Here is a 57671-nt window from a genome sequence, read left to right as displayed (position 1 = left end):
AATATGCAGGTTTGCATGAATTTAATGGACAGTCACGACACCGACCGATTGGTTTCGCAGATTGTGAATCCTGATCGATGGTTTGATCACGAAGCGAATCCGTCGCAAAATGCCAATTACTATGCCCGAAAACCGAACGCGGAAGCTGTGCAAAAACAAATACTTATCGCGGGATTGCAAATGACGCTTCCCGGCGCCCCGATGATTTATTACGGCGACGAAGCGGGCATGTGGGGCGGCGACGATCCCGATTGCCGCAAACCGATGGTTTGGCCGGAAATGGCTTTCGAACCGGAAATTTACAATTTTGATGGCAGCACGCACGCGCCGGACAGCGTTTCTTTCAATCGCCAATTGTTCGGCAAATACAGCTTTTTGATCGGGATGCGAAAGGCACATCCGCTGCTGTCGCGCGGCGATATGTCGTTTATCGCCACCGAAAATCAGCCGCGGGTTTTGGTGTTCAGCCGTTCGCTGGGCGACGAAACGGCATATGTTTTCGCCAATAGTTCGGCGGAGTCGCAAACGGTTCAGACATCGTTTTTACCGCAAAATTCATATTCGGATCTGGCAAGCCCGCTGCGAAAATTGATACCAAATCCGCAGTCGCTCACACTCGCGCCGTATCAATTGATGGTTCTGAAATGATGTGTAAATTTCAAAAATGCTCAGGGATAAAATGATAAAAAACAGATATTTGGGTGATAAAATTTATGAGTAGTAAACCAACGGCTCCATCGCTGAAACGGCTGCTGTTTTGGGTGGCAACGCTGCTCATTCCCATTCTACTGCTGCTGGTTGCGGAGGCGTTTCTTCGGGTGATCGATTACGGTGGAACGGCGCCACTTTTCCGGCAGGAAGTTCGATTTGGCATTCCCAAATGGGTGGTGAACGCCAACGTCGCGCAGCGATATTTCAATTTGCCGCCGGAAATGATCCCCGAGGCATCCTCCGATGTCGCTTTTCCGGTGAACAAATTGCCGGGAACCGTGCGTATTTTTTGCCTCGGCGGTTCCACCACGGCAGGATTTCCGTTTGAAATTAATGCGAATTTTCCCTTCCAATTGCAGCACCGGTTGAAAAAGGCATATCCAAATAATGTAATCGAAATTGTGAATTTGGGTATCTCCGCGGTGAACAGTTTTACCGTGCTCGATTTATTGCCGGAAATTCTGGAAAAACAACCGGATGGCTTGATTATTTATATGGGTCACAACGAGTTTTACGGCGCTTTTGGCGTCGGTTCCACCCAATCGGTCGGCAGTAATCGCACCCTGATTTTAACATATCTGGCGTTCAAAAAATGGCGGATTTTCCAATTGCTGGAAAATGTGATCGGGCAATTCAGCAATCGCCAAAAACCGGGTGAAACCGCAGAGTCGCTGATGCAGGCAATGGCTGCGCGGCAGGAAATTCCGCTGTACGATCCCGCAGTTGCGCAGGCGCGCGATAATTTTGCGGCAAATCTGCAGGAAATTGTGCGAACGGCAAAAGCGGCTAACGTGCCGGTTGTGCTGAGCACGTTGGTGAGCAATTTGCGCGATCATTCGCCGTTTATCAGCAAATTTGCGGAAAAGCAGGACGAAACCACCCGGAACCGGCTGAATGCGCAGTTGCTGGAAGCACACGGATTGGTTGCCGCAGGTCAATTGGAAAAAGCGGCATCGCTGCTGAACGCCATTGCGGCGGTGGATTCGGTTTCTGCTAAATTGCATTTTCTGCGGGGCGAAATTGCCTTGAAATCCGGCAAAACGGATGCAGCATTTGGCGCGTTTTCCCGCGCCCGCGATCTGGATTTGCTGCGGTTCCGCGCACCCTCGTTTTTCAACGATGTGATTCGAACTGTCGCAGAAACAGAGCAATTGCCATTGGTCGATTTGGCGGCAGTTTTCCGGGCAGCCAGCCCGGAAGGTATTCCCGGTAACAATTTGTTTTTAGAACACTTGCATCCAAATTTTACCGGCTACCAATTAATGGCGCAATCGTATGCAATCGCGCTCCGGCAACTGAATTTTCCGCGATTGACGCCTCAGCCGCCGGCGGTTGATTTGTTCGGGAAAAAAGACATTGCGGATATTTTGCAATCGTTCCGCGCAGACAGCGCCGGTGTTACGCCGCTGGATATTGAGTTTGGCAATTTGCGCAATTTTCAGCTGATGCAACGCTGGCCGTTCAGCATTACGCCGCTATCTATCGATGCCTATCAGCCGGTTGGCGACAGCCTCACCAAAGCGACGGCAATTCGTCATTTGCGGCGGGAAACGTATTGGGATTTCGCCCATTACGAGCTCGCGGAGGCGTATCAATCCGCCGGAAAAACGGCGCGCGCGCTGCGGGAAATCCGTGCGGTTGGCATTGCTTTCCCGGAAAATTATGTGCCGGATATGAAAACCGGCGATCTGCTGTTGCTGCAAAATGATCTGGAAAATGCCCGGATTGCGTACGAAAAAAGCTTGTCGAAATCGCCGTCGAACCCGGCAATTATCATAAAATTGTCCAACACGCTGGTGTTGCAAACGCGATTTCAGGAGGCGATCGAACGGCTGAACCGGGCATATGCCGCAACAAATCTTGACAACAACCAAAAGGTTACAATGTTGTATTTACTGGGTTTAAGTCATGCGAATTTACGAAATTTCCAGCTGGCAGAACGTGCGTTGAACGAGGCACTGGCAATCCATTTGGATTTTGCTCCGGCGTTAAATTTGTTGCAGCAAATCCGTGATTTTCAGCGATAACGCCAATCACCCGCTCTGTTGACAAACGAGCCAAATTTGAGTAATATTGATCGCTATGGCAAAAAAATCTGACAAAGGCTTTTTTTTCACCGTGAAAGAATACCTTAAAAAATCCCTTTTTTTTGTGGTGATGCTGCTGATTCCGGTCGCTTTTTTTGTGCTGCTGGAACTCGGTTTGCGGCTCTTTGGATTCGGCGACAGTTACCCGCTCGTCAAGACCGCGGAAATTTTTGGGAAAGAGCGATATGTCGTTAATACGGAGGTTGGGCGGCGATATTTCAATTTGCCGCCGGACAAAACACCACAGCCGCTCGCCGAATATTTTGACATCGAAAAGCCCGAAAAAACGATGCGATTGTTCTGCCTGGGCGGTTCCACCACCGCCGGATTTCCGTTTGAAATGAATGTTACGTTTCCGTTCCAGTTGCAGTACCGGTTGCGGAATGAGCTGTTCGACGGATGGGCGGAAGCCGTCAATTTGGGCATCGCCGCGGTGAACAGTTACACCGTGCTGGATTTGCTGCCGGAAGTGCTGGAATTGCAGCCGGACGGGCTGATCGTTTACATGGGGCACAATGAATTTTACGGCGCGATGGGCGTCGGTTCCACCCAAAATGTGGGCAACAATCGCACGCTGATCCGCTGGTATTTGCAATTGCGGCGGATGCGCACATTTCAGTTGATGCAGCAACTTATCGGGTGGATTTCCCCGCCGGCGGCTGGCGATGCGGAACAGCAAAAATCGATGATGCACGCGATGGCCGGCGAACAAGCCATCCCGTTCAATTCCGATACATTTGAAACCGCCTGCGACAATTTTGCAGCGAATCTGACCGAAATTGTGCAACTGGCGAAAGCCAAAAATGTGCCCATAATATTGTGTACGTTGGTTTCCAATCTCAAAGATCAGCGCCCTTTTGTGGCGGATTTTTCGGCAGATATCGATGAACGGTCCCGGCGCAGCGCCGATAAATTGCTCACCGAAGCCGAAAAATTGCTGGACGGCGGTTATCCGGAAGCCGCGCTGAAAACGATCGGCGAAATTATGGAAATTGATACCACGCATGCGCTGGCGTACTACCTCGCCGGGCAGGCGCAACTGGCGCTCGGTGATAGCGTTGCCGCCCAAAAATCGTTCGTTTTGGCGAAAGATTTTGATTTGCTGCGGTTTCGCGCACCGGAAAAATTCAATGAAATTATCACCGAAATTGCCCGTTCGGAAGATGTGCCGCTGGTGGATATGGCATCCGTTTTCCGTGCCGGAAGCGCCAAAAAGATTACCGGTAAAGAACTGTTTTTAGAACACTTGCACCCCAACTTTAATGGCTACCGGTTGATGGCGCAAACCCTGACAGAAGCGTTGCGAACGATTCAAATTATCAATCCGCCAAAACCGATCGGCTGGCAGCGGAACCTGATCACGCCCAAAATTCCTGAAATACTCAACAAATTCCGGACGGACGATGGCGGCGTAACCGATCTCGATCTCGAATTCGGTTATCTGCGAAATTTCTGGCTAATTAACCGCTGGCCGTTCCCGGAAAAAAATGTGACGCTGGCAAATTATCCCCCGCACGGCACGCCGGAAACCAGAGCAATTGCCATCAAACGGTTCGAAAATAATTCGCCGTGGGAGCAATCGCATTACGAAATGGCGGAAATTTACGCCGCCCGCGAACAATTCAAATTGGCAGAACTTGAATACCGTGCTGTGCGGCTGCGGTTTGTGGAAAATGTGCTCCCGGTGATGAAAATGGGCGACATGAATATGCTCAATCAGGATTTTAAAAACGCCATTTTCTGGTACGAAAAAGCGTTGGAAATGACACCCGATAACCTGTTGATTTCCGCAAGGTTAGGGCGTTCTTTTGCGGCGTTGAATAATTTTAACGCTGCCCGGAAGCACCTCACAAAAGCGCTTTCCGGCGATGATGCAGATGATGTTTTTACAGTGCTGCAACGCACGGAGATGTATTATCTTCTCGGCGTTAGTTGCGCCAATTTGCGGGATTTCCCGGCAGCGGAAGCGGCGCTGCAACAATCCCTGAAACTGATGCCTGACTACCCTTCCGCGCGGGAACTGATGTCAAAAATCCGGGTGTATCAGCAGCAAAATTAATAACTTAAGTGTGATGTTCAATGAAAATAAAAATGATAATGTTTTTGGCAATTCTGTTACTTTGGACAGGTTGCGAAAAAAAAGAGCTGCCTCAAAATGTAGTTTCTACTGTTGGTGACAAGCCAATTTCGTATGACGAATTTTTGTTCAGTTACCTCACGATGCCGAAACATCCCTCCAATATCACCGAGCGGGAAGCGCGGTTGCAGCAGATGGATTACCTGAACGACCGGATGCATTTATTCCTTTCCGCAGAGGCGGACGGACTGGATGAATCGCCGGAAATTCTGGAAAAAGTGGATTACATCCGCAACCGCGAAACGTTGAAATATCTTTATCGGAAAGAGATTTGGGAGCAATTACCGGTAACCGACGACGAGGCGTGGGCAGAGTACAAACGTGAAAATATTGAGGTAAAAGTGCGACACCTGTTTGCGGAAAGCCGCGAACAGGCTCAACAGTTTTACGACCGTTTGCAAAACGGCGAGTCGTTTGAGTCGCTCGCCGGCGAAGCATTTCAGGACAGCGTGCTGGCTGCCAACGGTGGCGATTTGGGCTGGTTGACTGTTACATCGCTGGATCCGCTGCTGGTGGACAGCGTTTACAACGCCCGGTTGGGAATGCCGACGCAGCCGTTGCAGTCCAGCTTTGGCTGGCATGTGATGAAAGTTGAAGACATCAAACAAAATGTTTTTTTGAGCCGTGATTATTTTGAAAAAAATAAGGAAACGTATGTCAATTCGCTGCGGAGCAGACGGGCGACACGGCAAAGCCAGGCTTATGTAAAACAGGCACTTACGGGAAAAACCGTGACGATAAAAGGCGAAGTTCTCACCAAATTATTGCAGGTGAACCAAACCCATTTGCGAATGCAGCGCCGGGAATCGCCGTTGCCCGCGCCGTCTGTGGACGATCTGCAATTGTTAAAAATCGCCCGGGATTCGGATGAATTTCTCAACGAAACGTTGGTAGAATTCACCGGCGGAAGTTGGACGGTGTTGGAATTTCTGGATCAAATTCGCCGGATGCCGCCGATGCAGCGCCCGGAAAAATTATACGATCGCGGTGCGTTGTCGAGCCACATCATCGATATGGCTCGCGATAATTATTTGCTGGATATCGCCCGCGAAAAAGGATACGATCAGGCCAAACCGGTTGAGCAGGAAGTCGAACGCTGGCGGCGATCGGTGTTGGCGAGCGAGTTTCTCCGGCGTATCCAACTGGTGGCGTATAAAGAGGAAAATCCCGAAAAATGGGCTGAGCGTCGCGCGTTGTACGAGCGCATCAAAGCCGAAAATCCGGCAGTGGTTGACACGACGAATTTATTTCAGGATGTAAAACCTGTGGACCTCGAGAAACGGGTTCAGGCAATTCCGATGGTGCTTCGGAGTAATTATAGCTGGTAAATTCTAATGAGTTATAAACTTATGAATGATTTTATTAAACAGTTGTTTGGCAACTCTTTATTCAAATATCAACGCAAAGATCAGGTGAATAAAATCGCAAAAAAATTTTTTCTTGACTATGAATTTTCCTCTGCATAAAATTGGACACTCAGTTTGGAGTGACGTTTTGCCAAGTGCGACGAAAGTTCTCGATTTTCGAACTTTTTTTGGCTATCAACTTTGACATTAAATTTAAGTGAATTTCGTTTCACTTATTATTTTAAAGAATACAATTTGTTTCAGGTATTACCGGAGGTCCAAACGCGATAAACTGTTACACACACTTAATACGTTTAATCCCTACATTTCATTTGCAAATACCGGTCGTACCAGTCATCCGGTTTTAGCCCATTGGCAAACTGTTTTTGTTGCCTACGGGTTGGCAAAGCTGTGCTTTTTATATAATTTGGAATAATTCGCTAAATAAATAATCATCATTATTTCACCGTATTCAGGAGGTGCCCTCGTGAAGGTGAACCGTATAGTATGGGTATTGTGTGTTTTGCTGTTTGCTTCCCTTTCAATTTATGCCGGGACAACGGGCAAAATCGTCGGTACCGTCACCGATAATGGAAACGGCGAACCCCTAATCGGGGTTAACGTGATTTTAGAAGGAACAACTTTGGGTGCTACTACAGACCTTGATGGTTCCTATCTCATCCTCAACGTGCCGCCGGGTTCATATAATGTTTTGTTTCAATATCTTGGATACAGGGATGTCCGCATTGCTCCTGTAAATGTCAGCGTTGATTTTACAACCCGACTGAGCACTAAAATGGAAGAGGCGTCGGTTGAGCTTGGCGAAACGGTTGAAGTTGTCGCCGATCGCGAAGTAATTCGCCGGGACCTGACCTCATCGCAAGCGGAAGTTAGCGCGGATGAGATTGCCAACATCCCGGTTGAAGAATTTGAGGATGTCCTCCAATTGCAGGCTGGTGTAACCCGTGGCGAAGGTGGTGGTTTCCACATTCGCGGTGGTCGTTCATCGGAAGTTGCCTACTGGGTGGATGGTGTTTCTGTAACCGATGCTTTTGACGGCAGCAACGCTGTCGAAATCGAAAATAATGCTATTCAGAGTTTGCAGGTTATCAGCGGAACTTTTAACGCTGAATACGGGCAGGCGATGTCCGGTATTATTAATATTGTTACCAAAGAAGGCGGTTCGGAACTTACCGGAAATATTTCGGCATACGCCGGAGATTATTTTTCCAACGACAGTTACGGTGCCACGGATGTGTTTGATCCGAATTCGAACGATCAGGTGTATCTAAACCTCGACGACGTAGCTCCTTCACAAATATATAATGTGAACGCCAGTTTGGATGGTCCGATTCCCGGCACCAAATCCAAAGGACGATTTTTTGTGAATTTCCGGCGTTTTTACAACGAAGGCTATCTGTATGGCCGGCGGGATTGGCGTGCTGATGGCGATACCACTTTGGTTCGCGCCAGCAACCGTTTTGAGGTGTTGGGCACGCCCGGTGATGGTGCAATCGTTCCGATGAATTCCGAATCTTGGTATAGCGGGCAGGCAAACCTGACCTATCAACTGACCAACCTGATCAAGGCTCGGGTGAAATTCAATTACGAAGATCGAGAATTCCGCGATTATGACCATTTCTACAAATTAAATCCGGATGGCGATTACAGCAAATTCCAAACCGGATACAACGGAACGGTGTCGCTGGATCATACATTGAGCAACCGGGCATTTTATACGCTCAAATTCTCCCAGTTCGAAAAAGAATTTACCCAATATGTCTACGAAGATCCTTCCGATAGCCGTTACACAAACAATGACAAATTTTCTGTGCCCTCGCTGAATTTTTCCATCGGCGGTCAAAAAAATGAGCATTTCAACAGAATTACACGAACACAGATTGCCAAATTCGATTTTACCGCCCAGGTTAACGATAAACATTTGATGAAGGCCGGTATCGAAGCCCGTCGACATAAACTCAGCTATGAGCAATTTAATGTAATCGATTCGAACCTGAGCGATACACTGTTTACCGCTGTAAAACCGGGCATTAACGATCCGAACTTTACGGCATATACCTTCGAACCGGAAGAATTTTCGGTTTATGTTCAGGATAAAATGGAATACGAAGATTTTATCGTGAACATCGGTTTGCGGTTGGATTATTTCAATTCCAATGGCCGGGTGCTGGCGGACCCGCTGGATCCGAACATCCAGTCGCCGTTGCTTTCCGCGAATCAGGATTTGACATTGGCAGAACGCGAAGCCATTTGGTATGACGATCCATCCAGTAAAGTGCAGGTTTCGCCGCGTGTTGGTGTGGCGTATCCCATCAGCAGCCAGGGTGTTGTGCACTTTTCCTACGGACACTTTTTGCAGATTCCCGAGTTCCGGTTGCTGTATGACAACCCGGAATTCCGGGTAACCCGCCAGAACGGCTCCGGCAACCTGATTGGCAACTCCGATTTAGATGCCCAGAAAACTGTGATGTATGAAATCGGTTTGCAGCAGCAATTGACGGAAGATATCGGTGTGGATATCACCGGTTTTTACCGGGACATTCGCGATTGGGTGGGAACATCGCCGTTGCAGATTACCTACGCACCGGATGTATCCTACAGCAAATACGAAAACCGCGATTACGCAAACATCCGCGGTTTGACCATCGCATTCAAAAAACGTTTCTCCAGCAATTTTTCGGCAAATGTGGATTACACATTTCAGGTTGCAGAGGGCAACTCCTCCGATCCGGCAGATGCATTTAACGATGCACAAGCCAATCGCGAGCCGCGCCGGGAAATTATCCCGCTGGACTGGGACCGCAGCCACGTGTTGAACGGCAACGTTTATATTGGCATTGGCGGCTGGGGCACCAGTATTCTGGGGCGTTTCGAATCCGGTTTGCCATATACGCCGCAAGTGTTGACAGCTGCAACCAGCGGATCGAGCATTCAATCCGGTTTAACTGAAAATAGCGAGCGACGCCCGAACTTGTTAACCTTTGATCTCCAGTTGTTCCGGGATTTCAGATTTAACAATATGAACGTATCGCTGTTTGCCAAAATTTACAACCTGTTGGATAGCCGTGGCGAACAATCCGTTTGGGGCGACTCTGGCCGGGCAACATACACACTGCAAAATACAACCCAGGGCAGTGCAGATCCCGAATATCTGGTTCAGCCGCAATTTTACACTGAGCCGCGCCGTATCCAAGTTGGGTTTAACCTGGGTTTCTAAAACGTAAAAGGTAAACGAATGAAAAACATATTTACATTCATCGCTGCAACGGCGTTTGTCATTTTGCTGATGACAATAGAAGGGCAGACCCAAACGCCGTTTTACCAAACCATACGCGGTGATATTAACAGCCGTGCAGGTAATGTGCACAGTGGTAATCAGGTGCGCACCTCATTTTTCAACTATGGCTTTATCGGACGCCGCTCCGGCCGTGCGGACGACTTTGGTGGCGAATGGCCGATCAACTCCGGTCACGAATACGTTGGAGATATTAGCGTAATGGTCGGTGCACAGGTGCGCTTGCCAAGTGGCCGGATACTCACACCGGTGACAGTCGCAGACGGACCGCGCGGCAGTAACGAATATAATCCCAACGATCCCAACGATTTTTGGGGATGGGAACCGCTGCCGCAGTTTGCCCGCGAATCGAGCGATCCGGACAGCCAGTTGGTGGCAATGAGCCACCTCCCGGATACGTGGCCAAACCGGTGGCCCGATCGCCTGAATGATGTCAGCGATCCGGGTTGGGATAACCAGTGGAACGGTTTCTTCGGAAAAGACCAGTTCAACGCCGATCAGGAAAGTTTCTGGTGGATGGACGACAGTAGAGACCGTGAATTTATCCTCACCAACGATCCGTTTTATCCGGATTCCGCCGATCAAACCCGTGGCGGTTTGGGGTTGGTTTCTTCCGTGCGCGGTTTTCAGTGGTCGCAGGCATTGGCGCAAAACACCCTGTTTTGGCTGTACGAAGTTACCAACGTCGGCACAACCGATTACAATAAAGCGGTTTTCGGCGTGATTGTCGGAACCATCATCGGTGGCGATGGCGATACCGGCGATGACAACTCCCGTTTCGAACTTGCAGAAGACATCACCTACTCATGGGATAACGACGGCAGCGGAAACTCTGGCGGCACCATTTTTTCACCGGTGGATGTGCTCGGCTACGCATTTTTGGAAAGCCCTGGCAACCAGGTGAACGGCGTGGACGACGACAGCGACGGCAACGGTTCCGGTGGTGATGTGCTCGATGCCAACTTCCTCCGTTCCAAAATCGTAACCTCCGGAATGGACGTTATTTCTATCGATTACACCTCCGCAAATTTTGATCGCGAGCTGATCAGCTTTCCTGCTGAAGGCTTGACATACATTGTAAACAGCGACACCTTCACGATAAATGTTGGCGATACCCTGATAGAATTGATTGGCAACGGTTTCGATGACAACCTCAATGGGTTGATCGACGAAAACCCGGAAATCAACGACGGCATTGACAACAACGGCAACGGGTTGATCGACGAAGATAACCCGCAAATCGGGCGTTTATTTGTCAATTATTTTACCGGCGAAGGACTGGATAACCCGATGATCGACGAAGGTCGCGATGACCTGATCGATAACGACGGAGACTGGAACGCCGGCACCGACGACGTTGGATTGGACGGTCAGGCAGATACATTTGACGAAGGCGAAGGCGACGGCGTACCGACCTCAGGTTTCCGGCTAGATCCGGTCACCGGTCGCACCATCGACACCGGTTTGCCCGGTGAGCCGAACATCGACAAAACCGACATCGACGAATCCGACCAGATCGGTTTGACCAGCTTCTTCCTTTTCAAGCCGTTTAACCTCATCCGTTTGCGCAACGATGGGCAATTGTGGGATGTTTTAACACCCGGATATCTGGATGACGTGCTCCAAAATGACGACGTTGACTTTATTTACGGCACCGGTTATTTCCCGTTGCGCGCCAAACAAACCGAACGTATTTCGCTGGCATTTTTCTTTACCAAAGGCTCCATCTCCAATCAGGGAACCGACCTCGATCCGGCGGTAAAAGCAGAATTGTTCCGCGTAAAACGCACAGTGCAAACGATTTACAACAACGATTACAACTTTGCGAAAGCGCCGTTGATTCCCAAACTTGTCGCTGTTCCCGGCGATAACTCCGTAACGCTGTATTGGGATAAAAGAGCCGAAACCAGCTTCGACCGGTTGTCGTTGGTGGCTACCGGAGACGGATTCGACTTCGAAGGTTACAAAGTTTACCGGGCAACTTTCCCGTCATTCGACGAAACAGGTGTTGTGACCAACGTTTTCGGGTCCCGTGTGGCGGATGTGCCGATCGCTCAATACGATTTGGTGAACGATTATCAGGATTTCTTCCCGGAAATTGACGATCAGGGCGGCACCTTCTACCTCGGTGAAAATACCGGCTTGGTGCACACATATGTGGATAGCACCGTGAAAAACGGTTTCACCTATTTTTACGCGGTAACCGCATACGATCGTGGCGTGCTGCAAGGTGCCGAAACATTATTCCCGGCAGAAACGGCAAAATTTGCCGCCATTAAAACGACCGGAGAAGTGGATTTGGCGCAAAACGTGATTCAGGTTCGTCCGGAAGCACCGGTTGCCGGTTACTCCGCGCCGGAACTTTCCGTTGTCGATCACATCAGCGGCGATGGCACCGGTCAGGTTATTTTTGAAGTGATCGAACCGCTTTCGCTTAAAGACGGAAACGAATACGAACTGAGCTTTGACGATACGACCCTTACCAACCAGCGCGGCAACACGCCGAAAGTTCAGACCTACGGTTTCACCGTAACCAACCTGACCAGTGGCGACACGCTCATTTTTAACGACACCAAACTTGGCACAGACGCCACTATTTTTGAAGGCTTGAAACTGCAAATTCTGAACGACCCGACGTTGGTCGGAAACACAAGCCTGGCAACCTGGTCCAATACCGATCCTGAATTGTTGAAAGCCGCATTCTGGGGCAAGTTTAGCGCCGGTTCCATTCAGGGCGAAATTTATCCGGCAAATTACCAACTGGAAATTACCGAACCCGCCGCCGGTGATACTGCTTCCGGAATTAGCGGTGTCGGTCTGCCGCCGGCATCGCCGAAAGTAGTTACCAACTACAGGATCAAAAATGTCTCCGAAAATCGCTATGTGGAATTTAACCATTACGATTTACCGGCTGGCGATGCCAACGGCATTTTGGATCAAAGCGATTTGGTGATCATTTTCGAATACGACGATAAAGTGGATAACAAATACTTTACTTCCGGTGCGTTGCGGATGGATGTTGGCACCGCAACAACCGTTTTGCCGAATCCGGGCGACGTGCTCACGCTGCCACTCGGCGGCAGCAAGGCATTCCTGAGCTATGATAAATTCCGCATCAAAGTGAATAAAGCACCTTCGGTTAACGAAGCGCAGGCAAAAACAGATCTCGAGAAAATAAAGGTTGTACCGAACCCGTATGTAGCAACCGCAATTTGGGAACCGCGCAACAACTTCTCGAACGGTCGCGGCGAACGCTCGATCCACTTTATTCACTTGCCGAAACAATGCACCATCCGCATCTTTAATGTGCGCGGTGAACTTGTTGATACTATTGAACATAGCTCGTCGTTAAATGACGGCACTGCAGACTGGGATTTGCTGACAAAAGACAATATTGAAGTGGCATACGGCATCTATATTTACCATATCGATGCGCCGGGTGTCGGGCAGTCCACAGGCAAATTTGCCATCATTAAATAACACGTTGTAATGCGTAAAAAGAGCAAATAAAAATGACATCCCTTCCGCCGGAACAAAAATCCGGCGGAATGAAAAAGGAGTTAAAGTCATGAAGCACATAAAAATTGCGATCTCCATTTTAACGGCTCTGTGCCTCTCGTTGCCTGTTTTCGGGCAGGTTACCAAAGTGGGCACAACGGCTGCGGCGTTTTTGAAAATCGCCAACGGCGCACGTTCGCAGGCAATGGGCGGCGCGTTTGTTTCTGTCGCAAACGACGTAACTGCGCTATACTGGAATGTGGCCGGGGTTGCCCAGCTAACCAGCCCGGAGCTCAGTTTCACCCACTCGGAATGGTTGCAGGAAATCAATTACGATAACCTTGCCGTTGCGCTGCCGCTCGGTTCCGCCGGTGTTTTCGGCGTGTCATTCACGGCAATGACAATGGGCGAAATGGAGCAAACCACCGAGCTGCAGCCGGAAGGCACGGGACTGTTGTTCGATGCCGGCAGCTATTCAGCCAATATTTCGTTTGCCCGCCAGTTAACGGACAAATTTATGATCGGTTTCACTGGAAAATATGTCCGGGAAAATATCTGGAATTCCAGCGCATCCGCTGTTGGGCTGGACGTGGGAACATTGTTCGAAACGCCGTTTAATGGGATGCGCCTCGGCATGAGCATCAACAATTTCGGTACCAAAATGCAAATGGACGGCGATGACCTGCTGATTCAGGTTGACCCGGATCCCTCGCGCTCGGGTAACAACGAGAACATCAGCGCCCGCTATCTCACCGACCGCTTTGATATGCCGTTGGTGTTCCGCGTCGGTTTGTCCATGGAACTGGTGAAAAGCGAGCAAAACCGTTTGACCGTCGCGGTGGACGCACTGCACCCGAACGACAACGCCGAAAGCATGAATTTTGGCGCTGAATACGCATTCAACGAAATGTTTTTCCTGCGGGGTGGTTATCAATCGCTGTTTTTGGAAGACAGCGAAGAAGGTTTTACCGCAGGCGCAGGCATTTACACCCGCGTGCCCGGATTAACCTTTAAGCTGGATTATGCTTATCAGGATTTTGGGATGCTGGATAACGTGCAGATGTTCACTGTTCGGTTGTCGTTCTAATCCGGAACAGGTTTTTTTTAATCAAATAGAGAGGAGAGAAAAATGGAAAGCAAAACGATGATTTCCCGGCTCCTGCTTTTGATTTTTTTTGCACAGAGTAGCCTGCTTTTTGCGCAGCAGGATTATGACGTTTTTTTTCCAGTTGATATGTCTGTTCAGATTGCCGTAGGCAATTTCGATCCGAACAACCCGGCAGACCAGGTGTTTGTTCGCGGTTCGTTCAACGGTTGGAGTGAAGATAATCCCATGAGTCCCAATATTTTTACACCAACGGACTACGAAGAAGTTGTCGTAATGAATCTGACCCCGGTAACAGATACGGTTGCCTACAAATATTTCTACCGCTCGGCTTTCAATGGTGATGTTTGGGAAGGCGGTAGTGACTACAAATTTAGTCCAACAGGAAATGAAACCGATACGGATAATAATGGCAATCCAAATCTGGATATACTCAGGCGGTATTTTGATGGGCTTATTATAGACGAGTTTTTTACGACGGCAACGGATATCATTTTTGAAGCTGATATGTATGAGGCATTAGAATTTTTGTCGATCAATGGTGTCATTACATACGGTGGTGGAAACGTAACCTCAATCGATACGGTTTATCTCGCCGGTGGTGCCCCGAGAACAACACCTGCAATGGCATGGGTATGGGATTTGGTACCTGGCGATTCTGTTCGTGAAGCATTGCAAATGAACGATAATGGCACTAATGGTGATGAATTTGCCGGAGATGATATTTGGTCAATCACGATTAATTTCGGTGTTGGCGCCCCGAAAAATATTTCCTGGAAACATGGTATTGCCGGATACGACAACGAGGCCGGATTTGCACAAGATCACAATGAAAATGTAGCTGAAATTGCTGATGCTAATAACGGTCGTGTATTTAAAATATTCGGTGAAAATGGGAGTTATTACAACGCTTATATCGTTGGCATCAATGATCTGGACGAAGATTTTTTCAGCCAGCCGGAAACCTATCAATTGTATCAAAACTACCCGAACCCCTTTAACCCTGCCACAACCATCGAATATGCGTTGAGCAGTGCCGCAGATGTTGAGTTGGCAATATTCAACGTTGTGGGGCAAAAAGTTCGCACGTTGGTGAACGAAAGCGTTGCAGCTGGCGTGTATCATGCGGTTTGGGATGGTCGAGATGATCGCGGAAATAGCGTATCGACGGGCGTTTACTTTTACCGCCTGAGCGCGAATAATATTGTGCAATCAAAGAAAATGTTGTTTGTGAAATAATGTAATTTTTTGGATTTGGCTTATCCAAAAATGGATGAGCCAAATCCAGCTTTGAGAATGGTTTGCAATTCCGTAATCGCAGACAATCAAATTCTCTCCAAATTCACTCTAACCTGCTTCATCAAAACACTGGTTCGCTTGATGAAAAATTTCCGCCCAAAATATTTGATAATACTGTTGTTACTGCCATTGCTTTTGTGGCAATGCGCAAAAGATACGAGCAACCGAATCGTTATCTGGACGACCATGCGACCGGTGGAGCGTGACCTGCTTCAGAAAAAACTGGACGAATTTGCCGCGACGCATCCCCAATACGAATTCCGGCAATTGTATTACCAGACAGAAGAATTGCGTCCGAATTACATGATTTCTGCGCTCGCTGGAAAAGGCCCGGATTTGATCCACGTTGCCAGCGATAACGTCGGACCGCTTTCCGAACTCAAAGTGGTAAAGCCGCTGGAAGATTATTTTGATCAGGCTTATCTGGATCAATTTCTCACCGATCCGTTCAGCGCTAATACAACATTAAACGGACATCTCTATCAAATTGCCGATCGCGTCGGCAATCACCTGACCCTTGTTTACAACAAAAAATTTGTCAAAGAGCCGCCCAGAACCATCGAAGATTTGATCCGGATGGGGAAGGAACTGGCGGTTGATGCAGATAACGATGGCAATCCCGATCGTTATGCACTCGCCTGGAATTTTATCGAACCATATTTTGCGGTGCCGTTTATCGGGCTGTACGGCGGGTGGATTTTGAATGACCAAAATCAACCCACTTTGGATACCAAAGCGGTCGCCAACGCAGCGCAGTTGATTTACGATATGGCGAACAAATACAAAATTATCCCGCGCGAATGCGATTACGAAACCGCCAACGCCCTGTTTCTCGATGAAAAATCGGCAATGATTATCAACGGCCCGTGGTCATGGGGCACCTATATCAAACGCGGAATGGATATCGGTTTGGCGCGCATTCCCATGAACGGCGAAACCGGGCAATGGGCAACACCGATCGTTTCGCCTGTGGGTTATATGGTCAACGTTAACCTGACCGGCGAACGACTGGATATCACGCTGGAATTGTTGCGATACCTCACATCCAGCGAAACGCAGCTGGCTTTTGCCCGCGAATTTAACTTGATTCCCGCCCGAAAAGCGTTGGTGGACGATTCCGTTTTGGTGAAAGATCCGCTGTATCAGGCGGCGCTCGATCAAATGAAAGTGGGTCGCCCGATGCCGGTTGTTACGGAATTGCGCTGGATTTGGGATGCGATGCGCCCGGGATATCAGGGCATTTTCACCGGACGATACACACCGGAGGAAGCCGCCAAAGAAATGCAGCAACTGGCAGAAAAACTGATTCGCGAAAACAGGGAATAGGAAAAAACGGAAAACGCAAAGGCGCTTCACGAATCGCCTTAAAATCTGCGATTAAAAATTTATTTTTTATAAATAAACAGACGAGAAAACTGTGGCAGCAACGGCATCGAAATACGGCAGTAACACCAGACTGGCTTACATGTTCCTGTTCCCCGCGTTTTTTATGATGGGACTGGTGGTGTTCTATCCCTTTATTTATAATCTGGTTATCTCCTTTTCAAATATGAACTTAACCAACTTTCACGATTGGCAGTTGAAAGGGTTGGGTAACTATTTGCTGGTGTTGAAGGAATCCACATTCTGGTGGTTTCTTTACAAAACCGTGCTGTGGACGGTACTTAACCTGATTTTCCATGTAGGCATCGGCGTGTTTCTGGCGGTCATTCTCAATAAAGATTTGAAAGGGAAAACCTTTTTCCGCACGCTGCTGATTTTACCGTGGGCAGTGCCGCAATACATCACCGCGCTCACCTGGCGCGGCATGTTCAACTCCGAATACGGCGCAGTCAACCTGATTTTGGACGGACTGTTCGGCACCCAGGTTTCCTGGCTTTCCACCGAATGGGGCGCGTTTGCAGCGTGTTTGATCACCAATATCTGGCTCGGTTTTCCATTTATGATGATTGTGGCGTTGGGCGGATTGCAAAGTATTCCCGATGCGCTCTACGAAGCTGCGGATATAGACGGTGCAACGCCGTGGCAGAAATTTCGCAACATTACCATGCCGATGCTCAAACCGGTGATGGTTCCCGCAATCACGCTCGGCGTGATCTGGACCTTCAACAATTTCAACGTTGTTTGGCTGGTGAGCAACGGCGGCGAACCGTCCGAAACCACCCACATTTTGGTGAGCTGGGTGTATCGCGCGGCATTTTTCTATTACCGGATGGGCTATGCCGCATCGTTTTCAATTATCATTTTCCTGATCCTGTTCCTGTTTAGCTGGAAGTTCATCAAACGCACCAGCGCAACGGATAATGTGCATCAGTGAGTAGGATAAAGGGTTAAGGATAAAGGATAAATTTTTGGGCACGGCGGAACGTGCCGGTAAAATGAAAGAAAAATCGGGCAGAAATATGAGAAATCCACGATCGTTATCACTCAAAGGGCAAATTGGCGCGTATGCGGTGCTGACCATTTTTGCAGCGTTTTCCATTTATCCGGTGTTGCGGGTGTTTTCCATTTCGCTGCGACCGGAAGGACGCCTGCTCACCCGTTCGCTGGAAATCATCCCGGACGGCGCAACAATTTCCTCATACGTCAAACTGTTTTGGGATACCGATTTTTTGATCTGGCTGGGCAACAGCCTGTTCATTTCAATTGTGGTAACCATCATCGGTGTCGGGCTCGCGACAACTGCCGGTTACGCCTTTTCGCGATTCCGTTTCCCCGGGCGTAACGGCGCGATGATTGCCATCATCACCACCCAAATGTTCCCGGTGAGTATGTTGCTGCTGCCGCTGTTTATTTTGCTTATCAAAATGCAGCTGTATGATTCGTTTTTGGGATTAATTATCGCCTATTCGGCAACGGCGCTGCCATTCACCATTTGGCAAATGAAAGGTTATTACGACACCATTCCATACAGTTTGGAAGAAGCCGCGATGATCGACGGCGCATCGCCGCTATATACATTTTGGGTAATTATTTTACCGCTGGCGCTACCGGCACTGGCGATTACGGCGCTGTTCTCGTTTATGACGGCGTATTCGGAATATCTGGTGGCAGTGGTGCTCATTCAAAATACGGATTATTTTACTCTGCCGTTGGGATTAAAAAGCTTCCAGGCAACCATGGAAGCCACATGGGGATTGTATTCCGCCGGTGCAATAGTGGTGAGCATGCCGGTGGTCGCGCTGTTTTTGTTCCTCAGCCGCTTCCTCATTTCCGGTTTAACGCTCGGCAGTGTAAAAGGATAAGTTGTTGAAAAACAAATAGTTGTTGAAAATTTATTGAATTGAATGTCAGAGGTGTGTGAAAATGTTAGAAAAAATTGCCCGAAAAATGACGTCTTTGGGCTTTACGTTATATGAGGCAAAGGCATACATTTGTCTGCTGCAAAATTTTCCGGCAACCCGATATGAAATCAGCAAAAAAAGCGGCGTGCCCCGTTCAGCAATTTATGATGTTATCCAGCGATTGGAAAATTTCGGCGCGGTAAACGCCATTTCCAGCAAACCGGAAAAATACGTGCCGCTGCGTCCCGAACGATTTGTTGAATTGCTGGAAAATCGTTACAAAAGCCAGATCAGCGAATTTTACGACAGCGTTTCCGAGCTGGAAGTGGAAATCGAAACGGAAAATTTGTGGAACATCACCGGTTATGCCAACATGATTTTGAAGGCGAAAGAGATGATCAAAGCCGCCACAAAAGAGGTGTATCTTTCCACCTGGGACCGGGAAATTCAGGCGTTGAAAGATGAATTGAAAGATGCGGTTAATCGCGGCGTAAAGGTCGTTATTTTTTCGTTTATCAAAACAGTGGATTTTGGGTTGGTGTATAGTTATGGACTGGATGAGGAAGATCTCGGCAAAGTGTGGGATCACAAAATCATCCTCGTTCGCGATATGGAAGAATTGCTGATGGGCGAAGCAAATAAAGAATTTCCCAAAAAAGTAGCCTGGACCACCAACACAGCCATCGTTATGATTGCCGCAAATCACGTTATTTTGGATATTACATTGTTTGGACTGCGAATGGGCAAAGATGTGAGCGAAGCCGTAATCGAAAAGCAACCCGGCGAACTGGACTTTTTGGGCGAATTGCTCCGCAAAAAATTTCCGGACAACCCCATTCTCAACGCCAGCGCCAACGAGAGCGGCGAAAACGTATTTCATCCCATTCCCGCAGCTTCCCGTTCCGACGCTTACGACGATGTGAAAAACGGTAAATAATCCGCAACTTAATGTTGAAAAACACCCCCCCAAAAGGTGCCGTCATGCTCAAAAAACTAACATTTTTTCTCTTTGCTTTACCCGTAATGTTGTTCGCACAAGCCATTCAGGTTAGCTCGCCCGGAGATGTGTTGCAGGTGAATTTTTCGCTGGAAAACGGCGAACCGCGATACAGTATTTCACGATTGGGCGGGGAAGTGATTCGTCCGTCGCGGCTCGGTTTCAAATTTCGCAACGCGCCGGAAATGACCGGAAATTTCCAAATTGCCGCTTCAAATCAAACCTCATTTGACGAAACGTGGACACAGCCGTGGGGCGAAAAAAAAGATATCCGCAATAATTACAACGCTTTACGAATTGAACTTCAGGAAATCGCTGCGCCAGCGCGACAGCTGATCATCGAGTTTCGCGTATTTGATGACGGCGTGGGTTTCCGGTACGAAATCCCCGAACAGCCCAATTTCCAATCCTTCGAAATCAGCGACGAAGTGACCGAATTTGCCCTCACCGGCGATCACGATGCCTGGTGGATTCCCGCCTATCAATGGAACCGTTACGAATATTTGTATCACCACACGCCCGTTTCGCAAATGGACACGGTGCACACGCCGGTGACGATGGAAACCGCTGACGGGCTGTATCTCAGTTTTCACGAAGCGGCGCTGTTCGACTACGCCAGCATGACGTTGGCAGTCAACAACGAGAACGTTCTGGAAGCGGATTTGGTGCCGTGGTCGGATGGCGTGAAAGTAAAATCCGCCGCACCGATGCGCTCGCCGTGGCGAACCATTCAGATTGCCGACACCCCAGGCGGGTTGATCACTTCGTATCTCATTTTAAATTTGAACGAACCCAACAAACTGACGGATATTTCCTGGATCAAACCGGGTAAATATGTGGGCATCTGGTGGGAAATGCACCTCGATGTATCCAGTTGGGGCTCCGGTGAAAAACATGGCGCAACCACAGCAAATACAATGCGTTACATCGATTTCGCAGCGAAAAACGGCTTCAGCGGTGTGCTGGTGGAAGGTTGGAATGTCGGTTGGGACGGCGACTGGGTTGCCAATGCCAACAAATTTTTGTTTACCCAACCGTATCCGGATTTTGATATCAACGCATTATCCGCGTACGCGCAGAAAAACGGCGTTCGGCTGATCGGTCATCACGAAACCGGCGGCAGCATTTTGAATTACGAAAAGCAGTTGAGCGATGCATATAAGTATTATCAAAAACTGGGTGTTAGAGCTGTAAAAACCGGATACGTCCGGCATGGCAGAGAAATTGAGCGGCTGGATGAAAACGGCAACGTGCAACGGGAATGGCATCACGGTCAATTTATGGTTCGCCATTATCAAAAAACCGTGGAAGAAGCTGCCAAACACCAGATAATGCTCAACATTCACGAGCCGATCAAGGATACCGGCATTCGCCGGACTTATCCCAATTTGCTCAGCCGGGAAGGCGCTCGCGGTCAGGAATTTAATGCATGGGGCGGAGAAGGCGGCAATCCGCCCGATCACGTTGTCATTTTGCCGTTTACCCGTTTGCTCAGCGGACCGATGGATTATACGCCAGGCATTTTCGATTTGCTGTTTGAAGAAGCTCGTCCGAACAATCGCATCAACTGCACGCTGATGCAGCAGTTGGCGTTATACGTGGTGTTTTACAGCCCGCTGCAAATGGCTGCGGATTTGCCGCAAAATTACGATGCGCGACCAGATGCCTTCCAATTTATAAAAGATGTGCCTTGCGATTGGGAAGATACCCGCGTGCTGAACGCCCGCATCGGCGATTACATCACCACCGTGCGGAAAGATCGCAACAGCGAAGATTGGTATCTCGGCAGCATCACCGATGAAAATGGGCGAATATTGGCGGCAAACCTCAGTTTTCTCGATCCCGCCAAAAAATATGTTGCGGAAATTTACCGCGATGCAAAAACCGCAGATTGGCAAACCAAACCGTACGATTATGAAATTGTGAAACAACTGGTGGACAGCCAAACAACCCTGCAACTGCGATTGGCGCCCGGCGGTGGTCAGGCAATTCGGTTTCGTCCGGCAAGTGCGGCGGATGTGAAAAATTTGTCGCCCAAAAAATAGTTTTGGGGCAGAATTACCGTGCAGATGTCATTTCCGCAATCTTTAAGCGGGAATCTATAAATTTCAATGTTTGGATGCCCGATAAAAACAACGGGCATGATGTGCTAATCCCAAGTTGTTTTTATACAACTACTTACACAAAAAATGATCATCGAATGAAACATCTGTTTACAAAAAAAAATAGTCCAAAAAGGCTTACTTGCGTAATTTTTATGATTGCGCTGGCGCTCAGTTGCACAAATTCCGGCGGGAAAACACCGATGAAACTGCCAACCGCAGATGCGTTATTTTGCGCAACTTGCCATCGATTTGCCAAATGCAGAATCGCGGGTGTATGCATTTACCGATCGCGTGGGCGGATTTTGGGAAGGGCAAACCTTTGGCTACAATGCAAATGGTGGATTCAATATCGATGGCAATCGCGAGCTGCGCGATATTTTGGTGAGTGCGGACGGTGCGTTGCTCAATCGCAAATCTGCTGAAAATGTGCGCATGCTGCCCCACCAAATTCAGCACAGGTTTTCATCCGACGCAACGGAAACCATTACCGTGCTTTCCGGGCAAATGGGGATGATTGTTTCGCTGAACAGCTCGACGCCGGTCGCTTGGGAAGTGCAGCCGTTTGTGGGCTATCCTGTTGAAAATATGGTGGTTGACACATCTGAATTTCCACAACTGTTATTCGCGAAACATCGCGCCAGCAAATACTGGATGGGCGTTTATTCCGCTGCCAACGGCAATTGGCTGCCCGCAACAACCGATGCCGGAACAGTGCCGGAACCGTTAAATCCCGCACATTTCATTCGCCAAAAATGGGTTTCGGAGAAAGCGGCGCATGCAGATATCGTATTTTTATTCGGCGAAAACAAAGCGGAACTGGCGCAAAAAATCCGGGAAATTGGCGCAGCGCCGGAACAATCGATCGCCAAACGGAAGCAGGAAATTGCCCGATTGCTCCAAAAATCCTGGTTCCAGACCAACGATCCGCAATATGACAAAGCCCTGAATTGGGCAAAAATTGCCGGAAACGAGCTGGTTGTGCAGCAATTTGGCAAAGGCATTTGGGCGGGTTTGCCGTGGTTCAACCAAAGTTGGGGACGCGACACCTTTATTGCGTTGCCGGGAATCTCGCTGGTGACCGGGCAATTTGCCGATGCGGCAGACATCATCCGCAGCTTTAGCGATTACCAAATTACCGATCCGCAAAATGAGTTGTTCGGGCGGGTGCCCAACCGGGTAAATTCGCCGGACGATATTATTTACAACACCACCGACGGCACGCCCTGGCTGATTCGCGAGATCGCCGAATACGTATTTTTCACCGGCGATACGGCGTTTGCGCGGCAGATTTTTCCCGTTATCCAGTGGGCAATTTCAGGTGCCAAACAAAATTTTCTCGACCAAAACGGGCTGATGTCCCACGCCAACGCCGACACATGGATGGACGCAAAAATTCGCGGCAACCAAGCCTGGTCACCACGCGGCGATCGCGCGGTGGATATTCAGGCGCTCTGGTTTAACCAACTGAAAGTGAGTGCCGCACTCGCGGATGTGTTGGGCGAAAAACAACTTTCCGATGAGTGGCATGCGCTTGCAGAACAAGTTAAACTTAGTTTTAACAAATACTTCCGCAATCCGGTGGGCAATGTGCTGTACGACCACATCAATCCGGACGATTCGCCGGATGTGCAGATTCGCCCGAACCAGATGTTCGCGCTGACCATTCCGCAAACGGAAAATCTTATCGATTCAGATGTAAAATCCGGTGTTGTGCGGCAGGTGGTTTCCGAGCTGACTTATCCGTATGGTGTTGCCTCGCTGTCGCAAAATGATCGATATTTTCACCCGTATCATCATGACCAAATTTATCATTTCGACGCGGCGTATCACAACGGATTGTGCTGGCAGTGGAATGCGGGACCCGTGATTGGCGGCATGGTGGAAATGGGGTATCAACATCTGGCGTTCGAACTCACCGAAAATTTAACCGACCAAATTTTGAACGAAGGCATGCCCGGATCGATGTCCGAATTGGTGCTGCCCGGACTCGCCGAAAATGGCGCATTGCAACTCAGCGGCACCTATTCGCAGGCGTGGTCGGTTTCGGAATTTGTGCGGAATTTTTATCAGGATTATCTCGGCGTTCGGGTAAACATGCTGCGCCGGGAAATTGTTTTCGCGCCGCGTTTGCCGGAAAAATTGACGTCTGTTCGATTTCTGCAAAATTTCGGGCGGGATGAGCAGATTGAAATTGCAATCGAAACCGCCGCAGATAGCCAAACGATCACGTTTTGGGGCACAAATTTGGCATCGCCGGTGAATCTGAAAATCGAGAGATTGTCGCCGGAATTTGCAATTTTCGCAACGGATTTCACCCTCCACAGCGGCGAAACAATAACCCTGAAATTGGATGATTCGGTCAAAATGAGTGGCGAACTGAACGGAAACCCGTTGCAATTTGAGCCAACCGGCGCATCGATTCCCAAACCCTCTGCTGATCTCAAATTCCAGACGTTCCGGCTAAACCCGAATCTGGAAGCGTTGAAAATGCCGGATTTTCTGGAAAAAATACGGGTTGCGGAAGCGCCATAAATCGTGAAATGTGAGTGGAGATAAGTAAAATGAAAATAATTATTTATGGAGTGTTTTCTGCGGTGTTTTTAACTGTTTTTTTCTCCGCCTGCGGTTCGCACTCCGATTCCGAAACCGCACATTTGCCGGTAACGACGATGGACGCGATCCAAAAAAAGGCGCCGGAATGGAGCCAAAACGCCACGATTTACGAAGTGAATTTGCGCCAGTTTTCCGAATCCGGTAGCATCGCCGCATTTCAGGAATCGCTGCCGCGATTAAAGGAAATGGGCGTGAAAATTTTGTGGTTGATGCCCATCCAGCCTATCGGCGAAAAAAATCGCAAAGGCACATTGGGCAGCTATTATTCCATCAAAAATTACACAGCCGTCAACCCCGAATTTGGAACATTGGCAGATTTCAAAAATATGGTGCGGGCAGCGCACGAATCGGGCATGTTTGTGATCCTCGATTGGGTCGCCAACCACACCGCATGGGATCATCCGTGGGTTTCGGAACATCCTGACTGGTTCACCCGCGACAGCAGCGGCAACATGCAGCCGCCGGTTGCGGACTGGCACGATGTGGTGGATCTGAATTACGAGAATCATGCGATGCGGGCTGCGATGCTGGATGCGCTGAAATTCTGGGTTCGCGAAGCTGATGTTGACGGTTTCCGCTGCGATGTTGCGGAGATGGTGCCGCTCGATTTCTGGCGGGCTGCGCGATCGGCGCTGGATGTTATCAAACCCGTTTTCATGCTCGCCGAAGGTGAAAAAGCAGAGCTGCACGAAGCGTTCGACATGACTTATGGTTCGAAATTTCATCATTTGCTGAACAGCGTCGCGATGGGCGAAAACACCGCCAACGATCTGGCGGAGCATATTATTCTTGATGAAGCGACGTATCCGGCGGATGCGTATCGCATGCAATTCACTACCAATCACGATGAAAATTCCTGGAACGGCACCGTTTTTGAGCGGCTCGGCGACGGCGCGGAAGCCTGCGCAGTGCTTGCCGGACTGGTACCCGACATGCCGCTGGTGTATAACGGACAGGAAGCCGGGATGGACAAACGCCTCGATTTTTTTGAAAAAGATCCCATCGAGTGGCGGGAGCACCATTATTTTGAAATCTATAAAATATTGTTAAATCTGAATTTAGAAAACAAAGCGCTGTGGAACGGCAAAGCCGGCGGAACATTTGCCCGGATTGCCGGTGATAACGATGCCGCAGTGCTGGCGTTCACCCGAACAAACGGCGAATACGCAGTTGCGGGAATTTTCAACCTCAGCGGCGACAAACAATCGGTTCAATTATCCGAAGCGATTTCCGGTAATTTCCGCGAACCGTTTTCTGCGAAACCGTCGGAAGTCCGCACCGTTCAAAATAATAAGTTTGATCTTAACCCGTGGGAATATCGGGTTTTTGTAAAGCCATAATTTTTAAGGAGTTATCTGATGAAACGTTTCGTTACGCTGTTATTTTTACTGGCAGCATTTTCAATCGCAACGGCGCAGGTAGTTGTGACCGTTCCCGAATTTCCGACGGAAAATGATTCGATTGTCGTGATTTTTGATGCGACCGAAGGCGATGGCGGATTGCAGGGGTTTAACGGCGATGTGTATGCGCACACCGGTGTGATCACCAATTTGAGTACCGGACTTTCAGACTGGAAATATGTCAAAACGCCGTGGCCGAACGGGTCGAACAATAATTTGGCCAACACACCGGCAAATAAATTGACGCGAATCAGTCCGGATTTGTATCAACTGGTGATCGGTTTTCCACGTGAATATTACGGCTTGCCAAACCCTGCAGAGACGATTGAGAATTTATCATTTGTGTTCCGCAGCAGCGATGGAGGAACAACGGGGCGTGCGGTTGGCGGTGCAGATATTTACGCACCGGTTTACGAGCCGGGCATTGCGGCAGTGCTGATTTCGCCGAGCGTTTCATCTCAATACGGCGATCCGCGTCGCTCACCGGTGTTCGCCAGCGCAGATGATACGGTGCTGGTTTCCGCCAAAGCCGGCGGCACGGAAGTGAGCACAATGGCGCTGTATCTCGATGGCTCGCTGGTTGCCCAAAGTTCAACAGATTCAATCGGTTACGAATTTTTCACTGCCGGTCAACCTGCCGGATTTCGCAGCTTCCGGCTGATCGCCACCGCGGTAAACCTCACCGCCGACACGGTGGATTTCGATGTAAAAATCAACACCGAGCCGACCAACGCGCTGCCGCCATCCGGCATCAAACCGGGCATCAATTACATCAATAATTCGACCGTAACGTTGGCGCTGTTTGCACCGGAAAAAGAATTTGTGTATCTGATCGGCGATTTCAACGATTGGCTGGTGGACGATGCGTTTTACATGAATCGTTATGCGCCATCGCCGGACAGCACGCTTTGGTGGATCACATTGGATAACCTCGTTGCGGGGCAGGAATACGCATTCCAGTATCTCATCGATGGCAGCATTCGCATCGCCGATCCCTACACCGAAAAAGTGCTCGATCCGTGGAACGATTCATTTATTCCATCGGTCACGTATCCGAATTTGAAACCCTATCCCGCCGGAAAAACCGGCGAACCGGTTTCGGTGATCCAAACGGCGCAACCCGAATTCAACTGGGTGTACAGCGATACTTTTCAGCGTCCGCCGCAGGATGAATTGGTGATTTACGAATTGCTGCTGCGCGATTTTATCGAGCGCCACGATTACGAAACGCTGATTGATACGCTGGATTATTTGCAACATCTGGGCATCAACGCCATCGAGCTGATGCCGTTTAACGAGTTTGAGGGCAACTCCAGTTGGGGTTACAATCCCTCATTTTTCTTTGCGCCGGACAAATATTACGGCACCGCCGATGCGCTGAAAACCTTCATCGATGAATGCCACCGGCGCGGGATTGCGGTGTTGATGGACATCGTGCTCAACCACGCCTACGGGCAATCGCCGATGGTGCGGATGTATTGGAACGAGCTGCTCGGGCGTCCGGCGGCCAACAATCCGTGGTTCAACGAAGTGTCGCCAAATCAAGTATTTTCATTCGGTTACGATTTCAATCATGAAAGCGTGCACACCAAAAACTTTATCGACCGGGTGAATTTATTTTGGTTGCAGGAATACAAGATCGATGGCTATCGCTTCGATTTCACCAAAGGATTTACCAACACACCCGGCGATGGCGGCGCGTACGATCCGGCGCGAATCGCCATCCTCAAACGCATGGCGGATGTCATCTGGGATTTCGACAGTACCGCCGTTGTCATTCTCGAACATTTTGCGCCCAACAACGAAGAGAAGGAATTGGCGGAGTACAATCAGGGCATGCTCATTTGGGGCAACCTGAATTACAATTATAACGAAGCCACGATGGGTTACCACGATGGCGGCAAATCGAATTTTTCGTGGGGCTATTTCGGGCAGCGCGGGTGGAGCAAAGCACATCTGGTGACCTACATGGAGAGCCACGATGAGGAGCGCCTGATGTTCAAAAATCTGGCGTTTGGCAACAGCTCCGGCGGTTACAGCGTGAAAGATTTTAATACCGCCATCAATCGCAACAAAATGGCGGCGGCGTTTTTCCTGACCATTCCCGGTCCGAAAATGATCTGGCAGTTTGGCGAATTGGGCTACGATATTTCCATTGACGATCCCTGCCGGGTGTGCGAAAAACCCATTTTGTGGGAATACAATACGGAAATTAACCGGAAGCGGCTCTATCGAACCTATCAGGCGTTGCTGAAATTGCGTCGGGAAAACGCTGTTTTCCGCGATCCGGCAACTACAGTAACCCAGGATTTGGCCAGTCCGGTTGGCGGCAAAGTGATTACGCTGGCGCACCCGGAAATGAAAGTGAGCATCGTCGGGAATTTCGGCGTTTTTCAACTGAGCGTGAACGGCAAGTTTGCCCACACCGGCACCTGGTACGATTATTTTAGCGGCGACAGCATAGTGGTGACCGCAACCAACCAGAATGTTTCGATGCAGCCCGGCGAATTCCATATTTACACCGATGTGCGCCTCGATCCGCCGGACAGCGACCTGCTGCTGGGCATCGACGACGAGCTGCCGGGAACGGCGCCGCTGCAATTTGCATTGGCGCAAAATTACCCGAATCCATTCAATCCGACGACGGCTATCAGCTATCAATTGCCATCGATTAGCGATGTTAATCTTAAAATTTACAACACCTTGGGACAATTGGTAAAAACGCTGGTTTCCCAAAAACAGTCCACCGGAAATTACGCCGTGCAATGGGACGGCACCAACGATCTCGGCGAGCGCATCGCCAGCGGCATTTATATTTACCGCCTGCAGGCGGGTGATTTTATCCAGTCCCGCAAAATGATTTTGATGAAGTAATCGCGATAATTTATTGCAAAATAATGTATTACGCCGGGTGGTTATTTGTGGGCTGTCCGGCGTTTTTTTTGTGAATGGGCGAATGGAATTTATGAGTTGAAGGGGAAAAGTGGTCAGCTTGCTGTTCCGCTACACCCAACGAACCCCGCACTTCACTTTTCACTTTTCGCACTTCGCATTTTGATCAAATCGGTCTTTTGCTTTACAACGGGATTTGCGGGTGATATATTCTGAAATGAAAATGACAAAAAAGGAGGATGCCCCATGAATCGCAACGAATTGACTACCTTTTTTCGCGAGGTGCGCAAGGTAACCGAAGCCATTTGCGAACCGCTGACCGTCGAGGATCACGTCATCCAGCCCGTGATGGATGTCAGCCCGCCAAAATGGCACATGGGTCACACCAGCTGGTTTTTCGAAGCCATGTTTCTGGATAAAATGATTTCGGATTACCAATGGTTTCATCCGCAATATGCCTATGTGTTCAACTCGTATTACGAATCGTTCGGGCAGCGCATCGACCGGAACACCCGCGGGCACATGTCCCGCCCGACGCTCACGGAAACGTTGGCATATCGCAAATATATCACCGATCGCATGTGCGAACTCATCGAAAAAGTGGACGAAGCGCAATATCCGCAGTTCAGCAAACTGATCATTTTATCGCTGAACCACGAACAGCAGCATCAGGAATTGCTGCTCACGGACATCAAATATATTTTGGCAAGCTCGCCGCTGCGTCCGGCGTATCGCAAATTAAAAGACAAACTCAGCCGAACAACTGCCATTCCGGCGACGGAATTTGTCGAATTTTCCGGTGGCGTGCACGAAATCGGTTATCAGGGCGAAGGCTTTTATTACGATAACGAGCGACCGGTGCATAAGCAATATTTACAAGACTTTAGGTTGGCTGATCGATTGGTAACCAACGGCGATTATCTGGCGTTTATCGAAGATGACGGCTACACCGATTTCCGCTGGTGGCTTTCCGAAGGCTGGGAAACGGTGAAAACCGAAGGCTGGACAAAGCCGCTCTATTGGGAAAACATCGACGGTGAATGGCACGAATTTACGCTCGGCGGATTGCAAAAACTCAATTTGAGCGCACCGGTTTGCCACGTCAGTTATTTTGAAGCGGACGCTTTTGCGCACTGGTCGGGCAAACGGCTGCCCACGGAAGCCGAATGGGAAGTTGCCGCCAGAATGACCCACCAGCAACCTGACGGACAGAATTTTTATGATCGCCAAAATTTCCATCCGCTCCCGCTATCCGAAAGCGAGGCGATGGGCAGCGGGCTGAAACAGATGCTCGGCGATGTGTGGGAATGGACGCGCAGCAGCTATCTGCCCTATCCCGGTTACCGGCAGGAAGAAGGTCCGCTCGGCGAATACAACGGCAAATTTATGATCAACCAAATGGTGTTGCGCGGCGGCTCCTGCGCCACTTCCGAAAATCATGCGCGGATTACCTACCGCAATTTTTTCCAGACGGATAAGCGCTGGCAATTCAAAGGGTTTCGATTGGCTGAAGATGTGTAATTTTTTGAAAATAAATAAGTTGAAACAAATTAATGTGTGAGAATTGTGCGGTTCAAAAAATGAGATTCCTGCCTCCGCAGGAATGACCCGGCGTTCAGCATAATTTATTCAGCTACTTTAATACACAAAAAATCAATTTGGAGCATCAATGGAAACAGTTATCACAGTAAAAGGAATGAAATGCGGCGGTTGCGCCAACACTGTGGAAGAATCGATCAAAAAAATCAGCGGTGTGCAATCTGTTTCGGTCAATCTGGAAAGCGGTCATGTGACGGTTCAATCGAACGAAAGCATTCCGCAGACAGCTTTCGAAACAGCTGTAAGCAACGCCGGATTCACCTTCGTGAAATCGTAACTCATCGATTCTCGTTCGGCTGCCGATAGTTCTGTCTTTCGGTTTCCTAAATAATAATGTGGCTTACGCTACACATGAATCCAAAAATTGACAATTTCGGGAATAAAATTGTGCAGAATCTATCTAAATTTTTGCCGGTTATCTTGCTCGCCGCTGTGATGGTTGTGGTGTTAATTTCGTTACGTTGGATGGCGCCGGGTGTCATTTATCCGGTTCCGCCGCTCAATGTCGGCGAAATTGCCCCAGAATATAACGAGGTGCGCATCCCTGTGCCGGTCATCGGGAAAGTAACCGGATGGCTGCACAAAAACGCTGCCGCATCGGATTCGACTCCGGTGATCCTGTATCTTCACGGCAACGCCGAAAATCTGGAAACGTTGAAACGCAGCCAGCAACTTGCGGCATTTCAACAGATAAAAGCACATGTGTTGGCAATTGATTTCCCCGGATACGGCACCTCCGATGGCCAAAGCAGCGAATCGGCACTGGTGTCTGCCGGAAAAGCCGCGTTCGAATGGCTGGCAACTGAATTTCCGCGAAATCCGAAAGTGATTATGGGATGGTCGTTGGGTGCAGGCGTTGCGTTGCAGGTTGCCGCGGAAGAGCAGCCGGACGGATTGATTGTGCTGAGCCCGTGGAGCAGTCTGCCGGAAGCTGCCGCAGATCATTATCCGCGCTGGGTAGTGGGGTTGGTGGTGGATGAAAAATACAATTCTATCGAAGCCGCCAGATCGGTGAAATGTCCTGTGTTGGTCATCCACGGCGAACAGGATGAACTGATTCCGGTGGATCACAGCCAGCGAATCGCCGCGTCGCTGAAAGGAACGGTGCAATACATGCGGGTTTTCGATGCCGGACACAACGATTTATTTGCCCAGGAAGAAGTCTGGCAACAAATTCACGCGTTTATCAACACGTTTCGCAACAGCGATTTTGGGAAACAGCCGCAGGAATAATTTTTCAAATAATATCTTTTCGCAACCAACCGGTCAAGCTGAAGCGCTCACGTTTGGCCGGCAGCACTTCGTGAACAATCGTATCGCTGCGGAAGCAAACAAAGGTACCGAATGTCGGCAGCACTTCGATGAAGCGCTCTTCGGAACCTGGATAAAATATTCGCAACTGCCCGCCATCTTCCGGTTGCCAGTTTTCATTCAAATACAGCAAACAGGAAACCATCCGGTGCCGGGTGGTCTGGAATTGATCGATGTGCTTTTTGTAAAATGAACCCGCAGGATACACCGCAAAATGCCCCTCAAAACTCCGCAAACCCAAATATAAATGGCGATTGATTTCCAACCGCAAATCGTCGAGCAATTGCCAATATTCCCGCTGCAAAGCGGTCAGGTTTTCCGGTTCCAGCCAATGGATAAAATCGCTGCGAATTTCGGTTCGCACCTTCAGTTGATCACCCTGGCCAACGCCGGCACGCCGGAAATCGCCCGATTCCCAGGCTGATGATGCTTCCTCTGCAAGATTTTTGAGATAGTTTTCCGGTAGGAAATCGGGGATAATTATCCATCCGTTTGATGCGAGCGCATCAATAATTGCTGCAAATTTGCTTTCCATTTTCGACCCTGCAAAAAAGTTTCACAAATGAGAATTGCAAAACAAACAGACCCGATAAAACAAATATTCTGTGATAAAGGGGGAAGCAAATTTGCAGCTAATTATATTCTAAAACAATAGGATTTACTTAATTGTTACGTTTGAATTTCGCAATAATTTTATGCCGTTCCTGAAACGATTCAACATGTTGGCGCATGCGTGCTTTGGTGGACTTTACTACTTTTCGGCGTTCCATATCGCCCAGTTTTCTCAACGACTTAATGGCGTTTTCTGAAATATCGTAAATCTTGATTTGGGTTTTATCTTTGTCGCGCCGGGTGAACAGCGAGTCCAATTCTTCGCAGCGTTGCAGCGCGAGCTCCATTTCGTAGCGAATTTCGGCAGCGTCGTCGTCGAGAGTCGAAGTGCTTTCTGGTCTATCTGTTAAATTATCGTTGTTTGGCGATTGTGTTTCTTCGGCAGCTTGCGATGGAGCTTCCTGCATTGCAAATGGGGTTTCCATTTCTGAAGCTGCGGCATTTTGTTCAATTCGCGATAGCAAGTCGCTCATTTGAGACTGTTGCGGCGTCGCGGGCGTGTCAGCTTCACTCGTAGATTCTTCAGATGCAGCAGCAATTTTGCTCAACAAATCGGATTCCGGCTCATTTTCCAAATCCGAAAAATCCGGTTCATCTGCAGAATTTGAATTCAATTTTTCGATCAAATCACTTTCGGGCGTGTCAGTCAAATTTTTGCTGAATTCCGGTGGGTTTTCTTCTGTGCCTGACTGCCGGCGAATGGATTTGATCAGCGGACTTTCCGGCAACTCTGTTTCGGGGAACAGATCGTCGGTTAAATCATCGGCTTTCTTTTCCTCAATATTTTTGCCGATTTTGCGGAGCAGATTGGCGATGTCCTGATTGCTGTCGGGCAATGTTTCCGGCTCGGGCAGTTTGGCATCGCTTTCCGGATTTTGGGATTCGATCTGATCGATCAGGGCATTTTTCGGAGTTGTTTCAATTGGCGAGTCGCTGAAAACATCGCCGGTTTCATCGTTTTTAGCTGTGGATTTTTCCTCAGCTTCGCTTTCTTTCCGTTTGCTCAATAGCGATTCCACTTCCAAAATAATGTCGTCGAGCGGATCGGAGAATATCGCGGTTGCATCTACGGCTTCTTCAGTGATTTCAGTGTTTTCTGTCTCGGCGGAAATATTGCCGGTTTGCTCTGCTTCATCAATTTCCGGTGTTTCGCTTGTCGCTTCGCTGTGTTCCGGCTGATCAACCTGTTCCGGTTCGTCCAAAACTGCGGCATTTGTTGCTGCAGAATCGTTGATTTCGGAAATGATGTCTGATAAATCTTCGGTGATTTGTTTTTTATGTGTCGTGCGATCATCCGTTTCCGGGTCGATTTGCGGTTCCGGCTCTGGTTCGGATTGGGCAGCGGATTCCTGCGTCGGTTGCGATTCCGGCTCCTGTTCGGATTGGGCAGCGGATTCCTGCGTCGGTTGCGATTCTGGTGATTTTGGTGGCAACGGCGCTGCTTTTTCTGCCAATGAACGATTTTTGTTTTCCAGATATTGTTCACGAATCTGGTTTAGCAAGTTGTTGATTTCAATAGAATTATCGTCGAATAAAGCGCCTGGTTCGACCGGCGACTCCGGTTCCGTGAACACCGTTTCCGCACTCGATGAAAACGGCGGAATTTCCAAATCCGAAGCATCTTTCTCAACGGAATGGGATTCGCCGTTGCCATTTACCGGCTCATTTTTCAACTTACCTGCGCCATTGTTTTTCCGGGCTTTTTTGAGTTGTTCAGGATTGGCGCGAACCACAATCGGGCGAAATTCATTCACAATTCGCGGAGTTTTTGGTGAATTTGAGCTGTCGGTTTCCGTCGGTTTCGTGCGGTTTTCCGGATCGGCGCTTTTGTTTGGCTTAATTTGGGTCGGCGGTGGAGGCGTTGCAATTCGCGGTTTTTTGCCGGATTTTGAACGGTTTTCCAATTCTTTTTTGAACAGATCTGCGAGCTGTTGTTCCGCATCACGGCGCTCTTTGTTGATCCGCTCGTTTTCGTCGAGTAAATCTGCCAGCGATGCATCGTCGATGGGAAAATCATCTTCACTTTCACCGGAATTATCAACATCGAGATACGCCCGTGACAACGCGTTGAGCAGCACAACAATTTCCTGATTTTGGGAAAAATCCGGTTCGGCAATCGCCTGCCAATAATATTCCGAGTGATCAGCCAGCAAATCTTCTAAATTTTTGAACGCTTTTTCGTGTTGATTAGCAAGGGTGAGATATCGCGCCAGATCAAACTGGATTTGTAATGTTTTGCCGCGATCGAGCATAAACGCTTCGTTTGATGCTTCCACAGCAGCTTCAAATTTTTCCATTTCGCGACGCGTTTCCGCAAGGTGGCGAAGTGCAAATACAGTAATAACAATATCTTGCTCAAAAGAATGTTTGATACATAGTTCGAAGTGTTCTTCCGCTTTCTCCAATTTGCGGAAAAAGAAACTGCACATATATGCATAATTAAACTGGGCGTGATAGTTGCCCGGATGCAGCCGAACCGCTTTGTGTAGCTGTTTAAATGCGGCGATCAACAGCCATTTGCTCTGTTCTTTATCACAGAAAAGCGCTTCGCGCAAATCGTACAGTGCCTGCAAATAAAGTTCTTCAGAAACCGCTACATTGGACAGCGACAGCGAAACATCCTGATCATCTTTGATTTGTTCGGAAATTAGCTGAACCGGCGCCATGCTTTCCAAAGCGGTCGCAGCGTTCATTTTTGGAAGAAAAAAGCTGAGATCGACCACCGTTTGCAATGATTCGTACGACATTTTGCCGTTCCGAACCATATTTTCCACACCATTTTGACGGCTGTTGAGATTGGTGCAGATACCTTCCCAAAGGACTTTTTGCATTTCCTCAACGCTGCGATTGTTCAGTTGCAACAAATATTCAAAATTGATGCGGCGGAAAATATCGCTTTTTTCCGGTGCCAGATATTGCGAGAGTGCACCAAATTCCTGCAAATGCGCTTTCAGTTCCATCTATTGCCTTTCCTTCATGATCTTGCGCAGTTGAAAGCCTAAACTTGATTTTCTGTTGGTTTTGCTTTGTCCCCAATCAGATATTTTGAGGGACGGCATCGATTTTTTACGCATAGAAGTGTATTTTTTTTCGACGGCTAAATATCCTAAAGAAAAGCATTTGTTTACGTGAGGCGTGCCACAACAACGAAATAGCGCTTTTGAAAAATGTTGGTAAATGGCTTACAGCTTGCCTGAAACACAGAGTTTCCGTAATATCGGTCGAAATAAAAAACGTACTTTAACAGGGAAAATATGACACTCACATTTGCATATTGGGTTGCATTTTGTGTTTATAGCTTTTTGGTGATCGGTATCGGTGTTTTTGTTTGGCAAAAAGCCAAACGGCGCGAAGGGGAGCAGGATAGCCAGCAATATTGGTCAGCCAGCCGTCAGCTTTCAGGCTGGTCCAGTGGATTATCCATCTCTGCCAGCATGATGTCCATTAGCTGGTCCTGTGTTTACGGCGTCCAGCTTTTTTACTGGTACGGCATTGGCGCGGCGTGGTTGCTCATCATCCCCTGGCTGATTACGATGGGCGGATTTTATGTGCTGGCACCGCTGTTTCGTCGGCTAAATGCGTTTTCGCAACCTGAATTGCTGGAGAAACGATTCGGCACCCGCAGCCGGCAAATGCTCGCTCCGGCGCTCATTTTTGTGTTCACGGTTTGGGGCGGGGCGGAGATTTATGCCGCAGGTATCACTATTGCGCCGTTTCTGGGGATATCGGTTCCGCTAACATTGTTGCTGGTTGCTGTTGTGGTTGCCATTTACAGCTACACCGGCGGTTTTGCGGCGGTGGTTTCGACGGATAAAATCCAGTTTAGCCTGGTGGCGCTTTTTATCACAATTATGGCGATTGTCGGTGTCAGTGCTGCGCTGGAATCGCTGAGTTTCGCAGAATTACTGGCGAAAACCACATCATCGCCAAAACAGGTTGCGGGTGTACCGTGGTGGTTATCGCCGGGATTCAGCATTGTAGCACTCACTTTTCTGGCATATTTGCCCGGCTGGTTGGTGGAAACAGATGTCTGGATTCGCCTGCAGGCAGCCCGCAGCAATGCAGAAGCCCGGAAAGGCATTTTGGTCGCATCATTCAATTCGCTGGTATTTGTGGGTATTTTGCCGATGTTCATCGGGCTTTCGGCGCTGGCGCTGTATCCGCCGGTTGCCGGTGAAATTCCGGTAAATTTGCAGGATGGTGCGCTCATTTTCAACGCCCTGATGCGCGATTACACGCCGGATTGGCTTAACGTGCTGTTGGGCATCGGTCTGGTTGCTGCGGCGATGTCCACCGTGGATACTTGCGGTAACGTGGTTGCCCTTTCATTTTCGTACGATATGCTGGAACCGCACCTCTCCCGCAAACAATGGCCGGCGCAAAAGCTGGCGAATTTAGCTCGCTGGATGTCCGTTGCGGCAATATTCGTGGCGCTGGTGTATGCGCTGTTCACCGAATCGCTCTGGGATATTTTCTATCTTTCCTCCGGTATTTTGACCACAACTGTTTTTATTCCGGTGGTTGCGGCGTTTCGTCCGCGAACAACAGCGCGGCAGACAAACCTGGCAATTTTAGCTGGGTTTTTGGGCACGCTGATCGGTTATTTTCTGGAATCGCGCGGATTTTTGGCGGACATCGAACCGCAATGGCTTGCGGAAACCCAACTGGGTTACATACTGTTCGGGTTGTTTTGCAGCATTGCAGCGTTTTGGCTGGGCGGTCGCGGAGATCGTGAAACCGTTGCGCAGCCGGAAAATTGAGTGTACATTATTATCTTTGAGAAAATAACAGGACAAAAATATGTATTACGATGAACTAAACAGCAACGAAACCGACTGGCAAGCCGTAGTTAACGAACTTTCCCGCATTCGCGACAGCGGCGAATACACAACTTCTGATGTCGATCTCGTTCGCGAAATGCTCACTTCCGAAGATGAACGCATTCGCGGTGCAGCCTGTCTGGCGGCAGCCGGTTGCCTTTTCGAACCGAATATTCTGGATTTGATGACCGAAATTGCCGAATACGATCCGGTTACTGCCATCCGAAAAGCGTCCATCAAATCGATGGGCGAAGTGATTTCCGAAGGCATTGAACAAGGTTTTGAGGACGATGCCGGGTCCAATAACCAACTGGATTACGCCGAAGAATGGGACGAATATCAGTCCGGTAGCCTTCGCGATGAATACCAGCGTGTCAAAAATTTGCTGTTCGGGATTCTCGATTTTGAAGAAGATCCGGGAATTATTGAAATTACCGTAACTGCACTTGCGGAATTGGGTTACATCAGCGAAATCCGCGAGAAAATCAGCGAATTGTATGACGGTGACAGCACTTCGGGAAAGCTGGCGGCAATGCGGGCAATGGGAAAATTTCCGCATTTTTGGGAAACGGAAATCGCCGAAACCATTCGACCGGAAACCCCGCCGGATGTGTTGAAAGAAGCGATCAGTGCCGGATTTTCATCCGAATCGCAACAAATTTCCGATGCAATTGAGGAAGTGTTGAACCACGAAGACCCGGAAATTATCCGGTTTGCGTTGCTGAGTTTGGGCAACATCGATCTGTCGCCCAATCTGATGCAAATTTTCCGGCAGTTTCGCAAACATCCGGATAAAGGTGTTCAGGAAGCGGCGCAACAAGGTTTGGATCGCCTTTCGCGATTAAATTTTGGCGATTTTATGCGCGAAAGCCTCGGCTACGAAGATTAATAAATCTATTGCTGGAAATCGTCCGGCACCAGATCCAAAGTGCTGTTATCACGAATCAACCGAACTCGCCTTTCCCAATCTGGCTGATACACTTCTTTGCGATAGGTCGAGTGGAGCAACTCAAATTCACCGAAACCCTGCAAATCTGCAAATACAAAAATGCAGCCGTTTTCCAGCGACAAATACGACCAGATTTCATATGGGCGAGTGGAGGATTGCATCGGGCTGCGCTCGATTTCGTCGGGTTTGCCGTATGTGAGCACCACCCGTCCGCGATCCGTTTTCCAGCCGCTTTTGAATTTGGTTTTAAAATTTTGATCCACAAAATCAACTTGTTTGAAATAATCAATTTTAAATTCATTTTGCGATGTCGTCGGATCGGGATCGCGTGTTCGCCAAAAATCCGCCAAAAACTCCGCTTTTGAGGGAATCCCGGCAAGTCCCTTGAAGGTGTTTATCTCATCCTTTGTGGCAATATAGCGCACTTTGCTGAATTCCTCATCCAGCAAATCTTCGGAAAATTTTTCGTAATATGACTGCATCAATTTGGTGGTCATCGCCCGGACTTGCTCAACACTTTCCTCGCTTGGCTTGAACATCGTGAAGCGTTTTTTGCGTTCGACGCTGTTTCCGGTTTGGTCATCGGTTAATTTCAGGTTCAAAAAATATGTGGCAGATGGCAGCGTGACCACATTATTGCCGCCCACCAAAATGGTGCTTCGTCCGGGTTTTTGCTTTTTTTTCACGGGAAATTCCCGGATAATCTCACCGTTTGTATCCGTAACATATGTTTCCAGTGTGTATGTGCCCGCAGTTGTGGAATCATAGCTCAAGCCGTGCGTTTCTGCGTAAAAATAGAGGATGGGCATGGACACATGATACACACCGGACGGATTTGGCACCACTTGCAGCCCGTTTTTATCGAACGGCGTTTGCCCGTCCGCTTTGGAAATTTTGGCGGACAGTTGAATATCGCTCATCGACAGCGCATCAGCAGTGTTCGGGTTGATTGTCAGCGATAGCTCATATTCGCCGGAAACGCCGGCGTTTTCATCCGTGAGAGTGATGCGGGCGAGATAATTTCCGGCCGGTAATTCGCAAAAGAACACGTGCCGTAACTCACTGAATTGATTGATGTTATCCAGTGTTTCCACCTTGTTTACAAACGGCTGCGATTGTTCGAAAACCGTATCATTGCCACGCTTGACAGTCAACGAAATGCTAAATTTGCTGACCCAGATTTCTTCCTGCCGGTGATATTGCAGCGATTTTTGGGGGAAACTGATATACAGTTCGAGGAATTCACTGTCTTTGGGTGAGTGAAATGTGGCGTAATCGACGTTTAACGGAATGAAGCGGTTTTGGGCAAAAACCGGCACAACTACCACCGCCAAACAGATCAGAAAACGATAAAAAAAGCGTTGTTGCATCATCTGTAACTCCTAAAAAACCAATGTAGATCAGGCGACGCTTATCATACGGAAGATATGCCGGTTTGGGTTCCCGGTTAATCAAATTTTACGGAAACGATTTTGGAAACGCCCACTTCTTCCATCGTGACGCCGTAGAGCATTTTGGCGGCTTCCATGGTTTTTTTGTTGTGGGTAACCAAAATAAATTGGGTATCGCGCGAAAAAAGGCTCAGCGCCTGCGTCAAACGAGTGATGTTCACATCATCCAGCGGTGCGTCCACTTCGTCCAAAATACAAAACGGGCTGGGTTTGACGAGGTAAATGGCGAACAGCAGCGAGATTGCCGTGAGGGTTTTTTCACCTGCGGAAAGCAATGTAAGTGTCTTTAATTGCTTGCCCTTATGTGTCACGTTAATATCGATGTTCGCTTCCAGTGGATCGCGACTTTCCACCAATTCCAGCACTGCGCTGCCGCCGTTAAAAAATTCCTGAAACACTCGTTGGAAATTTTTCTGCACTTTTTCGAACATTTCCATGAATTGTTTGCGGGCGGTAGTGTTCAATTTCTGGATGGTTTCCAGCAACTGATCGCGTGCGGAAAGCAAATCGTCGCGCTGGGTGGTCAGAAAATCCAGTCGCTCTTTTTCTTTCTCATATTCCTTGATTGCCAACGGATTGACATCGCCGAGGCGCTCGATTTTCCGGCGAATTTCGTCGATGTCGCTCTGCACGCTGGTGAGCGAGCGCGACGGATCGAGTGATTTTACATCAAAATCCAGCGATTCGTTGCCGTACTGCTCCACAATTTGTTCTCGGATGCCGGATAATTTAACCTGGTATTCGCGGATTTTCAGCTCAAGTTCCTGCACCCGTTCGCGGGACTGGTTCCACAATCGCTGTTTCTTTTTCAGCTCCGCTTCGGTCATATCGATGTTGCCTTTGTGCTCCTGAAACTGCTGTTCGGTCGCATCTTTGTCGGCTTCGGCGGCGTCGCGTTCGCGATACAATTGTGTTAATTGCGATTCGATATCGTCGCATTCCTGCCGCAGCGTGTCGATGGATGCGCTGTTTTCGGCAATCCGGCTCTCGCGATCTTTGATAAATTGCCGGGCATTTTCCACACTTTGCACCAAAAATCCGATTTTCTGCTGCGCTTCTTTTTCGCGGGAATTGAGGTTGAGATAGGCAATCTGGTGTTGCTGGGTTTTCTCGTTGAGCGCTTTCAATTGCGCTTCGGCAGTGCGCTGCGTTTCCAGCATTTCCTGCTCTTTTTTGCGATATGCGGCGGCTTTGGCATCCAACGCTTCCACCTGCGGACGCAACTTGTTTTCATCCTGTTGGAGCAGGTCGAGGCGTTGCTCGAGCGTTTCCAGCTCAGATTGCACATCGCGGGAAGTATCTGTAAGTCGTTCAATTTCATAGGTTTGGCGATTGAGCTGTTTCTCCAGCTCCACCATTTCGTTTTGGGTGCTGCGCTGCAATTGCACAAATTCCGCCAGCTTTTTTTCGCGCTGCTGCTGTTCGTCGTTCAGCGATTGCAGCCGCTGTTGCTCACTTTGGAGATGTTGCGACAGCTTCTCAAATTCGCTCGATAATTTCTGGAATTGCTCTTTTCTGCCGATCAATCCCACCCGTTTATCGGTTGAACCGCCGGTGAGATTGCCCCAATGTTCGAGAATTTCGCCGTTGCTGGTAACGTAGGTTGCATCCGGAAATTGCTGGCGCATGTCGATGGCGGTTGCCAAATCCGGCACCAAAAACACCGCGCGCAATAAATAATTGAACAGCGCTTCGTACTCCGAAGAATATGAAACCACATCCTTCAACGGCACGGTTTTTCCGTTCGCGGACGGCAGCGAGAGCTGCGGCGAATGCTTGCCGTTAAGCAACGGCATGGGCACAACGCTCATGCGCCCTTTGTCGTTTTTGCGCAGTTGCTGCAAAATTTCCTGCGCTGTATCTACTTCATTTACAACAAGATAGTTGGCAATTTCCGAAAGATAGCTTTCCAGCGCCGGACGGTGTTCTTCCGCGCAATCGACGAGGTTGGCGAGCGTATCCACCACCCCGCGATACTCACCTTTTTTGGACATCACATATTGAACGCTCTGCGAAAAACCCTCGTAATTGTTGATCAGATTTTCCAGAAAATCGCGGCGGCTGCGCACTTTTTCCAGTTTGCCCTGAGTTGCAGCGATGTCCGTTCGCAGCGATTCGCGCTCATCGCGGAGGGCGGACAGGCGCTGCTCGAGATGCATCTGCTCCTGATGATACATCTGCAAATCCTCGCGGATCGCCTCGATATCGCTTTCCAATTTGTCGATGGTTTCCTGCCGGGATTTCAAATCTTCCTGCACCCGGGTGAGGCTTGCGCTGTCTTTTTCCAATCGCGCCGCGACGTTTTCGCGTTCCAGCCGCACTTTCTGGTAGGCTTCGCGGGTTTCGCTGCCGGCTTGCAATTCTTTCAGATTTTCTCTGGCAAATTCCTGATAGGTTTGTCGCTGCTCATCCAGTGCATTTTCCGCATCCAACTGCGCATTTGCGGATGTCCGGTATTGCGCTTGCGCCGTTTCCATTTCCGATTTTAGCGTGATAATCTGCTGTTGCTGCTGCTGTTCTTCTGCGGTCAGCCGTTCGATTTTTTCTTTTTCGCGGGTAATTTCCTGCTGAAATGCCTCGATCGCTTCGCTGAGCGAATCCATCCGCTGCTGGCGCAGCAATTTCAGATTTTGCCGTTCGCGAATCGCCTCGTTGCGCTGATGCAAAATGCCGGATTTTCGCCGGAATTCCTGTTCGATGACCACCAGTTCGGTGCGCAATTTTTCCATTTGCGCTTCCAGTTGGTGAACCTCTGCGCCGAGCGATTCCTTTGTGCGGGCAATTTCGGTCAGTTCGTTTTCGAGCGGACCTAATTCGTTTTGGTAAGTAATTATTTTTAAATAGCTTAGCTGAAGCTCGTTTTCGCGCAATTCCGCTTTCAATTCGTGATAGCGTCGGGCTTTGCCCACCTGCCGCGCCAGCGAATTAACGTTTTTTTGCACTTCCGCCAAAATATCGTCCACCCGGGTGAGTTCCTGTTGGGTGGTGTCCAGTTTGTTGAGGGCGGATTTTCGGCGGGCTTTGTATTTTTTGATGCCCGCAGCTTCCTCAAACAGCCGCCGCCGTTCCTGCGCGTTGTCGCTCAGGATTTGCTCAACCATTTTCAGCTCGATAACCGAATAGGCATCGGCGCCCATTCCGGTATCGGTGAATAAATTCAAAATATCCATCAACCGGACATTCTGGTTATTGATGAGATATTCGCTATCGCCGGAGCGATGCAGCCGCCGGGTGAGTTTTAGCTCGGTATATTCCGATGGCAAAATGTTGCGGTTGTTTTCGATATACATCGATACTTCCGCAATATTGAGCGGTTTCCGGGTTGCGGTGCCGTTGAAAATGATGTTTTCCATCCGGTCACTGCGCAAAACGGAGGGGCGCTGCTCGCCCAAAACCCAACGAATGGAATCCACCACATTGCTTTTGCCGCAGCCATTCGGACCGATGATGCCGGTCAGACCTTCGTCAAATTTCAGGGTAATTTTATTGGCGAAAGATTTGAAGCCAAATATCTCTAATCGGGAAAGGTACATCTAAATTTGCTTTTCCTGAACTGGATGAAACTTGTCAAAATTATGGTGAAAGCCGGTTATTTCCAGAAAACTTTCAGCGCTTTCAGATATTCGCCATGCTGCAACACATGATAATACGATTCGTAAAAATATCCAAATGCGCCGGCTAAAATCAGCAGAACAAACGTAATAGCGAGAAATACGCGGCCGTAAAGTTTGTCGGTCAGCACACGGGCGCCGTTAACCCAGCGCAAATATACCCAAACGTGAAAATATAACAGCACACCGATGATAATCCAATAGCTTTTCATCATCAGCAACATGCTGTAAATAAATACGCCGAGCGGCAACAAAAACACAAACGGCGAAGCCGCCCAAATGGTAACCGCCAACGCCTGGTTGAATAACACCCGGCTGCGTCCGAAAAAAGAAAATAGTTTGATAAACAGCGCTAACATGTAAAAAAACAACACGATAGAAACAGTTGAAACGATGATGCTGAAGGTCTGATCCCACACCATGCGGATGGCCCAATCCTTCAGCCACGGCGTGAAAAATATCAGCGACAGCAGATAATCTGCCAGCAAATGATTGCGATAAAAATACAAAAATGCGCTGTAAACCAGTGCGCCGTTCAGCGCCAACACCACTAAAATAAACAGCGATTGTTTATACGGAATAATAATCCGTTCCTGCAAATTGATGAAAAATCCGTGCGGTTTTTTGATGCTGTGGGCAACGCTCTGGCGAAAAACTTTGTATCTCCGATAGGTAATCAGAAATACAAAAATATTCATAAATCCAATAATAATATAAAGAAACGAATGCGAACCCTGATCTTCGCGGATAATGCCGACCGGCGAGGAAGTGGCAAATTCCTGCCGCCGGCGAAGTTCGTCCAGATTGCGTGGCTGGCGTTTCAAATCGACCAAACCGATCCGGTTGAGGTAAAAATTGCCGGTCAACCCGTTTTGGATGGACGGCAGATACAAATAAAAATCGGTGTACGTCTGGATAAAATTGCCGCGATCGACAATCGGCAATTCGCCGCTTTTGAGCTGGCGATAGAGTTCCTGCGCCAGCAGCAAATCCTGGGCGATAATCGTTGAATCGATCCGAAATGTCATCGATTTGGAAAATGCGCTGGGGAAAAACGGCTGACCGTTCAGCGCATCTGCGCTGCGTTGGACGTTGCGGGCAGTGAGGCGGCGTCCCAAAATATCAATGAGCTGAAAATCGATGTTGCTGATGCCACCTTCCGGCAACATGCTGGATAAATAAAGTGGAATGGAAAATTGTTTGCGCAAATCCTCTGTGATAATTTCCATCCGTTTGCGCTGCAGCGGATCAACCAAATTCGGGTAAAATGCCGGACCAACGGCGGCAACGGCGCTGTATTTCCGGGAAAGTTTGGCGAGATATTCGCCGTATTCCTGCCAGTTTTGCAGCATTCTTTGCTGCGAATCCGTATCGCGATTCCACATCACAAATGGTAAATCCTGCAAAACCAGCAGCCCGTATTCGTCGCAAATATCGTAAAACCACTCGGGCATCGGATGAAGCACCATTCGTATCGCGGTGAATCCGCGCTGTTTGATATCCTGCAAATCTTGCCGGATGAGTGCCGGATCGAGCAGGCTGGAGCCTTCGCGATTTTGATACAAATAATTGATACCTTCCAGCAGTTGCGGCTGCTGGTTCAGCAGAAAATCGTTGCCGGACATTGCGGCGGAACGGACGGCAACGCGCTGGCGATGAATATCGATGGTTTTTCCGGCGCTGTCCAAAACTGTTTCGACCCAGAATTGCTGCGGCGTTTTGGGGCTCCAGGGGATTGTTTTTTCTAAATTTACGGATGTCGCAGAAATGCTGTTTGTATTGTTGACTGGCAGTTGTTGTTCAAAAATTTGTCGTTCACCGGCGAAACCGCGCAGCAAAATTTTGTAACCGAGCGAATCCGGCAGCGATTGCGAGAGCAGCATATTTCCGGCGAAAGTCGCCCCGGAATCCTGCACGGCTGCGGAAAAATCGATCTCGGAAATATTGCGTCGAGGACGTAGCGAAAGGTAAACGCCATCGAGCAAACCGTAATCGATACGCGGTAAATTCACCGGATAAAATCCCGGCAAATCGCCCCGGCGACGTTTTTGGGAGGCTATTTCAACCCGGACAACATTTTCCGGCTGAATGAAAGTCGCGGGAATTTTCTGGTTCACCGGCAAATAATTTTGGTTGCCGCTATACACCAGCGAATCGTTGAACCAGACTTTGGCATTTCCGACGATTACGCCCATGTGCAAATGATAATCGAACCCATCGCGAACGGTAATTTGCAGCCGTTTTTCCAGCAGCAAATTTGCTTCGCCCACGAACGAAAACGGCACCCGGATGTTTCCGGCAAATTGATTGGTTTGGGGCGTTTTGATATCCCATTGCCCGTTGAGCAGCACGTATTGGCTATTGGGAAATTGCCAGTTCAGGCGTTCGGAAATGGGCTTGTTGGCCTGCGCTTCCGGCAGGGAATAAACAATCAGTTCTTCGGCAATAATAGCTGTTGAAAATAAACAAGTTATGGCAAAAAACAGCCACCGCAACGCAGTGGTTTTAAACATGTTCATCCTCCGGGTTCACAAAAATTTGGGCAGATTCGTCAATTATCATCCCTGAAAAGGTGTGTGGGTTTAAACAATACAAACATCCTTTTTTCGGCGAATGCCACGTTGTGGCAGGCAGAAAATAATGAATGGAAACGGGAAAAGCAAAAGGAAAGGTGTATCACAATTTCAAAAAATAAACTTGCGAAAATACCTGCATATCTTTGTATTTCTTCATACATTTAGCTGCGAATCTGCGGAAACATCTGCCGGGCGTGACGTTAAACAGAAAAGGTTTGGCAACCTGTAATTGCAGCAATTCTGTTTGTTGGAAAGGACAATCTCTGAATTAAAAAACCGGAAAAATTTCGGAATCAGTCATAAATCATGCGCAAACTCAAAATTATCCTCATCACATTACTCATTATAATAGGTGGCGGCGCGTTGCTGTTGACGTCGCTTTATGTGTTCACACCCGTGGTGGATAATGCCGTTTTGGGGTTGGTCAACCGGTTTTCCGGCGATGACTGGAAAATTGAGTTTGGCGAACTTTCCGGGAATTTGTTCGGCACCGTCCGGCTGGATGATGTGCGGGCGATCCATCACGCGGACACGATCAACAGTCGCCGGATTGAACTGGATTACAGCCTGCTGGACGTGCTGAAACAGGAATACAACGTGCAGCGGCTCAGCATTGCTGGACCGGCCGTTAAATGGCATTTGCCGCCGGATACATCAACGGCGCCGGCGCAGCCGCTCGATTCTGTTTTGGCGGGCATTTTGCCCGAAGCGTTCCCCAAAATTTCGCTGAAGCGATTGGAAATCAGCGATGGCAGCGTTGAACTGGTTCGAGATACCACTACCGAAAACATCACCAACATCAACACAATGCTGAGCGCGGAACTGCGTCCGGATAAAATTTATCTGGCGCCGGAACAGCTTACCGCAAATTGGGAAAACCGCAACTGGCAGCTCGATGCACTCACGTTTACGGCCGACGGCAGTTGGGATTCGCTGAAAATTGCTGATCTCACCATCGATTTTGCCGGAATCGCCCTGCGGGGGAGTGGTTCCGTCATGCTTCGTCCGCCGCTGCGCTGGACATTTCAGTTCGACAGTTTGAACGGAAATCTCGAAAAACTGGGCAAGCTCGGCGTGGAAGTGCCATACGAAAAAGGGCGTTTCGACGTAAACGGAAATCTGCAGGGCACCGCCGAATCCGTGAGCGGCAGCGTTGCGCTGAACGGCTCGCTGGACAGTTTGCAGGTGCGCCGGTTTTCTGCGGACATCGGTTTTCAGCCGGATGACGGATTGCGGCTCCAAAACGTTCAGCTCGATGCCAATTTTGCGCAGCTTAACGGCGATTTTCACATCGGCACCAATGAAAATAACGCGGTGAACGCCCGTTTTTCGGGGCTCGATTTACAAAAAATGAATGTGACAGACGTGCCCGGTAAACTCAATGGAAACATCAACTTCCGTTTTGCCGGAACGGATGCGGCACGCATTTCCGGTTCGGGAAAGGCGCGGCTGTACAAACTGGCATATGACGACATGCGATTGGATACATTGGCGCTATCGTTATCGGCAAATAATGGCAATTGGAAATTTGAAAAACCATCGCGCATTGTGGTGTCGGAAGGCGCTGTTTTCAAAATGGCAGGAACGCTTTCGCGTGATCAAATTCTGGATGTTTCGCTGACAACCGAGCGCAATTCACTCGATTCGCTGGCGAAACGGCTGGCAATTGAAAACATCGGCGGCGCCGGCAGCATGGAACTGCGGCTCACCGGTAAAATGACCGATCCATCGCTGGACGGCTATATTTATCTCGACAGCTTAACTTATGATAAAACAGTTGTTTACGGGATCAGCGGCGATACAAAAATTGCCGATCTCGCCAGCAAACGGCAGGGCTTTTTCGATCTGGAATTAGCCACCGGTTACATCGGCGATGTATTTTTAACCAGCGGTTTGGCGCAATTTCAGTTCGATGGCAATCGCATCACGTTCGATCCGTTCCAATTTTACAGCGAGGAAAATTCTATCGAATCGGCCGGCGAATTTACGTTCAGCGATAGCCTGCTGACGCTCTCGCTGTCCCATTTCCAGCTCGATTACGAAAAATACAATATTCGCAACGATACGCCGTTGAATGTCCGGTTGTATGGCGGCGATTCGCTGATCATCGAACCGCTGAAACTGGTTGCGGCGGAATCCGGTGAAATCAGCGCGGACGGAACGCTGCTGCTCTCGGAAGGCGGCAACAGCAACTTGCAATTGCAACTGCAAAACATCCGGCTGGCGCCGTTCAACGAATACATTTTTTGGGATCACGAATTGAGCGGTTTTGTGGATACGGACGTGGAATTGTATGGCGCGCTGGACAATCCGGAGGTGGATATCAACGTCAATTTTAACGAACTGGCGATCGACTCCACCCAAATCGGGCGGGCATACGGCGATTTTTCAATCGCGGATAAACGGCTGTCCATCAACGTGATCAGTTTTGAGGGGCAAAACGATTCGTATATGGATGTGAACGGAAACGTGGAATTCGAACTCGCCGAAAGCGACAGCGGGCAGGAAGTTGCGGTTGCGCGGGATATTCCGCTCGGTTTCAACGTGGTTTTTGGCAATTTCCAGATCGAAGATTATAATTTTTTGTTGCAATCGACCGTGCCGGTGGCGGGCGCGATCACCGGGCGACTGGATATCGGCGGTAGCTGGCAAAAACCGCAGGCAACGCTGTCGCTGGAGGGAAAATCTGTAAAATACGGCGATTACGAATTTCCGGCGCTGGTTGTCGATGCGGAAATGCAGCCGGATAATCTGGTCATCAACAGTGCGGATATCAACTTCCTGAATTCGGAAATCAAGGTTCGCGGGGAGAAAGCGCTGTCGTGGAATCCCGATCAGCCGGACAGTATTTTTAGCGATAAATATCTCGAGTTATTTGTTGAAATTAAAGAAGATAGCCTCAATTTTTTGAATGCGATAAATCCGGAACTGGAGCGGCTGGTTGGCGACATTACCGCCAATGCGCATCTGAAAGGCGATTACGATAATCCGCAATTTGAGGCGCTGGCATTCAGCGTAAAAGACGGGCGATTTTATCTCTCGAAAGTGGAAAACAGCATCGACGACATTAACACTTCCGGGCATTTGGAGGGCACGCGACTGGTGATCGATGATTTTACAGCGCGTTCGCCAAAACCGAAACGGCGCGGCAATTTTTTGCAGCGTTGGTTCCAGAGCGTCAAATCGTTGTTTTATGAGGAGCCGGTTCGCGGCGATATTCGTGGCAGCGGATGGGTCGATTTGGCGGATGTCACCCGTCCGCGCGTCAATTTAAGCATGAATATCGACGATGCGTATTTCAACTATTTCCTTGAAAATACGCAAGTTGTGATCGATACGCGCAACCTGACCGTCACCGGGCGCGACACCATTTTGGTCGCCGGCGACATCACCATTGTGGAAGGCGATGTGGAATTCGATTTCGTGGAATCGGAAAAAAACCTGCTGTTTGAAACCAATGTGCGGGAAGAACCGCCGTTTGTGATTTACAATCTGAATATCGAAATTCCCTCGAATTTCAACGTGCGCAGTTACGAAACGCTCAACAGTTTTGACATGGCCATCGACGGCGAACTGCGGGTGATTTCGCAGCCGCGCTCCGAGCTGGAAATGTCCGGTTCGCTGAACACCAGCGGCGTGTATTTTGTGCAGGGTGAGGAATTCAAAATCGAAGACGGGAAGATTGAGTTTGTCAATCCCAAGGAATTGCCGGAGCTGAACCTGACCGCCCGAACGTTCAAAAAAGATCAGATTCGCGATCAGCAACTCACATTTTTGCTGAACGTGCACGGCAAAATCGATTCGCCGGAAAAAGAAATTGTGATTCAGGATGAGCAGGGCAACGTGCTCAATTACGAAGTGAAGGATCAACTCGCGCTGCTGCTGTTCGGGATGACGTTCGACCAGCTTGGCGGATCGGATGCGCAAGATATTTTGCTATCGCGCGGGGAGCAGGTGCTCACGCAGGCGCTGGTTTCATCCATTGAACGGGAGGCGCGCACCTTCACCGGGCTGGATCAGATCCGGCTGGATCAGCAGGACAGCTTTTTCTCCAGCAAGCTGAATCAGCCCTCTACGCTGTCGCTGGGGAAATATCTCACGCCGAATTTGTATCTGGAATATCGCTCGCGGCTGGCATCCACCGGATTGGGAAATGTGCCCGCGCCGCAGCTATCGTGGGAGGCTGGCAACCAGATTTATCTGCAGTACCGGCTCAACCGAAGTTGGTCATTTTCAACGATTTACCAAAAAACATTGGAAGGCAACAATAAAGTTCAGTTTGATATCAACTGGCAAACTGGCTTTTGATTTTCTGCGCCCTGCGCCTGCCGAAAAGCGGCTGGCATCACCAATAATTTCGTAACATAACAATCGATAAATGAACCAAAGAAACCACCCTTTTTTAATATATTTGCTGGCGATCTGGCTGTGCCTTTTCGGGGGAATCGCTGTTGCGCAATCAAATCTGAAAGTCCGGAAAATTACCTTTTCGGGCACGGATGCTTTTCCCGAAAAAGAATTGAAAAACCTGTTGAAATCGCAGGAAAAGAAGAAATTCAACGCACGTTTTGCCAACCTCGATCGCATTTTGCTCACCAATTATTACCAGATGCGCGGATTTTTGAACGTGTATGTGGATTACAAAGTGAACAAAGACGGCGACGAAATTGTGCTCGATTTTCAGGTGAACGAGGGCAAACGCTACTATTTGAAAGAGAAAAATTTTACCGGAAATGAGCAATACAAAACCATCCATTTATACGATCGGGTGTATTTGAAAGAAGGGCAGCCGTATCAACAATCGGAAGTGGATGCGGGCATCAACCGGATCGAAACGCTTTACACGAATAATGGCAAGCCGTATATCGTACTGACAGTCGATCGCAAAATTGTTGAAGATACGTTGATTGTGCTCAATTTTACAGTGGATGAGGGCGTAACTGTCCACATTGCGGATGTGACTTTTGCGTTTGAAGGCGATCAACATGTGAAGCGATTTTTGTTGCGCCGGGAAATGGAAATCGACAAAGGTGATTTGTTTTCCCGGCAAAAAATTGACAAATCGCAAAAAAATATTTACAGCACGGGATTGTTCCAATATGTGAATTACGAATTGGTGCCCAAAACGAACGATCCCTCGCAAGTGGTGTTGCACTGGAAACTGGCTGAGAAAAAAATGGCCTGGCTGGGTTTCCGGTTTGGTGTCGGCAACGAGCAGGACGATGCCAAAGGGAACATCACCACGTTCGATTTTACGGCGGAAGGCGGTCACCGGAACATCGCCGGAACGGCGCGCAGCATATCGCTGCAGGTAGTGCCGTCGCTGCACTATGGGCGCGAAACGCCCAACTCGCCGCGCAAATTGCTCAATCCGCGAAACCAGTATTCATTCACATTTGTGGAGCCGTGGGTGCTGAATACGCGAACGCCCGGCGTTTTCAAAATTTCGCTGACGGACGAAAGCCCGCCGATCACCAATTTACCGGCGACATCGCTGGAAACGTCGTTCAATATTTCGCATGTGTTCGAAAATTACTGGTCGTACACCGCCGGAATTTCGTTCCAAAAAGTGGATTTGCAGGAAAACACCGATATTTCCCGGGTGAATCTCAGCGAGTTGACCAACCTGATCGCCGGTGGTCAGGATCTGATTTATGCCATCACTTTTGTGCCGGTGAAAGACCGGCGGGACAATTTGTTTACCCCAAATCGCGGCTATCTCACGGAATTTTACAACAAATTTGCCTACACCCGCAGCCGCCCGATTTTTGCGGGACAGGCACAGGATACGCTCGTCACCAACCTGTTTTACAAATTCAACATGCAGTGGAGCCGTTACCAAAAATTTCCGTTGCAGCAAAAATGGGTGTTCGCAACCCGCATTCGTGCTGCCGGATTGATCGAAATGGGAGATGCGCAAGACGTTCAGTTTATCCCGCAATCGGAGCGATTTTACATTGGTGGGGCAAACACGGTTCGCGGATATCCGGAGCGGTTTATCGGTGAAATTATCACCTACATCGATGGTGACGGCAACGAGCAGCAGGAACCGCTCGGCGGGAAATACCTCTTTTTGGCCAATGCAGAATTGCGGATTCCGTTGTTTTGGCTGTTTCAGGCGGAAACGTTTATCGATGGCGGCAACATTTTTCAGAGCAGCTCCGAATTCGAAAATTTCTCGCTGAAAATGGGCTCCGGTATCGGGTTGGCGGTGATCACGCCGTTCGGTCCGGTGCGCTTCGATTACGGCTGGAAATGGTTCCCAAAACCGGGCGAATCCGCCGGGAATTTCCACATCGGAATTTCCTTTGCGTTTTAACAATTTGAAAAAAGTCCCCGGTTGGTTATATTAGCCGGGTTATCAGAAAAACGATGGAGAATATTATGAGTGACAAAAAATACGCACTAATTTTGGGCAGCAGCAGCGGTTTCGGCGCTGCCGCTGCAATCCGTTTGGCAAAAGAGGGTTACGACATTTTTGGCGTTCACCTCGATCGCCGGGCAACCATGCCGAAGGTGGAAGAAATTATCGGCAAAATAGAAGCTGAGGGCGTCCGGTGCACATTTTACAACGCCAACGCCGCGGATGAAGGCAAACAAAAGGAAATCGCCGACAAAGTTCGTGCGGAAATTCCCGATGGACAACACCTGAAAGTGCTGATGCACAGCCTCGCGTTCGGCACGCTCAAAAAATTTATCGATGAAGAAAGCGCTGCAATGACCCGCGCGAACCTGTCCATGACGCTGGACGTGATGGCAAATTCGCTGGTGTACTGGACGCAGGAATGTTACTTCCGCGGGTTGCTCGGACACGGATCGCGCGTGTTCGCGATGACCAGCCACGGTGCGGACAAAGCGGTTCGCAGCTACGGTGCGGTCAGTTCCGCCAAAGCTGCGCTGGAATCCTATTGCCGCCAGTTGGCGTTGGAACTCGGGCATATCGGCACAACCGTGAACGCGATTCGTGCGGGCGTAACCGTCACGCCGGCGCTGGAAAAAATTCCCGGCAGCGATCACATGATCAAAACCGCGCTGTATCGCAATCCCGCCGGACGCCTCACCACGCCGGAAGATATCGCCGATGCAATGGTCGCGCTGTGCAGCATGAACGCCCAGTGGATCAACGGCGACACCATTGCGGTGGACAATGCGGAAAATTACATCGACGGATAAGTTTGTTGAAAATAGATTGAATATTTGCACAATTGGAGCATCCTGAGTAGCCCCAACGGGGCGTATCGAAGGGTGCGGTGAAAAATGCAATTACCGCAACCCTCGATACAACCGATCGCAAAAAAAGCGACCGGTCACTCAGGATGCTCTGTTTAATATTTATGATTCTGAAAAATCCTACTTTTTATTATGACCCACACCAAAAAAGAACGCGTTTTAATTGATGTTGACGGCGTTTTGCGGGACTACGTAAGCTCGCTGAACGCCGTTTATCTTCGGGAATTTCCTGACCACACCATCAAGCCGGTGACGGATTGGGCGCTGGAACATTTTTACCCGATCGGCAAAGAAATTTACCAGTTTATGGACGGGCAATTTGCCCGGGAAATTTTGGAAAACGCGCCCGCCTATCCCGGCGAAATTGATGCGCTGCGCCAGTTTGAGAACGATTTTGAGATTGTGATTGTCACTGCGCAGCCGCCCGCACACCGCTACCCGACGATGGTCTGGCTCGGCAAAAACGATGTGCCTGCCAACGAAATCCACATCGAGCACGAAAAACAGCGTGTTCCCGGATTGGCGCTGCTGGATGATTTTACGGTGAATTTGGAAAAATTCCAAAAAACTGGACGGCTGGCCGTTTGCCTCGATCGCCCGTGGAACCAGCAATGGAAAGGACCGCGCGTGCGCACGGTTGCGGAATTTTTTGCCCTGCTTAAAGCATTCCAATCCGAATCCGGCATTGATTCGGATACCTTGCTTGCCTGAGATAAGTTTATTGAAAATAACGGGTTGGCGTTATGGACTATGTATATATGCATTCCCTGCAAAATTACAAAATTATTGGTATGGCAAGGGGCGCATATATGCGACTGGATTTTATCCCACGAAGGCAAAATGTTGCAGCGAAGCCAGGTTTTTTAATTTTAAAAACCTGCACCAGACTTTTCTTTCTCTCTTCGCCGCTCAAAACCTGAACCAGAAATTCAGTAATAATTTCTCATACCGTTTGCGGTTCTTTGGCGCTCAAAGTTTTGACTGAATCTGGTTATATGACTCAAAAGCAAGTTCGGTTAAAACGCTTTATTTGCAGCAACGATCCTTGCCTGCAAATGAGTTTTTACTCTCGTTTACAAAATGTTTAATATGTCTTACATATCGAATTATGTATTGTTTGTTGGGTTTCTCTATAATCAGATTTGAAAGTGCATTTCTTAAATCGATTGTGAGATCAGTTACTCGCTCTATTTTAAATTCACCTGTTTTGAAGCATCAAAGTTTTGTGATAAAAGATAAAACATCTCATACTGATAGATAGACGTTTTTTCTAAGAGAAATATTTTCATCATGTCTTTGTATGTTGGAGCTAAGTTACTTCTGCTTTTATGTCGCAAGATATTGAACGAAGAATTATATTGCTCTGGCACAGGTTTAACAACGAATTCGTAAACATTGGATTCATATTGTTCATTCTTGCGATTCCAAATGACCATTTCTATCTGGTATGTGCCTTCTTTCCAGTAATACCCAGGAACCAGTGGTGGCGTTGTAGTCCTTCTTCGGTATAAGTCATATAAGTAGAAGGTGTGACTGAGAAATTATAGGTTCTCTCCTGGCAATAACTCCCGATAAAATACATCTTCTCTGCCTAGCGAATTAACAGTGAATTCATAATTATCTTCCAAATGTCTGACGATCAATTTATGGTGTAATTGTGGAGATTGCAGTTCAAGCAGGTTTACATCGTTATTTGTTATTTTTACATCTATTTGAAACAATTCACCTTTGATATATTCAGTTTGATCCGTGTTAATTCGAACTTCCAACAATGTTGCAGGTTGCCCGATTGCGAAGGTTGTAAAGCATGAGATTGTCAAAAACAAATGTCGTAACATCGTTTTCCTCACAAAATATCCAACGGATCCACATCAATCTGCACGGCGACCGGCCATTTTTTCAGATCGGGATTTTTGTAGATGCCCTGTTTGACAACTTTGCGCAAATAGCTCATCGACGGATCGTTTTCGCGGGGTTGCTTCAGCAGAACGTGATAACGATACTGGTTGTTGATTTTCGCCAGCGGTGCCGGCGCGGGACCCAACACCTGGTAACGTTTCTGCTCATTGCAGCGCCACAAATATTTGGCAATTTCCTGCGAATAATGCAACACTGCGCCCTCGTCATCGCCGATGACGCGAATGAGGCAGAGCCGCGAAAACGGCGGATATTTCAACGCTTTTCGACTGGCGATTTCCCGTTCGTAAAATTTCAGGTAATCGTGGGTCAGCAAAAATTGGTAGATATAATGCTGCGGATCGAAGGTCTGGATTACCACCTCGCCGCTGTTCGCGCCACGCCCGGATCTGCCGGAAGCCTGCACCAGCAACTGAAAGGTTTTTTCCACCGCCCGGAAATCCGGGAAATTCAATCCCTGATCCGCATTCACCACGCCAACCAGCGTCACCCGCTCAAAATCCAGCCCTTTGGCGATCATTTTCGTGCCGATCAAAAAATCTGCTTCGTGATTGCGAAAGCTCTCCAAAATTTTGGCGTGATCATCCTTTCGCCGCGTCGTATCCTGATCCATCCGCAGCATTTTCGCATGCGGAAAACGCGCCATTGTTTCCTCTTCCACCCGTTGTGTGCCCACGCCTTTGTATAAAATTTCCATTCCCCGGCAGTTCGGGCAAAGGCTTGGTGCCGGTTGGTTGTAGCCGCAATAATGGCAGCGCAGGTGCTTTCCAAAATTGTGATAAGTTAATGTAATATCACAATTTGGGCACTTCTCCACATGCCCGCATTCCTGACACAAAATATATGGCGAATAGCCCCGGCGGTTCTGCAAAATAATCGCCTGCTCACGGCTGAGCACCTTCGCTTCCATTTTCAGCAGCAGGTTGTCCGAATACAGCGGCAGCTCGCCGCCTTTGAACCACTGCTCTTTGATATCCACCACCTGCGTGCGCGGCAAATTGCGCTGGCTGATCCGTTTGGAGAGGTGAAAATAGCGGTATTTTTCCGATTTCGCGTTGAACAAACTTTCCATGCTGGGCGTTGCGGAGCCGAGCACGATGGGAATATTATTGAGAAACGCACGATACAGCGCGACATCGCGGGCGTTGTAACGCGGCGTTGCGTCGCTTTGTTTGTAGCTGCTTTCGTGCTCCTCATCCACAATAATAATGCCCAGATTTTTGAATGGCGCGAACACTGCCGAACGCGGTCCGATCACCACGCGAACCTTGCCTTCGCGACATTTTTGGAGCACTTCGGTTTTTTCGCCGGGGGAAATACGGCTGTGGATGGCGGCAACGTCATCGCCAAAATAATGGGAAAACCGCCCCACAGTTTGCGGCGTCAGCACGATTTCCGGGATGAGCACAATGGCATCCTGTCCGGCGGCCAGCGTCCGGCGAATCAGCTCGATGTAAATTTGGGTTTTCCCGCTGCCGGTGATGCCGTGCAGCAAAAACGGCTGGAATTTGTGCGATTCGCCCAAAAACGGCTCCGCATCGGAAACAAATTCCTGTTGTTCATCGCTAAGCTCAACGGATTTTATATCTTCCTGAAAATGCTGCACTTGCGCGCGAAAAATTTCGCGTTCCTCGCGGTTGAGCACGCCTTCGTCAGTCAATTTTTTGATGATCGTGCTGTCGAATCCGACTTCCCGCAATTCGCTCCGGTCAACAACATTTCCCTCCGAAAGAAAGTCAATCAGGTCGTGCGCTTTGCTGCGGCGAGTGGTTTCGTCGGTATATTTTTTTTGCGCTGATTCGCTCCAATCCGATACCGGCAACAGCCGGAAAAAATCGATAGTTTTGTAAATTTTTTTAAGTTGCGGTGGCGTGTAACGTGTTTCCACTGCGCCGATTCGCCGCAATTTGTGAACCGTGTGCAGCAAATTGGCGCGTCCGAGCAGCTTTTCGATATCTTTCACGGAAAACCATGCATCGCCAACCAGTTGGTCGAAAACCTGTTGCTGTAGCGCGGTCAATTTTTCCGGTGGTGTGTCATCAATTTTGCGCAATTCAAAGGCGGATTTTTCGAGATTTACCGCGGTATTCAGCAGCCGCAGCGCCTCGCCCAAATGGCAAATATAATATTCCGAAATCCAGTGAATCAGCTTCAGCAAATCGTCGCCCACAAACGGGTCGGGATCGATCACATCTTCGATCGGTTTCAATTTGCGCTCGCTGTTTTCCGGCGTATCGATGCCGAACACAATGCCCGGCGAAAATCGTTCGCCAACCGGCACAATTACCTGCACGCCGGGTGCGATCAAATCGGCAAATTCTTCGGGAATGGCATACGAAAACGGCTCATCCACCGGGATGGGAAGCAGCACATTGGCAATCTGGTTCGGGTAATTTTCTGGCATGTATTATTCGTTTTTGTCGGCGTTACAACTTCTTTTTTCTTCGTCTGAATGCACGAATGTAATCAACTCGATGAAAAATCCAAAACGGTAATTGCTGATTTCCAAATATTGCATTGCCGGTTGTGATTTGCAAAATTGATTGCAAAATGCAAGATTTTTCACACTGCAATCAGTGATTAAATTTTCACAAACCATTTAAAAACAATTGTTTAAAGAATAAAATGATTTATGGCACTTGCTTTGAAACAGGCAATGAAAACAACTGAGGAGATTTTGCGATGGCACATCAACAACTCATTTTCAAAGAGCCTGCGGCGGATTTGCGAAAAAAATATCCGCGTTGGGTCGAGATTGCACTGGTGACTGCGCTGATGATTACGGCATCACTTTTTTTCGCGTTT

Annotated in this window: 32 protein-coding genes (2 of these 32 cut by a window edge); 26 read left to right on the top strand and 6 right to left on the bottom strand. The window is 48.9% G+C overall.

Annotated elements, in window-relative coordinates:
• The 19 genes from H6629_02680 to H6629_02590 all read left to right on the top strand — a co-directional run.
• Window positions 1-648, top strand: partial view of an alpha-glucosidase C-terminal domain-containing protein gene (locus tag H6629_02680; GenBank protein MCB9066703.1) — the 3' end only. Its footprint begins 1236 nt before the window's first position; only the last 648 of its 1884 coding nucleotides appear in the window; its start codon lies beyond the left edge, outside the window; the stop codon is at window positions 646-648.
• Between the two features lie 65 nt (window positions 649-713).
• Window positions 714-2738 (top strand): tetratricopeptide repeat protein, encoded by a 2025-nt coding sequence (locus H6629_02675; GenBank protein MCB9066702.1) that lies wholly within the window; start codon window positions 714-716, stop codon window positions 2736-2738.
• Between the two features lie 55 nt (window positions 2739-2793).
• A complete protein-coding gene (locus H6629_02670; protein MCB9066701.1) occupies window positions 2794-4857 on the top strand; it encodes a tetratricopeptide repeat protein in 2064 nt (687 codons plus the stop codon).
• Window positions 4858-4877: 20 nt separating this feature from the next.
• Window positions 4878-6263 carry a peptidylprolyl isomerase gene (locus H6629_02665; protein MCB9066700.1) on the top strand — a complete coding sequence of 462 codons (1386 nt, stop codon included), beginning with the start codon at window positions 4878-4880 and terminating at the stop codon, window positions 6261-6263.
• 511 nt (window positions 6264-6774) lie between these two features.
• Window positions 6775-9519: a TonB-dependent receptor gene (locus tag H6629_02660; GenBank protein ID MCB9066699.1), complete on the top strand. Its 2745-nt coding sequence runs from the start codon at window positions 6775-6777 to the stop codon at window positions 9517-9519.
• Between the two features lie 18 nt (window positions 9520-9537).
• Complete coding sequence (locus tag H6629_02655; GenBank protein MCB9066698.1) at window positions 9538-13077, top strand: hypothetical protein; 3540 nt, start codon at window positions 9538-9540, stop codon at window positions 13075-13077.
• Window positions 13078-13165: 88 nt separating this feature from the next.
• The gene (locus tag H6629_02650) at window positions 13166-14182 is read left to right on the top strand and encodes a PorV/PorQ family protein (GenBank protein MCB9066697.1); all 1017 of its coding nucleotides are present in this window, start codon (window positions 13166-13168) and stop codon (window positions 14180-14182) included.
• Between the two features lie 42 nt (window positions 14183-14224).
• The gene (locus H6629_02645) at window positions 14225-15439 is read left to right on the top strand and encodes a T9SS type A sorting domain-containing protein (GenBank protein MCB9066696.1); all 1215 of its coding nucleotides are present in this window, start codon (window positions 14225-14227) and stop codon (window positions 15437-15439) included.
• 141 nt (window positions 15440-15580) lie between these two features.
• Window positions 15581-16825: an extracellular solute-binding protein gene (locus H6629_02640; GenBank protein ID MCB9066695.1), complete on the top strand. Its 1245-nt coding sequence runs from the start codon at window positions 15581-15583 to the stop codon at window positions 16823-16825.
• Window positions 16826-16964: 139 nt separating this feature from the next.
• A complete protein-coding gene (locus tag H6629_02635; GenBank protein ID MCB9066694.1) occupies window positions 16965-17816 on the top strand; it encodes a sugar ABC transporter permease in 852 nt (283 codons plus the stop codon).
• 85 nt (window positions 17817-17901) lie between these two features.
• Complete coding sequence (locus tag H6629_02630) at window positions 17902-18744, top strand: ABC transporter permease subunit (GenBank protein MCB9066693.1); 843 nt, start codon at window positions 17902-17904, stop codon at window positions 18742-18744.
• A 61-nt stretch (window positions 18745-18805) separates the two neighbouring features.
• Window positions 18806-19720 (top strand): TrmB family transcriptional regulator, encoded by a 915-nt coding sequence (locus tag H6629_02625; GenBank protein MCB9066692.1) that lies wholly within the window; start codon window positions 18806-18808, stop codon window positions 19718-19720.
• Window positions 19721-19764: 44 nt separating this feature from the next.
• Window positions 19765-21825 carry a glycoside hydrolase family 97 protein gene (locus H6629_02620; protein MCB9066691.1) on the top strand — a complete coding sequence of 687 codons (2061 nt, stop codon included), beginning with the start codon at window positions 19765-19767 and terminating at the stop codon, window positions 21823-21825.
• Window positions 21826-22104: 279 nt separating this feature from the next.
• Entirely contained in the window at window positions 22105-24417 is a 2313-nt protein-coding gene (locus H6629_02615; GenBank protein MCB9066690.1) for a hypothetical protein, read from the top strand.
• A gap of 137 nt (window positions 24418-24554) precedes the next feature.
• Complete coding sequence (locus H6629_02610) at window positions 24555-25838, top strand: alpha-amylase (protein MCB9066689.1); 1284 nt, start codon at window positions 24555-24557, stop codon at window positions 25836-25838.
• Window positions 25839-25856: 18 nt separating this feature from the next.
• On the top strand, window positions 25857-28772 hold the full coding sequence (locus tag H6629_02605) for a T9SS type A sorting domain-containing protein (GenBank protein MCB9066688.1): 2916 nt from the start codon (window positions 25857-25859) through the stop codon (window positions 28770-28772).
• 264 nt (window positions 28773-29036) lie between these two features.
• Window positions 29037-30311 carry an ergothioneine biosynthesis protein EgtB gene (locus tag H6629_02600; GenBank protein MCB9066687.1) on the top strand — a complete coding sequence of 425 codons (1275 nt, stop codon included), beginning with the start codon at window positions 29037-29039 and terminating at the stop codon, window positions 30309-30311.
• Window positions 30312-30459: 148 nt separating this feature from the next.
• Window positions 30460-30666 (top strand): heavy-metal-associated domain-containing protein, encoded by a 207-nt coding sequence (locus tag H6629_02595; GenBank protein ID MCB9066686.1) that lies wholly within the window; start codon window positions 30460-30462, stop codon window positions 30664-30666.
• A gap of 74 nt (window positions 30667-30740) precedes the next feature.
• Window positions 30741-31622, top strand: coding sequence for an alpha/beta hydrolase (locus tag H6629_02590; GenBank protein MCB9066685.1), 882 nt, complete (start codon window positions 30741-30743; stop codon window positions 31620-31622).
• A gap of 4 nt (window positions 31623-31626) precedes the next feature.
• Here H6629_02590 and H6629_02585 read toward each other — a convergent pair whose 3' ends face one another.
• The gene (locus H6629_02585; GenBank protein MCB9066684.1) at window positions 31627-32235 is read right to left on the bottom strand and encodes a 2OG-Fe(II) oxygenase; all 609 of its coding nucleotides are present in this window, start codon (window positions 32233-32235) and stop codon (window positions 31627-31629) included.
• A gap of 127 nt (window positions 32236-32362) precedes the next feature.
• Window positions 32363-35272, bottom strand: coding sequence for a hypothetical protein (locus H6629_02580; protein ID MCB9066683.1), 2910 nt, complete (start codon window positions 35270-35272; stop codon window positions 32363-32365).
• A gap of 294 nt (window positions 35273-35566) precedes the next feature.
• On the opposite strand from H6629_02580, the gene H6629_02575 reads away from it, so the two are divergent.
• Both H6629_02575 and H6629_02570 read left to right on the top strand, forming a co-directional pair.
• On the top strand, window positions 35567-37072 hold the full coding sequence (locus tag H6629_02575) for a sodium:solute symporter family protein (protein ID MCB9066682.1): 1506 nt from the start codon (window positions 35567-35569) through the stop codon (window positions 37070-37072).
• Window positions 37073-37112: 40 nt separating this feature from the next.
• Complete coding sequence (locus tag H6629_02570) at window positions 37113-38021, top strand: HEAT repeat domain-containing protein (protein MCB9066681.1); 909 nt, start codon at window positions 37113-37115, stop codon at window positions 38019-38021.
• 5 nt (window positions 38022-38026) lie between these two features.
• Here H6629_02570 and H6629_02565 read toward each other — a convergent pair whose 3' ends face one another.
• From H6629_02565 to H6629_02555, 3 genes are all read right to left on the bottom strand, one after another.
• A complete protein-coding gene (locus tag H6629_02565; GenBank protein ID MCB9066680.1) occupies window positions 38027-39454 on the bottom strand; it encodes a GWxTD domain-containing protein in 1428 nt (475 codons plus the stop codon).
• 74 nt (window positions 39455-39528) lie between these two features.
• Complete coding sequence (gene smc / locus H6629_02560) at window positions 39529-43065, bottom strand: chromosome segregation protein SMC (GenBank protein ID MCB9066679.1); 3537 nt, start codon at window positions 43063-43065, stop codon at window positions 39529-39531.
• Between the two features lie 56 nt (window positions 43066-43121).
• Window positions 43122-45656: a hypothetical protein gene (locus H6629_02555; protein ID MCB9066678.1), complete on the bottom strand. Its 2535-nt coding sequence runs from the start codon at window positions 45654-45656 to the stop codon at window positions 43122-43124.
• Between the two features lie 369 nt (window positions 45657-46025).
• On the opposite strand from H6629_02555, the gene H6629_02550 reads away from it, so the two are divergent.
• The 4 genes from H6629_02550 (at window position 46026) to H6629_02535 (ending at window position 53660) form a co-directional block, all read left to right on the top strand.
• Window positions 46026-50027, top strand: coding sequence for a hypothetical protein (locus tag H6629_02550; protein MCB9066677.1), 4002 nt, complete (start codon window positions 46026-46028; stop codon window positions 50025-50027).
• A gap of 70 nt (window positions 50028-50097) precedes the next feature.
• A complete protein-coding gene (locus H6629_02545; protein ID MCB9066676.1) occupies window positions 50098-52038 on the top strand; it encodes a BamA/TamA family outer membrane protein in 1941 nt (646 codons plus the stop codon).
• Window positions 52039-52103: 65 nt separating this feature from the next.
• Complete coding sequence (locus H6629_02540; protein ID MCB9066675.1) at window positions 52104-52892, top strand: SDR family oxidoreductase; 789 nt, start codon at window positions 52104-52106, stop codon at window positions 52890-52892.
• A gap of 189 nt (window positions 52893-53081) precedes the next feature.
• On the top strand, window positions 53082-53660 hold the full coding sequence (locus H6629_02535) for a hypothetical protein (GenBank protein ID MCB9066674.1): 579 nt from the start codon (window positions 53082-53084) through the stop codon (window positions 53658-53660).
• A 1135-nt stretch (window positions 53661-54795) separates the two neighbouring features.
• Here the strand turns inward: H6629_02535 and priA are convergent.
• Window positions 54796-57270: a primosomal protein N' gene (gene priA / locus H6629_02530; protein ID MCB9066673.1), complete on the bottom strand. Its 2475-nt coding sequence runs from the start codon at window positions 57268-57270 to the stop codon at window positions 54796-54798.
• Between the two features lie 278 nt (window positions 57271-57548).
• On the opposite strand from priA, the gene H6629_02525 reads away from it, so the two are divergent.
• On the top strand, window positions 57549-57671 hold the start of the coding sequence (locus H6629_02525) for an energy transducer TonB (protein MCB9066672.1). It continues 525 nt past the right edge of the window; 123 of the gene's 648 nt are visible here — the first part of the coding sequence; it begins with the start codon at window positions 57549-57551; its stop codon lies off the right edge, out of view.

This window comes from Calditrichia bacterium (genome assembly GCA_020634975.1).
In the GTDB taxonomy this organism is placed as follows: domain Bacteria; phylum Calditrichota; class Calditrichia; order RBG-13-44-9; family J075; genus JACKAQ01.
Note: the sequence above shows the minus strand (reverse complement) of the source record. Positions and strands in the feature narration are given on the sequence as shown.

What these genes read in the sequence shown, in the direction of transcription:
- H6629_02675 (MCB9066702.1), top strand. Translation starts at nt 714, where the DNA reads ATGAGTAGTAAACCAACGGCTCCATCGCTGAAACGGCTGCTGTTTTGG.
- H6629_02670 (MCB9066701.1), top strand. Translation starts at nt 2,794, where the DNA reads ATGGCAAAAAAATCTGACAAAGGCTTTTTTTTCACCGTGAAAGAATAC.
- H6629_02665 (MCB9066700.1), top strand. Translation starts at nt 4,878, where the DNA reads ATGAAAATAAAAATGATAATGTTTTTGGCAATTCTGTTACTTTGGACA.
- H6629_02655 (MCB9066698.1), top strand. Translation starts at nt 9,538, where the DNA reads ATGAAAAACATATTTACATTCATCGCTGCAACGGCGTTTGTCATTTTG.
- H6629_02650 (MCB9066697.1), top strand. Translation starts at nt 13,166, where the DNA reads ATGAAGCACATAAAAATTGCGATCTCCATTTTAACGGCTCTGTGCCTC.
- H6629_02645 (MCB9066696.1), top strand. Translation starts at nt 14,225, where the DNA reads ATGGAAAGCAAAACGATGATTTCCCGGCTCCTGCTTTTGATTTTTTTT.
- H6629_02640 (MCB9066695.1), top strand. Translation starts at nt 15,581, where the DNA reads ATGAAAAATTTCCGCCCAAAATATTTGATAATACTGTTGTTACTGCCA.
- H6629_02635 (MCB9066694.1), top strand. Translation starts at nt 16,965, where the DNA reads ATGTTCCTGTTCCCCGCGTTTTTTATGATGGGACTGGTGGTGTTCTAT.
- H6629_02630 (MCB9066693.1), top strand. Translation starts at nt 17,902, where the DNA reads ATGAGAAATCCACGATCGTTATCACTCAAAGGGCAAATTGGCGCGTAT.
- H6629_02625 (MCB9066692.1), top strand. Translation starts at nt 18,806, where the DNA reads ATGTTAGAAAAAATTGCCCGAAAAATGACGTCTTTGGGCTTTACGTTA.
- H6629_02620 (MCB9066691.1), top strand. Translation starts at nt 19,765, where the DNA reads ATGCTCAAAAAACTAACATTTTTTCTCTTTGCTTTACCCGTAATGTTG.
- H6629_02615 (MCB9066690.1), top strand. Translation starts at nt 22,105, where the DNA reads ATGCGTTATTTTGCGCAACTTGCCATCGATTTGCCAAATGCAGAATCG.
- H6629_02610 (MCB9066689.1), top strand. Translation starts at nt 24,555, where the DNA reads ATGGACGCGATCCAAAAAAAGGCGCCGGAATGGAGCCAAAACGCCACG.
- H6629_02605 (MCB9066688.1), top strand. Translation starts at nt 25,857, where the DNA reads ATGAAACGTTTCGTTACGCTGTTATTTTTACTGGCAGCATTTTCAATC.
- H6629_02600 (MCB9066687.1), top strand. Translation starts at nt 29,037, where the DNA reads ATGAATCGCAACGAATTGACTACCTTTTTTCGCGAGGTGCGCAAGGTA.
- H6629_02595 (MCB9066686.1), top strand. Translation starts at nt 30,460, where the DNA reads ATGGAAACAGTTATCACAGTAAAAGGAATGAAATGCGGCGGTTGCGCC.
- H6629_02590 (MCB9066685.1), top strand. Translation starts at nt 30,741, where the DNA reads ATGAATCCAAAAATTGACAATTTCGGGAATAAAATTGTGCAGAATCTA.
- H6629_02585 (MCB9066684.1), bottom strand. Translation starts at nt 32,235, where the DNA reads ATGGAAAGCAAATTTGCAGCAATTATTGATGCGCTCGCATCAAACGGA.
- H6629_02580 (MCB9066683.1), bottom strand. Translation starts at nt 35,272, where the DNA reads ATGGAACTGAAAGCGCATTTGCAGGAATTTGGTGCACTCTCGCAATAT.
- H6629_02575 (MCB9066682.1), top strand. Translation starts at nt 35,567, where the DNA reads ATGACACTCACATTTGCATATTGGGTTGCATTTTGTGTTTATAGCTTT.
- H6629_02570 (MCB9066681.1), top strand. Translation starts at nt 37,113, where the DNA reads ATGTATTACGATGAACTAAACAGCAACGAAACCGACTGGCAAGCCGTA.
- H6629_02565 (MCB9066680.1), bottom strand. Translation starts at nt 39,454, where the DNA reads ATGATGCAACAACGCTTTTTTTATCGTTTTCTGATCTGTTTGGCGGTG.
- smc (MCB9066679.1), bottom strand. Translation starts at nt 43,065, where the DNA reads ATGTACCTTTCCCGATTAGAGATATTTGGCTTCAAATCTTTCGCCAAT.
- H6629_02555 (MCB9066678.1), bottom strand. Translation starts at nt 45,656, where the DNA reads ATGTTTAAAACCACTGCGTTGCGGTGGCTGTTTTTTGCCATAACTTGT.
- H6629_02550 (MCB9066677.1), top strand. Translation starts at nt 46,026, where the DNA reads ATGCGCAAACTCAAAATTATCCTCATCACATTACTCATTATAATAGGT.
- H6629_02545 (MCB9066676.1), top strand. Translation starts at nt 50,098, where the DNA reads ATGAACCAAAGAAACCACCCTTTTTTAATATATTTGCTGGCGATCTGG.
- H6629_02540 (MCB9066675.1), top strand. Translation starts at nt 52,104, where the DNA reads ATGAGTGACAAAAAATACGCACTAATTTTGGGCAGCAGCAGCGGTTTC.
- H6629_02535 (MCB9066674.1), top strand. Translation starts at nt 53,082, where the DNA reads ATGACCCACACCAAAAAAGAACGCGTTTTAATTGATGTTGACGGCGTT.
- priA (MCB9066673.1), bottom strand. Translation starts at nt 57,270, where the DNA reads ATGCCAGAAAATTACCCGAACCAGATTGCCAATGTGCTGCTTCCCATC.